We start from the raw sequence: 56,543 nt of genomic DNA, 5'->3' as shown, positions 1-56,543 counted from the left end.
GCGCATCTGCACAAACGGTAGCCGGCCGAACACGCCATGTTCGCGGATCACGTCCCAGCGCACCGTCGCGTCCTTGCCATGCACGTGGAAGATGCGCGGCGCCCATTTGCGGATCTGCGGCATCGGATCGATCAGGTAGACGAGCTGGTGGCAGGGCTCCCATTCCAGGCCGAGATTGTCATCCGGCAGTTCGTTGAACATCAGCTCCCAGGCGTCCGGATTGTGGGCGATGTTCCAGTCGCCGCTTGCCCAGTTGCCGTCCATAGCGCAGTTCTCGAAGGCGATGCGCACACCCTTGTCGGCGGCGCGTTTGGCCAACGGCCCCCAGACTTCGCGGAAGCGCGGCAGGCTTTCGGGCAACGGCTTGCCGCGGATGCGGCCGGTGAAGCCGCTGACCATGCTGGTGCCGAACAGGTGCGCGTTGTCGATCACCGTTTCCCAGGCCTCGAGCACGCCGCGATCGACATCGCCGCTCTCCAGCGGATTGCCGAACACGCCGATCGAGGACACGGTAACGTCGGCATCGCCGATCGCCTCGCGGATTTGGCCGGCGAGCCGAGGCAGGTCCTTGCCGCCCAGCGTCTGCCAGAAGAAGGGCTGGATGCTCTCGAAGCCGAGCGGCAGGATCGCCTTGATATAGGCGGCCGGGTCGTCGAGATTGGCCCGCACCATGGTGCCGATTCTGATGTCGAGAAGCGGGTTTGGCATCATTGTCCTTCCTGCGCAGAAATCGCCACCCGGCGCCCGGTTTCGGCGCTCTCGATGGCGCCGAAGACCATGGCCAGACTCCTGATGTTGTCGGCACCGCGCGTTTCCGGCTCGGCGCCGGCTTCGATGGCGTGGACGAAATCCTGGATGATGCCGAGATGACCGCCGATACGGTCGGCGGGATCGAGCGGCGGCACGACGATCGGCTGGGTTTGGTCGAACAAGCCGTCACGGACAGGCAGCACGACCTCCGCCTTCAGCCCATCCTCGCCGTCCCAGACCAGGCTGCCGCGCTCGGCGACGATGCGCCATGTGCTCTCCCAGCTGGTGCGGAAGCCGGCAGCGCACCAGCTGCCGGCGTAGGTGAATCGCTTGCCGCCACCGAGATCGAAGACCGCGCTGGCCGACGACCCCTGCCGGTACCAGGAATTGGCCGGTTCCCATTCCTGGCAATAGACGCCGGCCGGCTCGCCGGCGACCATGTAGCGGGCGGCGTCGAATGTGTGGATCGCCATGTCGAGCAGCAGGACATGGGCCATCTCCTCGCGAAAACCGCCGAAATGCGGCGCGACGAAGAAGTCGGCATGGATGCTGGTCGCAGCACCGATGGCGCCGGAATCGAGAAAGCGCCTGATGCGCCTGACATTGGCGACATAGCGGCGGTTCTGGACGACGGCATGGATACGCCCGGCACTGCGCGCGGCCCCGACGATGGCGCGCGCATTGTCGGGTGTGTCCGCCAGCGGCTTCTCGGTCAGCAGGTGGCAATTGTGCGCAAAGGCGGAGATCGCAACCTCGCGCCGGGCGGCGGGAACAACTACGTCGAACACCGCCTGCGGTTTCGTTTGATCGAGCACGGCGTCGAGGCTGGTTCCAATAACGGCGCTGGCAAGGTCGTATTCGCGCGCCCTCGCCCGAGCCCGGTCGGCGTCGAGGTCGACAAGGCCGGCAATCCTGAGCCCGTCGATCTGCCTGACGGCATCGAGCCAGTGCTTGCTCATCGCACCGCAGCCAACCAGGACGACATCCATCATCCAGCGCTCCTCCTCCGCTCGGTCCCTCCAGACCGATCGTCACGGCATTGACGGCATGGCCGTAAACGTTTTTCCGTAAACGTTTACGAGAACACACCCGAAGGCGTAGAATGTCAATTGGCCGCTTGCAAAAATCGTCTTATCGCCTTGGCCTGAGCGGCTGCCGGTGCTAGCCAAGCAAGGGGGAGAACTGTCTATTGGCGTCCAGTATCCACGACCTCGCGCGTCACCTGAACATTTCGATCGGCACCGTGTCGCGCGCGCTCAACGGCCGCGCCGACGTCAATGCCGACACGCGCCAGCGCGTGCTCGAGGCAGCCAAGACGCTGAACTATTCTCCGAACCAGTCCGGCCGCAGCCTGCGGCAAGGCGCCACCCATTCGATCGCCTTCATGCTGCAGCCGCATCCGGGCGACCAGCAATATGGCGAGCCGTTCTTCATTCCGTTCCTGATCGGGCTGCAGGCCAGGCTCGCCGAAAGCGGGCTCGACCTGATCGTGGTCATGGGCGCGCCCGGCGACTACCAGCAGGAGCGGCTGCGCCGCGTCGTCGAGACGCGCCGTGCCGACGCTGTGGTGTTGGCCTGGACACGGCGTGAGGATGAGCGCATCGATTATCTCACCCAGACCGGCTTCCCCTTCGCCACGCTCGGCCGCAGCCGCTCCGGTGCCAAGTCCTATCCCTCGCTGGATCTCGATTTCGAAAAGGCCGGGGCCGATGCGGTCGACAGGCTGGTGGCGCGCGGCCACCGACGCATCGCCGCCGTCCGCCCGTCGCTTAACCTCAATTTCGGCTATCTGTTCCTGGCTGGCTATCGCAAAGCCTTACGGCGGCATGGCATCGAGGTCGACCCCGAACTGATCGCCTCCGGTTTCATCAACGAGGCGGGCGGCTACGCGGTGACGCCGCAGGTGATGCGCTCCAAGAACCCGCCGACCGCCATCATCTTCAACAATGACGCGATGGCGCTTGGCGGCTGCAAGGCGCTGGCCGAAATGGGCATCAAGCCCGGTCACGACATGGCGGTGACCGTCATCGTCGACACACCGCTCTGCCGCTATTTTTCCCCGGCGTTGACCGCCTTCCGCCCGGCGCTGGAGCCGATGGGACAGCGGCTGGCTGAAATGCTGCTGGCCTCGATCCCGGCCTTCGCCGGCCCGGAAGGTCCGCGCATCATCCGCGAGGTCTGGCCGCTGGAGTTGGTCGCGCGCGACAGCGATTGATCATCGCGGACAGTCGATCGCCACCACGGCCGCTCTGCGGTTTGACTATTTGGCGGCGGCTTGAACCGTTCGCGGATCAATTGAACGGTTCAGGATCAGCGCCCCGGCATGGCTTTCGCATGCCGCTGCCTGCGGCTGTTGCTGCACGCCCGGGCAGATCGCCGCCAGTCCCTCCATCGTCAGCACGTCGGGTATTCTGGTGCGGTTGACGCAAAGCGCGCCGTCGGCACCCCATGCCGCTTCGAACGACATGCCCGGCGCGGCCTCGTCCTGCTGAATGCCGTTCCGGTCATAGATGACGATCGGCGTCCCGTTGCGCGTATGACCGACGCCATCGCCGCAATAGTCGGCGCGGATCATCCGGGTACACGCCTGATGATGATCCCAGAGCGACGTGCCGTCCGGCAAGCTCTCCCAGGGCCGATAGCCAAAACGCGCGCATTTCGCCTGGGCGCCGCCGGTGCAGGTAATGCTGAAGGCCGTGCCGGATGGCAGATGGCGGCCGTCTTGCGTCCAGGTGCCGGCGAGCGGAAAGCCCATGCGCCGGCCTTCGATGTCGGGTTCGCAGATGTTGCGCCATTGGCCGGTAGCCGCGTCACGGCTCGACATTGTGTAGAGCATGATCCCGCCATCCGGATTCCTCGGATCGGTCTCGACCGCGTCGATGCGCAGCGGCATCCGGTCTTGTCCGTCACCAATCGTCAGGACGGCGCCGACGAGATCATCTTGAGGGACAACGCGACCGTCTCCCGTCGTCACCACGAACCTTGTGCCTTCAACGGCGATCGAGCTGATCGCCTGTCCGGTCCCGGCCTCGGCGTCAGGCAGCGCGGCCATACCGGAAATGGCTGTGGCAACAATGACCAATACGTGGCGGCCAAAATGGATGAGGCGGTGGGGTGACATTTTGGGCTCCTGGCGGCAGTCCTGAAAGTGGTGGATGAAGCGCGGCCAAAAGCCGGCACTTTCGGCGGCGATCGTTGACTGAGAACGGAAGGCGCGTAGCCATCCGTTCCATTGTCAGCAGGGTCCGAATCCTAACGCCTTGGCGAGGGGGTCGGCCGGTCATGGTTGCTCCCATCGCCGCCGCCAACGCTGTGGCCAGCCGGAAGGTCGTTGCTTTGCTTGCTGGCGGTCGACGATTGGGCATTGCTCTTCTGGACAGCCGGCAAATTGCCCACGTTCGAGTCGACAATGGAGCCGCCGGCCCTGACGAGGCTTTTCGCAAGAACGATGCCGTCGGCATGCACGCCGTTGAGCGCATAGACACCGAGGCCATTCGTGAAGATCGCATTGCTGGTCAGCGAGTTGCTGGTCAGCGAATTGTGCTTCAGGCCGTTCAGCGATTTGCCGTTCGAGCCTTCCGGGCCCGCAGCGCCGGCCGGTGCCACGAAGCAAGCCATTGCCGAGGCAGCAGCCATGTAGGTCATAAGGCGATTCATCGTGATTTCCTTTTTCGTTTTCAGCGGAGCCATCCCGTCGGGTTCGCTCCATGGCGCGGCTTTTCGCTGCCGACTGTTTCGGACGAATGCCGAATTCATCAGAATTGTTTCAGTTGTTGCGATCCGCCCGCAGCGCCTGATGCAGACAGGCGGCGGTCGCCCATATGCCTCTCAAATGCCGACAATGGTGGTGCCCACACGGCGCGGCGACACAAAGGAAACCTTCAGCCGGCAAATCGGCAAATCCGCGCAACATCCCTGCATCATCAAGTGGCGCCAGAAACGAGGAGATTTCTGGCGATGCAACCTCTGCGAAAAACCAATGACAAATCGGATGGCGAGGCGACGGCGGCGCGGACGGCACGTCTGGCGGTGCTGGCGGGCACCCCGGGCCTGCTGCTGACCGCATACGCGGCGGCGACATCCACCTCGCTGACCATCCCCGCCGATCTCGCGCTGACGCTGATGGACATGCTGGTGCTGGTCTCCGTCCTGGCTGTCGCCAGCGGCAGCAAGAAACTGGGCATGAGCAAGCGGCGGGCAGCCCTGGCTGAAACGCTCGTCAATGCGCTCGCTGCCCTCGGCATGTGCCTTTCGATGGCTGTCGTCGCCGGCATCGCGGTCCAGCGCATCGCGGCCGGCGGTGTCGAACCGCACGGCTCAGGCGTCGTTCTCGCCATGAACCTGAACCTGGCCTACGCGGCGGTCAACTTCTGGATCCTGCGTCGCTGGAAGGCCCGCAACGCACTTGCCGCTTCCGCGCTGGCACGCGCGCAGATCTGTCTGTTCTCGGACAAACTCTCGTCTAACCTGCTCATCGTCACGTCGCTCGCAACAGCCATGATCTGGCAGGGCACGATCATTGCCCGCTTCATCGATCCGGTGGCCGGGCTGCTGATCGCCACCGCGACAGCGCGCTGGGCCATTCCTGTCGTTCGGGACGCTGTCCGGGGCTTGCGAAGAGAATTTCGCAGGGCACGCAAGCCAGTCGCATAAGGCGCGGCGATGAAAGGCGGCGATCCGTGCCAGGGCTCAATCTTTTCTAGCGGCGCCAAGCCTCACCGTGGGGCAGGCTCGTAGACATAGCCTTCGCCGCGAACCGTCACCAGGACAGCCGGAGCGTCCGGTTCGCTTTCGAACTTCTTGCGCAATCGCGTGATGCGGATGTCGATGCTGCGGTCGCCAGGCTCGAGGTCGCGGTTGTGCGCCAGCCGGCAAAGCTGGTCGCGCGACAGTATCTGCCGAGGATGACGCGCGAACACGCACAGAAGGTCGAATTCCATCGACGTCAACTGCACGTCGGCGCCGTCAGGATCGACCATCGTGCGGCCATCCATATCGAGGACGCAGCGGCCGAAACGGATTCGGTTTTCCGGCGCCCGCTCTTCCTCGCCAAGGCGCCGGATAACGCTCCTGACGCGCGCCAGAAGTTCGCGCGGCTCGAACGGCTTGGCCATATAGTCGTCGGCGCCGGCGGCGAGACCTTCGAGCCGATGCGGCAGATCACCGACAGCGGTCAGCATCAGGATTCCGGCGCGGCCCCGCTTGGCGATTTCGCGGGCGAGATCGTAGCCGCTTTCGCCGATAAGGTTGACGTCGAGAATAACGAGATCGGGACCGAAGCGCTCGAGTTCGGCACACATGGCCGCTCCATCCGCAACAGCTCGCACGTCGAAGCCGTGCAGCGGCAGGTAGTCGCACAGCATCTCGCGCAAGGGCGCTTCGTCGTCGACGATGAGCAATTTCTGCCTGGTCACCCTCCGACCTCGTCCATCGCGCGCAGGCGTTCCGTCACCAGCCTGCGAAAGCCTTGCGGATCGAGCGGTTTTTCGATGACGGGCGCGCCTGTCTCGCCGATGAAGCGATCGATCTCAGGGGCCAGCGTGTCGCCGGTCACGAACAGCAGGCGGCTGGCGAGCCCAGGACGCACCTCCTCCAAGGCGCGATAGAGGCCGGGGCCATCGAGGCCGGGCATGCGTATGTCGCTGATCAGCAGGTCGACCCTTTCGTGGCGCATCGCCCTGAGGGCGGCATGCGCATCATCGGCAATGGTCACGTCGTGGCCATCACGTCTAAGCATCTCGGCGATCATCGTGGCAATATCGACATCGTCGTCGACCACCAGAATGCGGGCCGCCGATGGCGCGGGCGGCGCCTTGCCGGCCGTCGCCGGCGCCGAAGCCTCGGTCTTGCCGCTCGGAAGCCGGATCGTAAACCGTGCCCCGCCGCCCTCGGTCGAATCCAGCTCTATGCTGCCGTCATGGGCCGTCACGATGCCATGGCAGACCGACAGGCCGACGCCGGTGCCCTCGCCGGCCGATTTGGTCGTGTAGAAAGGCTCGAAAGCACGCGCCCGCACAGTCTCCGACATGCCCGGACCGTTGTCGGCCACGACGATCTCGACGGCGCCGTTTTCCCCCGTGGTGATGATCGTCAGCCGCCGCGGATGCGGCACCTGCAGCAAGGCCTGCTGTGCATTCACCGCCAGGTTGGTGATGACCTGATGCAGTTGGTCCCGGTCGCCCCAGATGCTGGCGAGTCCTTCCTCCAGTTCGGTCCGGATCTCGATCCCGGCCGAGCGCAAGCTGTAGGCGGCAAGTTCCAGCGAGGCGATGACGACTTCGTTGATGTCGACGGTTCCTCTCGTCGGCGGCTTCTTGCGCGCCATCGCCAGGAACGTGCGCACGATCCGCGAGCATCGCTCGGCCGCCGCGTGGATCTTGTCGGCCCGTCCCACGGTCGCGCTGTCGGTCGAAAATTCCTTCAGCATCGAACTGTAACCGATGACGACGGACAGCGGATTGTTGAGTTCATGCGCTACGCCGGCCAGCAGCGAGCCGAGCGCGGAAAGCTTTTCGGATTGATACAGCGTCTCACGCTGGCGTGCGATCTCCGCATCGGCTTCCCGCTGGCGGGTGATGTCGGTGACGGCTGCGAGCATGGCGGGACGACCGGCCTGCGTGATCAGGCGCGCCGAAACCAGCGTATCGATCCTCGACCCTTGCATGGTGGTCATGCCGGCTTCGAACGCGTCGACAATGCCGTCTCTCAGCAGAAGCCGCATGAGATCGTCGCGCCGGGCACGGCTTTCCCAGGTCGATATCGCTTCTGCTCCGACCTGGCCAACCTCGATGCCAAGTATCTTGCGTGCCGGTTCATTGACGAACAGGATTTCGGGCCCTTCGATTGCCGAGATGGTGATCGGCAGCGGCACGCCTTCGGCGATGGCGCGAAACTGCGCCTCCCTCTCCCCCGAAAGCTTCTCTGCCTCGACGCGTGCCTGTTCGGCGAACACGCGGTCGGAGATGTCGCGGCCGACGGACTGCACCTCGATCAGCCGGCCTTCGTCGTCGAAAATGCCGTGATCGTTCCACGCCAGCCATCGGTTGATGCCATCGGGCATCGCATTGATGAGTTCTATGCTGGCATTCGGGGCCTGCGGGGTGAGACGGCCAAGATGCTCGACAAACCTGCGCCGCTCGTCCGGCGGCAGCACGTCGAGTTCGCACCAGGACGGGTCCAGTAGCTGTTCACGCGTCATCCGGCATGCCCGGCAATAGGCATCGTTGACGAAGGTCAGGTAGCCGTCGGGCGACATGCGGACGACGAATTCGGTCTGCAGTTCAACGACGCTGCGATAGCGCTGCTCGCTGGCTTCCAGCGCCTCGAGGGCAAGCCCCTGCTCGGCGTCGTCGGCGCCCTGAATGGCCGTCGGACGGACAAACTCGCGCATAAGCATCCTGTACATGGCAAACAGGAAGACAAGCAGCCCAACCATTATGATCGCGTAAGGATGAAGCGGTGCTTGCCAGCTGTATGACTGATGCAGACCGAGACCAGCGACAAGCAGCACCAGAGGCAGGCTGCAGGTAGCCATCGTCAATGCGTAACGCCTGGACAATGGCGGGTTCGAGGGGGTCGGCAAGGCGAGATCTCCGCTGACGGATGCGCCGGTCGCGATGGCGCCGTTCCCTTATGGCCAGTGGATGGTACGGCTCCCGACCTGTCAAGCCGGCCGTCCGCGACGGCTAGGCATCGTTGATGGCATTGCCGCGCACCTTGGCGCGGCGAGGTTTCATGACGATGCCGCGACGCCAGTTTTCCTGACCGCCATTGTTTCAGCCGGAGCCGGACATCAGGGCAAGGCAACCCTTGCAGTTGACCCCGGACGAATGCCCTGTACGCTCAGGTGGTCGCTCGCCGCTTGCATCCGGGGAAACGCATGGCCGACATCATTGTCGTGGACGACGAGACCGACGTGGCGTTCATGATCGCCGATTATCTGCAGGCAAAGGGCTACAGCGTCCGCACGGCATCCGGCGGCGCCGAACTGCGTGAGGAGATCACCGCGGCAAAGACCGACCTTGTCGTTCTCGACCTCAACATGCCCGGCGAGAACGGCTTCAGCCTGGCCCGCTGGCTGCGTGAGCATCACGACACGGGCATCGTCATGCTGACCAGCGCCGATTCGGTCTTCGACAAGGTGGCGGGCCTGGAGGTCGGTGCCGACGACTATCTCGTGAAGCCCTTCGCGCCGACCGAGTTGGAGGCACGGATCGACGCTGTGCTGCGCAGGCGCAGGCCGAAGGGATTGAACGGTGCCGAGATCTTGCCGGCCGGGCACTTCGCCTTCGGAGCCTATGTGTTCGATGCAAACGCGCGAAGCCTCAGAGACGCCGATGGCGTGGCCGTGGCGCTGACCCCGATGGAGCTTGATCTGGTGGCGGCCTTCGCCACCCGGGCCGGGCAGGTCATCGGTCGCGACGAACTGCTCGATCTTGCGCCACCCAGGGGCGACGAGCCCTTCGACCGCAGCATCGACAGCCGCATCACCCGGCTGCGCCGCCGGATCGAGAAGGATCCGACCAAACCGGAGCTGATCAAGACGATCCGCGGCGTGGGATACCTGTACCCGCGACGGTGATCTATCCTTGGTTCGGTGTGTGCCCTGTCACGCAAGTATCATGTTCGCGTCCTAGACCGCTTTGCGGAAAGGCATACGCGGCATCGTCGATGCGACGCGGAGCCTCTCAGAATCTCGGGCCGCTCCGGCTGTCACAAAGAGGATGTCCATGAAAACCCTGCACCGAACCGTGTCTTTCGGCGTCGCACTGGCGCTGTTCACCGCCTTGACGCCGGCCTTGGCCGAGAACTCCGCGACCGTCGGCGGCGTCAGCTTCGTCAACAAGGGCCTGGTCGGCGTCGGCCGCATCCCGGCCAACCAGAAGGACAAGTTTGGCGAGACCTTCGGCTCCGGCTCCGGCATGTCGATCGATACATCAGGCTGGACGCATGGCGCGGACGGCTACAAGGGTTCGCTCTGGCTGCTGCCGGATCGTGGCTATAATGTCGTCGGCACCACCGACTACCGGCCGCGCCTCAACACGATTGGCATCGAGTTCGCGCCGGTAGCACCGGGGGCCGCGCCCGCCGCCGGCCAGGAACAGACGGGCGTCAAGGCAACGCTCGCCGACACCATGCTGCTCACCGACGACAAGGGTGCCGATGCCACCGGCCTTGACCCGCTCAACGGCGTGCGCGCCGCTGCCGGCGACATGCCGATATTGCCCGAGGCCAACGGCAAGCTGGCACTCGACAACGAGGCGATCGCGCGGCTGCCCGACGGCTCGATGTTGATCTCCGACGAATACGGCCCCAACATCTACCGTTTCTCCGCCGACGGCCACCTGCTCTCGGCGACCCAGCCACCGGCGGCATTGGTGCCGATGCGCCACGGCACGCCGAACTTCGCCTCGGACAATCCTGGTCCCGGTGCCGCCGAACCCGATCCGAAGGACCCCGAGACCGGCCGCCAGAACAACCAGGGCCTCGAAGGCATGGCGCTGACCCCGGATGGCAAGTTCCTCATCGCGGTGCTGCAGTCGGCGCCCCGGCAGGATGGCGGCGATTCCGGCGCGACGCGCCAGAACACCCGCGCCTTGGTCTATGACGCCTCAGACCCAGCCCATCTCAAGCTTGCGCACGAATATGTCGTGCCGCTCCCGGTGTTCAAGGACGACAAGGGCAAGACCAAGGTTGCCGCGCAGAGCGAGATCGTGGCGCTGTCCGACAAGACCTTCCTGATGCTGGCGCGCGACAGCGGCAACGGCCAGGGGCTGAAAGGCGACACGTCGCTTCTGCGCCAGATCTTTGTCGTCGATGTTTCGGCCGCCACCGACATCGTCGGCGGCGCCTTCGATGCCGCCGAAAAGCCGCTGGCGCCCAAGGGCGTGCTCGACCCGTCGGTGACGCCGGCCAAGCTGACGCCGTTCATCGACATCAACGACAACAAGGAGCTCGGCCGTTTCGGCCTGCATGACGGCGCGCCGAACGACAAGAACAATCTGTCTGAGAAGTGGGAGGCGATGTCGGTGGTCAGCGTGCTCGATCCGAAGCTGCCCGACGACTATTTCCTGTTCGTCGCCAACGACAACGACTTCCTCACCCAGGACGGCTTCCAGGTCGGCGCGCCCTACAAGGCCGAGGACGGCGCCGATGTCGACACCATGTTCCTGGTCTACCAGGTGACGCTCCCCAGCCTCGCTACGAACTAGCTACACCCCTCAAGGCGGACGCGTCGAACGCGTCCGCCTTCAAACCGGTTGTCGACGATCACCAATGCCGTGAAGGCACTTACTTCAACATCTCCGCGTCCTTTGGCACGCCCGCATCGATCGGCTCGGCCGTCCTGTTCGACACGGCGGTGATCTTCCCTGCGGCCGACAGGTTCGGGCGCACGAAGACCTGCGCGACGCCGTTGACGCGGCTGTAGAGGTCGATGATGTCCTGGTTCATGAAGCGCACACAGCCGGAGGAAGCGTTCTTGCCAATGGAATCCCACTCCGGCGTGCCGTGCAGCCGGTACATCGTGTCCTTGCCGTCGCGGAACAGATACAGCGCGCGGGCGCCCAGCGGGCTTTGCGGGCCGGGCGGCATGCCGTCCTTGTACTTCGCCAGTTCCGGCCGGCGCTGGATCATTTCCGGCGGCGGCGTCCAGACCGGCCACTTCTTCCGCGCCTGAACCACGGCGCTGCCCGTCCATTCGAAACCGGCCTTGCCGAGGCTGACGCCGTAGCGGATAGCCGTGCCGCCATCGCGCACCAGATAGAGGAAGTGCTCGGAGGTATCGACGACGATCGTGCCGGGTTTTTCTCCGGTTGGGTCGGGCACGATCTGGCGCACGAACTTTGGATCGAGCTTGGCCACCGGGATCGCCGGCAGTTGATAGCCCTCGTCGACGCGCGCCGCATACATGCTTGCGGCAGCGCCGAAAGCCGAGTCGCTTGGCGGGGGCGGCGCTGCCGCTGGCGGCGTGACGACGTCCGTCGTGGTGCACGCCGATAGAGCCACGGAAGCCGCGCCCAAAGCGGATGCACCGAGAAACGCGCGCCGGTTCAGGCGCTCAGAAAACAGCGGACTATCGGACATGATCCCCCCGGCTTATCCATCAGATGTAGTAGTGATGTAGTAAGGAATGCGGCCCCACCCATCCAAGACCAATATCCCATTCCGGATGCTTTGAGAACATGATTGGCCTCTGGCACGCCGGGCAGAATTTTCCGACGTCGCATCGACCTGTCCCGCCAAATCGGCAATCATCGCGGACCGGACTAGAGATACTTCACCGAGTTGCCTGCCATGGACGAGAAGATGCCTGCGCGCCGGCGAACCGGCGACCTGACCAGCGGCCCGATCCCGCGCACGCTGCTGCTGTTTGCCCTGCCCGTGCTCGGCTCCAACGTGCTGCAGTCGCTCAACGGCTCGATCAACGCCGTCTGGGTCGGCCGCTTCCTCGGCGAGGCGGCGCTGACCGCCACCTCCAACGCCAATCTGGTGCTGTTCCTGATCCTCGGCACGGTGTTCGGCATCGGCATGGCCGCGACCATCCTGGTTGCGCAGTCGGTCGGCGCGCGTGACCTGCCCGAAGCCCGGCGCATCGTCGGCACCAGCGCCACCTTCTTCTTCGTCGTCTCGGTGCTGTTCGCGGTCTGCGGCTGGATCTGGGTCGATCTGATCCTCAGCACCCTCGGCACGCCGGCCGACGCGCTGCCGCTGGCCCGCTCCTATCTGCGCATCATCTTCGTCGCCGTGCCGATGATGAACCTGCTGTCCTTCGTCATGACGGTGCTGCGTGGCGCCGGCGATTCGCGCACGCCGTTTGTCTTCATGGCGCTGGCCGTCGTGCTCGACATCGTCTTGAATCCGCTGCTCATCCGCGGCATCGGCCCGTTTCCCGAACTCGGCATCGCCGGATCGGCCATGTCGACGCTGATCGGCCAGACGGTGAGCGTGATCGCCATCCTCGTCGTGCTCTATGCGCGCAAGCACCCGCTGCGGCTGGCCGGCGCCAATCTGGCCTTGCTGCGGCCGGATCCGGCGCTGCTGCGCATCGTCGTCTTCAAGGGCGTGCCGATGGGTCTGCAGATGATCGTGATCTCGGCGGCAGCATTGACGGTGATGGGCATGGTCAATTCCAACGGCTCGCAGGTTGCCGCCGCCTACGGCATCGCAGCGCAGCTCTGGACCTACATCCAGATGCCGGCTCTGGCCATCGGCGCCGCTGTGTCCTCGATGGCGGCGCAAAATGTCGGCGCCGGACGCTGGGACCGGATCGGCCGCATCGCCGCCTCCGGCGTGGTCTTCAACCTGCTGCTGACCGGCTCCCTGGTCGCACTGCTCTCCGTTTTCGACCGCCCGGTGCTTAGCCTGTTCTTGAGCAGCGACAGCGCAGCGATCGACATCGCCACCCATATCAACAGTGTCGCGTCGTGGTCGTTCATCCTGTTCGGCGTCACCATCGTGCTCTTCGCCACGGTGCGCGCCACTGGTGCGGTGATGCCGCCGCTGATCATCCTGGTGATCTCGGTGCTTCTGGTGCGCACCAGCTTCGCCTATTTCCTCCGCAGCGTGATCGGCGAAGAAGCGCTGTGGTGGAGCTTTCCAGCCGGCTCTATCACCTCGCTGGTGCTGGCTGCTGGCTATTATCGCTTTGGCCGCTGGCGCACCATGCACATGATCGAGGATCGCCCGGTTGCCGGCGAACCGCCGGACACCGGCCTTGGCGTGCCGCGCCAGCGCGCGAACATGGCGCCCGAGACACCGAACGGCTGAAAGACTGGAGGAACCATGAACAAAGGCAGGATCGAGGCATTCACCGACGGCGTCGTGGCCGCCTTGGCCTGGCTCGTGCCGGATACCAGGTTCGAGAGGTTGATCGAAAAGTAGGCGTCTCTACTTTCGCATCGCTTTCAGCTTTTCCGCTACGGACGCGGCAAGATCGGCATAGCGCTCCTCGAGCCGCTCGGCCGCCTTGATGATCGAAAAAACATGGCCGAATTTTTCCAGCGCCATGCGCAGTTTCTCGACGAACTCCGCCTGCTTTTCCAGCGCCGAGAACAGCGTCTTCACCTGCGCTTCGCTGATGTCGGGATTGGCAAGCATTTGCGGAACCTCGCGCCCCATCTGGTCGCCGGTGGCGGTCTGTTCTTTCAGGATCTCGATCCAGTCGGTCAATCGGCAACTCTCCCTTTGTGCCGGCAGCATGCGCAGCGCTTGCCGGTGCGGTCAAACCCGAAGACGCCGCGAGAGGCTTGCCTGAGCTGCATCCCACGCTAAGTTCGGCGCAACCCAAAACAAGGAAGAAATCATGACCACCGACACCGATATCCAGACCGCCTTGCCTGCCCTTGCCTCCGGCAACGTCGCCGTCATCACCGGCGGCGCCAGCGGCATCGGTCTCGCCGCAGCCAAGCGGTTCGCGGCAATGGGCATGAAAACCGTAATTGCCGACATCGGCGGCGCGCGCCTCGACCAGGCCCGCCAGGCGCTCGCCGCGATCGGCGGCGACGATGCCGTTCGTGCCATCGCCGCAAACGTTTCCTATATCGACGATTTGGACCAGCTGGCGGATGCCGCCTACGCTGCCTTTGGCGCGGTTTCGGTGCTGATGAACAATGCCGGCGTGGGCAACAATCCGGGTAAGCCGTGGGAAAACCGCGTTGCCTGGAGACGGCTCATGGATATCAATTTCTGGGGCGTCGTGCATGGCGTCCAGGTTTTCGCACCGCGCATGCTGGCTTCCGGCAAGCCCAGCCTGATCATCAACACCGGTTCCAAGCAAGGCATCACCACGCCGCCCGGCAACCTCGCCTACAACGTCTCCAAGGCCGGCGTGAAGACCTTCACCGAGGGCCTGGCACACGCCCTGCGCAACGAGCCGGGCGCGAAGGTCTCCGCCCACCTGCTCATTCCGGGCTTCACCTATACCGGCCTGACCGAAGGCGCGACCGAAAAGCCGGCCGGCGCCTGGACCGGCGAGCAGGTCATCGACTTCATGCTGGCTTCGCTGCTGCGTGGCGACTTCTACATCCTGTGCCCGGACAACGAGGCGACACGGCCGGTGGACGAAAAACGCATGGCCTGGGCGATCGGCGACATCATCGAGAATCGCCCTGCTCTGTCGCGCTGGCATCCAGACCACAAGGACGATTTCGCGGCCTTCATGGACGGCTGAGCTTCGCGCTCACGCCGCTTGCTTTTTCGAGCTGCGCTTCTGCGCCACGGCCTTCTTGGCGGCCATGTCGGCTATTTTCTGGTCATGCCGCTTCGCAGCCCGTTCGCATTTGTCGCGGATCTCCTCGACTTCGGTTTCGGTCAGGTGCTCGATGCCGATGAAATGATTGTGGCCTTCGCTGACCCGGATCAGTTCGTCGAGCTTGGCCTGGATCGCAGCGCCGTCACGGTTCTGAGTGTTCTGGATGAGAAACACCATCAGGAAGGTGATGATCGTCGTGCCGGTGTTGATGACCAGCTGCCAGGTGTCGGAAAAGTCGAAAACCGGCCCACTGACCGCCCACACCACGACAATCAGGCAACAGGCGGCAAATGTCAGCGGCAAGCCGGCAAGGTGCGCGACCTTGTTGGCGATGCTGGTAAAAAGCTTCTCGAACATCGGTAAATCCCCAAATGGCGGCCACGAGATGATCCCAAGGGATCGTCTCGCACCGGGAGAAACAACCGCGGCGGCTCCGGGTTCCCTGCAACAAGGGATTTCGTGAACGCGGCCTACGCGCCTGCGTAAGATCAGGGAATGGCGTTTTCCCAGCGATCGAGGAAAGCCTCGATCAGCATCGCCTGCATGTCGGGGACCGCCTTGGCCAGTTTTTCCGGCGGCCAGTCCCACCAGGCGAGGATTTCGATTCGCGTGGCGATGTCCGCGTCGAAACGCCGGCGCAGCGGCTTCGCCGGCACGCCGGTGACAATCGCATAGGCCGGCACATCGCGCGTCACCACTGCATTGGCGCCGACGATCGCGCCATTGCCGATGGTCACACCGGGCATGATAACCGCGCCATGGCCGATCCAGACATCGTGGCCAATGGTGACGGCCTTGGCCTGCCGCCGCGCGCGGAACGCCGCATCGACCCCCAGCCAGCGAAAATATTCGTTCGGCCGGTAGCTGACCTTGTGCTGGGTCACCCGTTCGATTGGATGCTCCAGCGCATTGATGCGGCTATTGGCGGCGATCGAACAGAATTTTCCGATCGTCGTGTAGATCGCTTCCGAATGGCGCTCGAAATAGGAGAAGTCGCCGACCGTCACTTCGCGCAGGACGACCCGCTCGCCGATCGAGACATAGCGCCCGAGCTTGCACGCCTTCAGTTCCGCGGTCGGATGGATACGCGGTTCGGGATCTTTCAGGACAAGGTTTTCTGGACGGTCCATGCGGGCGCTTTACGCCCGAGCGATTGGTCCCGCAAGCGGGACCAATCGTCCGTCAGCTGTTGCCAGGCCTTATTTCGGTTTGCCTTTGCTCCAAACCACGTTCTGGCCATAGAGCGGCACGGTGGTGACCGACATTTTCGCCGAGCCATCCTGCACCTGGCGCGAATGCGACAGGTAGATCAGCGTCTCGTTGGCCTTGTCGTAGATGCGGTTCACCACCTGCTTCTTCCAGATCAGGCTGATGCCTTGCTTGAACACTTCCTCGCCGGCCTCGCTCATGTCGATGTCACCGATGGTGATCGGGCCGGTCTGGCGGCAGGAGATCGAGGAATCGGAGGGATCTTCGAACCAGTTGCCTTTCTGCAGGCGGTCGATCACGCCACGGTCGAAATAGGAGACATGGCAGGTGACGCCTTCGACCTTCGGATCCTTGATCGCCTCGACGATGATGTCGTTGCCGAGCCAGTCGACGCCGACCTTGCCGACTTCCTCGGCGACAGCAGCGCCTGAGCCGACGACAAGGCATGCGGCCAAAGCGCCGCCGATCAGTTTTCGCAAGAGAGCCTCCAGCGTTCGAGTTTGCCGACCTCAGGTGGGGCGAGCGGCCGCACTTTGCAAGCAGATCGCCTTCCCAAGGGAATGCCGGTTGCGGCAACGCGACGTCTTTGCGTGCGCGGGGTCAAACCGTTAAGAGTGTTTGTCGACCGGAGCCGCATGGCGCTGGGCGCCCAATGAAAATCACGACGGACATTCACTGATGATGCGTTCAATTCTGGTCGGCATTCTTGTCCTGATGGCGGCCGGCATCGGCTGGCTCACCTTTGACTGGTACCGCGGCCACTATGGCGGCGAGCCGTACGGCGCACCGTTCACGCTGGTCGACCAGAAGGGCGCCCCGATCACTGAGGCGGCTCTTCGCGGCCATCCCAGCGTCGTCTTCTTCGGCTTCACCCACTGCCCGGAAGTCTGCCCCACAACCCTGTTCGAACTGGCCGGCTGGCTGAAGACCCTTGGTGACGACGGCAAGACCCTGCATGCCTATTTCGTCTCGGTCGATCCGGAGCGCGACACGCCCGATGTCATGAACACCTATGTCAGCAATTTCTCCGATCGCATCGTCGGCATATCAGGCGATCCGGACAAGGTTCATGCCATGGCCAAGGCCTTTGGCATCTATTGGAAAAAGGTCGATACCGGCGACGGCGACTACACGATGGACCACACCGCCTCGGTGCTGCTGCTGAATGCCAAGGGCGAATTCTCCGGCACCATTGCCTATGGCGAAAGCGCGGCAGCCGCCATTGCCAAGTTGAAGCGGCTGGCGGCGGAAGGCTGACACCCAATTCATGACCCAGACGCGGCTCTATTTCACCACCGGCAAGATCGAGGCCGACCGCATCTTCGGGGCGCTCGACGCGGCCTTCGAGGACGACGGCCTGCCGATCGCCGTGCTGGAGGTCGACGAGGATCGCGACATCCACGAAGTGTCGCTCTACGCCGATGGCGACGTTGACGCCGTCGAGAGGCGGGTGAAGGCCATCCTTGCCGGCCTTTCCGTGTCCAAGCCGATTGCACGCGAATCGCTGCCCGACATCGACTGGGTGGCGCGCTCGCTGGAGGGGCTGAAGCCGGTGCGCGCCGGCCGTTTCTTCGTCCACGGCGCGCATGACCGCAGGAAGCGCCACAGCGGCGAACTCGCCATCGAGATCGAGGCCGGCCTCGCCTTTGGCACCGGCCATCACGGCACCACAGCCGGCTGCCTCGAAATGCTGGAACAGGTCGTGCGGCGCGAGCACCCGCGCAACGCGCTCGACCTTGGCACCGGCAGCGCGGTGCTGGCCATTGCAGTGGCCAGGCTCGCCCATATCCCCGTGCTGGCGACCGACATCGATCCGATCGCCATAAAGGTCGCCGCCGCCAACGCCCGCCTCAACCACGTCAAGGCGCTGGTGGAAACGGTGACAGCGCCGGGCTTCCATCACCCGATCTTTGCCGCGCGCGCGCCTTTCGACCTCATCGTCGCCAATATACTGGCGCGGCCGCTGATGCGGTTGGCGCCGCAAATGGCCAGGCATATCGCGCTGGGCGGTTCGATCGTCCTGTCGGGCATCCTCGACCGCCAGCGCGACGCGGTAGTCTCGGCCTATGTCGGCCAGCAGTTCCGCCATGTCAGGACCTTGCACCGCGAGGGCTGGGTGACGATCCATCTCAAGCGGTGAAACGGATGTCGCCCAAAAGTGCTTGGCGGTTTTGGGACAACGAGATGCCTCAAAAAGGACGGCTGCTGGACCAAAAACCAGCCGATCCTTGCGCACTGTGTTCCCCGGAAATCGATTCCGATTTTTGGATCCATGCGCTACGGTCGTGGTCAGTATCCGAGGAGAGGCCGTCATGTTCCAGACCTTTGATTCCGCTGGCGATCCCAGCGTCGGCAAGCCGCACGTCGCGCTGCTGCGTCAATGGCTTACGGCCAATGGGCTTGATGGTTTCATCGTACCCCGCGCCGACGAGCACCAGGGCGAATACGTTGCCGACCGCTCGGCACGGCTGAAATGGCTGACCGGCTTCAGCGGCTCGGCCGGCGCCGCCATCGTGCTTGCCGACCGCGCCTTCATGTTTGTCGACGGGCGCTACACGCTGCAGGTGCGCCAGGAGGTCGATCTCGACATCTTTTCGATCGAGAGCCTCGTCGACAACCCGCCTGCCGCCTGGATCAAGGACAATCTCGGCAAGGGTGCGCGGCTGGGTTTCGACCCGTGGCTGCACACGCTGGCCGAGGTCAAGTCGCTGAAAGCCTCGGCCGAACAATCTGGTGCAACATTGGTGCCGCTCGAACGCAATCCGATCGACATCATCTGGAAGGATCAGCCCGAGCTGCCGCAGGCGCTGGTCGAGATTCATCCGATCGGCTTTGCCGGCGAACTGGCCAAAGACAAGCTGGTGCGGCTGGCAGCAGTGATCGCCAAGGATGGCGCCACCCATGCCGTGCTGACCGACCCCTCCTCCATTGCCTGGGCCTTCAACATCCGCGGCGGCGACGTGCCGCACACACCGCTGGCGCTCGGCTTCGCCGTGCTCGCCGCCGATGGCTCGCACCAGCTTTTCATGGATCAGCGCAAGTTTTCGCGCACCGTCGCGGCCTATCTCACTCAACTCGCCGAATTGCATGAGCCCGGCGAATTCGAGGCGGCGGTCGCAGCTCTTGCCAAGGGCGGTGCGAAGATCGCGCTCGACCCGGTGCTGGCGGCGGAAAGGCTGAAAATGCTGATCGAGGACAATGGCGGCGCCGTCATTGCCGCGCCCGACCCTGCCCGCATTCCGCGCGCGACCAAGAACCAGGCCGAGATCAATGGCAGTCGCGCCGCGCATCGCCGCGACGGTGCGGCTGTTGCCAAATTGCTCTGCTGGCTCGACCGTCAGAAACCCGGCAAGCTCGACGAGATCGCCGTCGTCACCAGGCTGGAGGAAACGCGCCGTGCCACTGGCGACGAAACGCAGATGCCGCTGCGCGACGTGTCCTTCGACACCATCTCCGGCGCCGGGCCGAACGGCGCCATCATGCACTACCGCGTCTCCCGCGCCACGAGCCGGAAGCTCGCGAAGGGTGAATTGTTCCTCCTTGATTCCGGCGGGCAGTATCAGGACGGCACCACCGACATCACCCGCACCGTGCCGATCGGCAAGCCGACCGAGGAGATGCGCGAGCGCTTCACGCTGGTGCTGAAGGGCATGATCGGCATTTCCATGCTGCGCTTTCCCCAGGGCACACGCGGCTCTGAAATAGACGCGGTGGCGCGGCTGGCGCTGTGGCGGCATGGCTGCGACTTCGCCCACGGCACCGGCCATGGCGTCGGCTCCTATCTGGCCGTGCACGAAGGGCCGCAGCGCATCGCCCGCACCGGCACCGAAAAGCTGCTCGCCGGCATGATCCTCTCCAACGAGCCCGGCTATTACAAGGAAGGTTCCTACGGCATCCGCATCGAGAATCTCGTCCTGGTGACGCCGGCCGAAGCGGTCGAGGGCGGCGACATCGCCATGCATGGCTTCGAGACGCTGACGCTGGCGCCTATCGACGTCAGGCTGGTGCGCACCGACCTCCTGACGCGCGACGAACTGCATTGGCTCGACCAGTACCACGCACGGGTGCTGGCCGAGATCGGGCCAATGCTCGACGGCGAGACGCTGGCCTGGCTAGAGAAGGCGACAGCACCACTGCCGCACGACGCCAAGATCTGATTTTCTGAAGGCTCGAGGGTGTGTTGAGATTCAGGTCAGGCCGCGCCGGAGTCGAAGACGGGCGCGAAGCCACCAACTGGGTGGATTCCGAGAACCGGAGCGGAGCGTACTTTTGGTGCGTGAGCACCCGAAGCGCAGGAAACCGCCGTTAGCAGGCCGTCATCACCTGAATATCGACACGCCCTACCCGACGAACTGCCGGGCAATGATCAGCACCGCAGCACCGACCAGGAACATGGCCATCAGCCCGCCGCGCAGCGACACCAGCCCGGCAACGATCAGTGCCGCCCATTCGGCCGGTCCGGCGCTGAGGGCTGCCGGCGCCACCAGCGTGGTCAGCACTGCCGCCGGCACGGCGTTCAGCCCGGCCTCGACCCGAGGATGGATGTTTTCGAAGCGCGAGATGACCAGATGACCGCCGATACGGGTGAGATAGGTCGCGATCGCACCGGCGATGATGATCCAGAGAGTCGTGCTCATGGCCGTGCCTCGACACCGCTATGGTGGGGCGGCAGGATGACAGCGAGCAACACGCCGGCGAGCGCACCGATGGAGACGTGCCATGGTGAACCGACCGTCTTGTAGGCGATGATGGAGGCAACTGCACTGGCAACCACCACCGGCAGCCACAGCGGCCGTTTGCGAAAGCTCATCACCAGACCGAGAAAATAGATCGGCAGCAGGAAATCGATGCCCAGCGCATGCGTGTCGGGAATGAGCTTGCCGAACACCGCGCCAAGCGCGCTTTCGACCACCCAGAACACATAGACCGGCAGGCCAAGCCCCATATACCAGGCGAAGCCGACCGTTTCGCCCGCCTCAGCCTTGGCTTCGGCCACCGCGAACTGCGGATCGGTGAGCACGAAATAGCCCAGCGCCTGCTGGATCACAGGCCAGTGTGCGATGCGCCGGCCGATGCCGGCGGAGTAAAGCACGTGGCGGAAATTGACGGCGAAGATCGACAGCACGATCAGCCATGGCGCGACATGCTGCCCGAACAGCTCGATGCCGACCATCTGGCTGGCGCCGCCGAAGACCAGGGCGCTCATCAGGAAGGCCTCAAGCACCGAGAAGCCGTTATCGACGGCAATCGCCCCGAACAGCAGCGCGAACGGCGCCGACGCCACCACCACGGGCATGCTGAGCCGCACACCGTTCCAGAAATCGCTTTTGGCGCTGTTTCCGGGGATTGCTTCCACCGACATCAACCCACTCCTTGGGAAACGGCGTATGTAGGAAGCGTAGCCTGCCTTGTCACACGAATTCGCTTGAGCCAAACGATCAGCGGAAATGATCGTCGCAGCCTCCAGCCCCGGCAGCTAGCCCTGGATCTCCCTGCCCCAGTCGAGCAATGGTTTGGCGCGCAGGGTGAAATCGACAAGTTCATCGACCAGTGCCGCTGTATGGATTCCCGCCGGGTCGATCGCGTGGCGGACGGCGAAATGCCGGTTGCGGACTGCGGCAACAAGATCGGCCTCGGTGACATGCTCGAAACCGCGAGGCATGCGTTTCATGCAGTCTTCCGTATCGAGGTCGAGGCCGTTTTTCTTCAGCGCCGCAATCAGGGCACGGAACTCGGCAGGTCGGTTGGAAATGGCCTTGCGCATCGCCAACAGCAGCGCCGGCTCCGGTTGCCACCAGGCAATGCCGGCAAAGCAGCGCTCAAGCCCGATATGCACGAAGAACACGCCCTGTTCCATCTTGGTGCCGTCGGGTGAGAGTATTGCCGACAGGTGCCGGTTGTAGGGCCGCTTGTCCTTGGCGAAACGCACGTCGCGATTGATGCGGAACAGCGATTTCTTGCGATCGCCGCGCAGGCCCAGCCCTTCGGCCGCGAAGCGCTCGGTGAGCGTCTCGACCAGATCTCCAAAGGGGTCGCGCAATTCCTGTTCGAAGAGGTCGCGGTTTTCCAGAAACCATTCCCGGCTCTGGTGAAAATCGAGCGCCTTGAGGAAGGGAATGGCTTTTTGGCCGAAACCGTTGAATGCGGTCATGCCTTGCCGATCCGCACCAGCCAGGCATCCTCGTCGATCACCTCAATGCCGAGCTCGCTGGCGAGCTTGAGTTTGGACCCCGCACCAGGTCCGGCAACGACGAGATCCGTCTTTGCAGAAACCGATCCCGCGACCTTCGCGCCGAGACGCTCAGCCATTGCCTTCGCTTCTGGGCGCGTCATCTTTTCCAGCGTGCCCGTGAACACGATTGTCTTGCCCGCGACTGCGCTGTCGGCCGAGATGGTCACAATGTATGGTTTCGGCTTGACCTGCGTGAGCAGCGCTTCAATCACGTCGTCGTTGCGTTCATTGCCGAAGAAATCGCGAAGTGCATCAATCACCGTGTCGCCAATGCCGTTGACCGATGGGAAAACGGTGTGCGGATCGTCCGCCGCCGCTGTCTCCTTGCCGACGCGGATCAACTCTTCAATGGTCGAGAACGTCCGGGCAAGCACGGCGGCCGTCGTTTCGCCGATATGGCGGATGCCCAGCGCAAAGATGAAGCGATCGAGCTCGGGTTCACGGCGAGAATCGATGGCAGCGAAGAGCTTGTCGAGGCCTTCGTAGTTGCGTTCCTCGACACTGCGTACATTCTTGCGCGTCTTGCCCGATGCGGCCTCACGCTGCCTGGCCTGCTCCTCGCGCCGCTCGGCCAGCGCCTTGGTGACGGCGGGACGGCGATCCCTGAGCGTGAAGATATCGGCGGCTGTTTTGATCAATCCCGAATTGAAGAAGATATCTATGTTCTCGGCGCCCAGGCCTTCGATGTCCATGGCACCGCGTGACACAAAGTGGCGCAATCCTTCCACCGCCTGCGCGGGGCAGATCAGTTCGCCGGTGCAGCGACGGCGGGAGTCTTCCTTGCCGGTTTTCTCGTTGATTTCGCGCGTCGCCGGCGAGCCGCAGATCGGGCAGGTGTGCGGGAATTCGTAAGGGGCGGCATCGGGCGGACGCTTGTCGATGACGACGCTGACGATCTGCGGGATGACGTCCCCTGCCCGTTGGATCACGACCGTGTCGCCGATGCGCACATCAATGCCGTCGCGGATCGGTTGGCCTGTGCTGTCCAGGCCCTTGATGTAGTCCTCGTTGTGCAGCGTCACATTTTCCACCACGACGCCGCCAACCGTGACGGGCGCAAGCCGTGCAACGGGCGCCAGCGTGCCGGTGCGGCCGACCTGGATGTCGATTTTCTGCACGGTCGTCATCGCCTGTTCGGCCGGGAATTTATGGGCGACGGCCCAGCGTGGTTCGCCGGTGACGAAACCCCATCTGCGCTGCAATTCCAACTGATCGACCTTGTAGACGACGCCGTCGATATCGTAGCCCAGCGAAGAGCGCTGCTCCTCGATCAGATGATAATGCGCGACCAGTTCCTCGACCGACTTTGCCCGCACCATCAGCGGACTGATCTTGAACCCCCACTCTGCGAATTTTTGCACGGAAGCGTATTGGGTCGGAGCGGGATCCTCTGATGTATAGCCCCAGGCATAGGCAAAGAATCTAAGGTTGCGGCTGGCGGTAACGGATGCATCCTTCTGGCGCAGCGACCCGGCCGCCGTATTGCGCGGATTGACGTAGTCCTGACCGCCGGCCGCCGCAGAACGTTCCTTCAGCGCCTCGAATTCCGCATAGGTCATATAGACCTCGCCGCGGATCTCGATGACTTCCGGCCAGCCCGAGCCTTTCAGCTTCGCGGGGATGTCGGCGATTGTACGGAGGTTGGCGGTGATGTCCTCGCCGACGGCGCCATCGCCGCGCGTTGCGCCCTGAACGAACACGCCGCCTTCATAGCGCAGCGAAGCCGACAGCCCGTCGATCTTCGGCTCAGCCGTGAAGGCGATGTCGAGGTCCTTGTCGCGATCAAAAAATCGCCGGCCACGTTCGATGAAATCCGTGACGTCCTGGTCGGTATAGGCCTTGGCGAGGCTGAGCATAGGCACTGCATGACGCACCTTGGCAAAGCCTTCCGCCGGTGGAGCGCCCACCCTGTGCGATGGCGAATCCTCGCGCTCGAGTGCGGGGAAGTGCTGCTCGATGGCGAGATTGCGTCGCTTCAGCGCATCATATTCGGCATCCGAGATCGTTGGCGCATCCTCTGCGTGATAGCGCAGATCGTGACCGGCGATTTCCTTTGCCAATCGCTTCAGCTCGGCCGCGGCTTCGCTCTCGGTCAGGGCATCGACTGGTTTTTCGGACATGGTTTGCACCTGGCTGCTGTTGGCCCGGACAATAGATCAGGATTCGGATCGACGGGAGCCGAATTCTGACAAAACCGCGCCGAAACAGCGGGATGGAGCCATATGCTGACTCTGTTCGGCAGCGTCTCCATCCGGTTCTGTCGAGGGCTGGATCAGCCCCTACAAAACAGCGATGTTCTCGCGCAACAGTCGCTCCGCGGCCGCGCGCGCTTCATCGGTAATAGTCGCGCCGGCCAGCATGCGCGCGATCTCTTCCTGACGCGCTGCCCGGTCCATCTCGGCAATGCCGGTTGCAACCCTGTCAGTGCCGCCGGATTTGGAGATCAGGAAGTGCGTTGTCGCGCGCGCCGCGACTTGCGGCGCGTGGGTCACCGAAAGCACCTGCACGCGCTTCGACAGCCGCGCCAGCCGCTGACCGATGGCGTCGGCCACCGCGCCGCCAACGCCGGTGTCGATTTCATCGAAGACCAAAGTCGGCGCCGAGCCGCGGTCGGCAAGCGCCACCTTCAGCGCCAGCAGGAAGCGCGAAAGCTCGCCGCCGGAAGCAACCTTCATCATCGGCCCAGGCCTTGTGCCGGGATTGGTGCGCACCCAGAACTCGACCTGGTCGATGCCTTCTTCCATGCGGTTGTCGGTCTTGCTCGTAATCTCGACGATGAACTCGGCCCGTTCGAGCTTCAGTGCCGGCAGTTCGGCCATGACAGCCTTGGTCAGCCCGGCCGCTGCCGCATGGCGAAGCGACGACAGCTGTGCGGCGGAAATGTCGTAGGCCTCGCGCGCGGCGGCGGCCTGCTTTTCCAAGCCGTGCAGGCGCTCCTCGCCGGCGTCGAGATCGGCAAGGTCGGCGACCATCGTGTCGCGCAATTGCGCCAGATCGTCGACCGCCACGCTGTGCTTGCGCGAAGCCGCGCGCAGCGAAAACAACCGCTCCTCCGCCTTCTCCAGTCGTTGCGGATCATATTCGGTGGCGCGAAGTGCGGCTTCGACACCCGATTGGGCCGCATCGAGCGACAGCATCGCTTCGTCGAGCGATTTGACCACGTCGTCGAGCAGGCCAGGCGCTTCGCTCACCTTGCGCTGCAGCCGCCGCAAGAGGCTCGCCAGTTGCGGCAATGGCGAAGACGGGCCCGAAAGCACGTCCTGCGCATCGTGGATTTCCGACGCGATCTTTTCCACACGCATCATCGACGCGCGCAATTCGGCAAGGTCGCTCTCCTCGCCGGGCTGCGGGTCGAGCTTGGTCAATTCGGCGACCGCAGCGCGCAGGTAGTCGGCTTCACGCGCCGCCGCCTCCACCTTGGCGCGGTGGAGCGAAAATTCCTGCTCGCAGCCGCGCCAGTAGCGCCACGCCTCGCCGGTCGCGCGCGCAGCGCCGAGATGACCGCCGAAACTGTCCAGCAATTCGCGATGCGCGCCCGGATCGACAAGCGCCCGCTCGTCATGCTGGCCGTGAATCTCGACCAGCGCGCGGCCGACATCGCGCATCAGCGTGACGCTGGATGGCTGGTCGTTGACGAAGACGCGCGTACGGCCATCCGCTGTCTGCACGCGGCGCAGGATGATGTCGCCGTCGTCCTCGATGGCGTTCTCGGCAAGCAGCGTGCGGGCGGGATGGTTGCGCGGCACGTCGAACACTGCGATGACATGGCCTTGTGCTGCGCCATGGCGCACCAGCGAAGCGTCGCCGCGAGCGCCTAACGCCAACGACAGCGCATCCAGAAGAATAGATTTTCCGGCGCCGGTTTCACCAGTCAGCACCGAAAGGCCGGGCAAGAAATCGATGTCCAGCTTTTCGATCAGGACGATATCGCGGATCGACAGTCTGGAAAGCATCTCAACGCCTGCGTCAGGCGCCGGTGATCAGCTTCCCGGCCTTGGAAATCCATGACCCGGCATTCTCACGCGGCTCAAGCCCATTGCTCTGCAGGAGCTTGTAGGAATCCTTGTACCACTGGCTGTCCGGATAGTTGGTGCCGAGTACGGCCGCGGCGGTCTGCGCTTCAGTCGTAAGGCCCATCGCGTAGTAGCTTTCGGTCAGGCGCGCGAGCGCCTCCTCGACATGGCGCGTGTTGGAATAGGTTTCCACCACATTGCGGAAACGTTTTACGGCGGCGATGTACTCGCGGCGCTCGAGATAGTAGCGGCCGATCTGCATTTCCTTGCCGGCCAACTGGTCGGTGGCGAAGCGGATCTTTTCCTTGGCGTCATCGACATATTCGGACGTCGGCCAGCGGGTCACCAGATCCTGCATCGTCTGCACGGTCTGGCGCGCTTCCTTCTGATCCTGGGTAACGTCCTTGATCTGCCTGTAGTAGCTCAACCCGATGATGTACTGGGCATAGGCCGCGTCATCGGTTGACGGATAAAGTGTGAGATAGCGTTTGGCCGAGCCGATCGCCTCGTCATAATTGCCCTGACGATAGTCCGCAAAGGCGCCCATCACCATCGATTTGCGGGCGAATTCCGAATAGGGATGCTGGCGGTCGACCGCATCGAACTTGCGGCTCGCCTCTTGCAGGCGCCCGGCGTTCAGATTGGCGAGACCCTGATTGTAGAGAACGTCGGCCGGTTCGGTCTGATCGACATAGGTCGACAGATCGACATCCTTCTCGGACGACATGCAGGCCGACAGGAAGAGCGATGGAACAACCACCGAAAGCGCCAGGAAAACAGCCCGCTGCGGCGCTTTCGATTGACCAACTCGCTTGAAAAACATGATTGGATTCCGCCCTTTCGGCGTCATTTCAGTCGTCATTTCGGGTCTGGGGCAGCAGCCATAAACCATAACCGCCTTGCCCGGCAACGCTATCTCCGGCCAATCGCACATTTTTGTGGCGGTTTGGCGTTACCCCACAAGCAATACGATTTCACCTAACGGTGATGCATTCATGCAACACCAATAGGCCTCAATAAGAGTCCGAAAGTCGTTAAAATTCAGATCATCCAGGGCGCAAAGACGGGCGCATTGACAGCGTTCATCTCGGCGGTGCGGCCGCGCTCGCGGCGTGTTGTCTCGACGATCTCAAACGCCGACCGGTCCGACAGAAGACGCCGCAACGCCGCCGCGTTCAGCCTGTGGCCACCGCGATAGGAACGGAAGCAGCCGATGAACCGGGCGCCGGCCAGCGCCAGGTCGCCCATGGCATCCATCGTCTTGTGACGGACGAACTCGTTGGGATAGCGCAGACCGCCCATGTTGATGACGCGGTTGTCGTCGCCGATAACCAGGGAGTTTTCAAGCGAGGAGCCGAGCGCATAGCCGGCGGCCCACAGCCGCTCGACGTCCTTCATGAAACCGAAGGTGCGGGCGCGCGCAATATCGCGGCGGAAAATGTCGGGATTCATGTCGGATGCGAAGAGCTGGCGGCCGATCGCAGGGCTTTCGAAATCGATCTCGACCTCGAAACGCGTGCCGCTGTAGGGCCTGAATTCCGCCCAGGATGCTCCGTTCTCAATGCGAACCGGCTTGACCACCCGGATATAGCGGCGCTTGACCGGCAGCGTTTCGATGCCTGCCTGGTCTATGGCCTCCACGAAAGCCATGGCACTGCCGTCGAGGATCGGAACCTCGTGGCCGTCGATCTCGATGACGATGTTGTCGATGGCAAGCCCGAAAAGCGTGGCCATAAGATGCTCGACTGTGGCGATATGTTCGCCCGAGGGATCGCCGAGCATGGTGCACAGATCAGTGGCGCCGACCTCGGAGACGAGCGCGCGGAACTCACGGCCGCCCTCGCTTCCATTCGAAAGCTGGAACACGATACCGGTGTCAGCATCTGCCGGCAGGAAATGAACGGTAACGGGTTTGCCGCTGTGAACGCCGGTACCCGTCAGCGTTGCACGCGATTTTAGTGTCGTCTGATAGTCGTGCAAAACAAACCCCTTAGCCCAAAACTGCCTACGTCCGCTTTAGCCCCAAGGGCGCGGCTCTTGATTTAATCGGCAGGCAGGGCCAACTCCCCGAATCCCAGCGCGCCGAACTTGGTCGGGCGAAGATAATGGTCCGGCAGACAGTCTCCAAATCACGGTTTCTTACCCTTTGTAACGGCGATCAGAAACACGTTTGGTCTGGCAAGCTCCTGTTTTGCAATCATTTTTAAGATTAACAGGCAAGCAATCTCTTGCTTGCCTGTTAACAATTATTACGGACCGTTAACAGGTCAGTTGGCCTGACGGCGCAGGAAGGCCGGAATCTCCAGCTGATCGTCTTCCTGGACAGCCCGGGTCTGCGTCGTCAGGCGGCCCTGATCGTCCAGCTGGCCGCGGCGCGGCGCGTAAAGTTGCGGATCCTGGTTGGCAAGGCGGCGCATTTCGGGTGCCGCCTGGCGCAGTTTCGGCTCGCGCGGCTGCGCCGGCTGCAGCCGGGCTGGCTCCTCTTCGCGCCGCGTCAGGCCGTTCGTCAGGCGCTTGAGCAATCCCATCGGCCCGCTGTTTTCATGGTCGGCCGGACGGCTCTTGGCTTCCACTTCGGCCTTCACCACCGGCGGGAAATCCTCGACCCGCGGCATGCGCTGGGGTGCTGCGGCAACCGGCTGCGGCATTTCACGCTGCGGAACGGGCTGCTGCACCATTTGCGGCTGGGCGGGTGGAGCCTGGAAGATCTTGCTCTGCGGGCGGAAGTCGTCTGCCTGGGCAACCGGCGCCGGACGAGCCTGGGCCATCGCCGCCGCATTGGCCTCGGCAAGCTGGATCGCCTCGGCAACCGGATCGGCCGCGCGTGGTTCGTAGATCGCCTGCTGAGCGGACGGACGGTTTTCCGCGGCCGGCACTGCCGGGCGATTGGCCGGCTTCTGCGGCGCAGCTCGGATGGAGATCGGCGCGGCGGCGATTTCAGCCGCCGATTTGTCGATGCCGGTGGCGACCACCGAGACCCGGATCACGCCTTCCAGATCCTCGTCGAACGTGGCGCCGAGAATGATGTTGGCGTCCTGGTCGACCTCTTCGCGAATGCGGGTTGCGGCTTCGTCGACCTCGAACAGGGTCAGGTCGCGGCCACCGGTGATCGAGATCAGCAGGCCCTTGGCGCCCTTCATCGAGGTTTCGTCGAGCAGCGGGTTGGCGATCGCGGCCTCGGCGGCGGCCATTGCGCGGCCCTCGCCCGAAGCTTCGCCCGTGCCCATCATCGCCTTGCCCATCTCGCGCATGACCGAGCGGACGTCGGCGAAGTCGAGATTGATCAGGCCTTCCTTGACCATCAGGTCTGTAATGCAGGCGACACCGGAGTAAAGCACCTGGTCGGCCATGGCGAAGGCGTCCGCAAAGGTCGTCTTGTCATTGGCCAGCCGGAACAGGTTCTGGTTGGGGATGACAATGAGGGTATCGACGCATTTCTGCAGTTCCTCGATGCCGAGGTCCGCTGTCTTCATGCGGCGCTGACCTTCGAAATGGAACGGCTTGGTAACGACGCCGACGGTGAGGATACCCTTTTCGCGGGCAGCCCTTGCAACGACTGGAGCAGCGCCTGTGCCGGTGCCGCCTCCCATCCCTGCGGTGACGAAGCACATATGGGTGTTGGAGAGATGATCGATGATCTCATCGATGCATTCCTCGGCCGCCGCGCGGCCGACCTCGGGCTGCGATCCGGCGCCCAGGCCCTCGGTGACATGCGCGCCGAGCTGGATCAGCCGATCGGCCTTCGACATGGTCAGCGCCTGCGCGTCGGTGTTGGCCACCACGAACTCGACGCCGCGCAGACCGGCGGTGATCATGTTGTTGACGGCATTGCCGCCGCCTCCGCCGACACCGAACACGGTGATGCGCGGCTTCAGCTCGGTGATGTCCGGCTTTTGCAGATTGATGGTCATTGTCTCCGTCCTTTGCCTTTTCCCGCCGCTTCGCCGCCGCGGCCGCCTATGGGGCTGTCCCCGTCCAATTTTAGAAACTGTCTCTCAACCACTGACTCATTCGATGCAGTTTTCCACCCGTTCCGGTCATCCTGAGACCGGAAATCCCTTTCGCCGGATGGCTCTCGAAGCTCGCCATCTGCGGATAGATCAGAAGCCCGACCGGCGTCGAGAAAGCCGGCCCCTTGGCCGCTTCCGGCAGGCCTGCCACGCCGAGCGGGCGGCCGATGCGCACATTGCGTCCGAGAATGCGGCGCGCCGCCTCCGGCAGGCCGGCAAGCTGGCTGGCGCCACCGGTGAGAACGACGCGCTTGCCGACGGCATTGCCGTAACCCGACTTGTTCAGCCGGTCGCGCAACAGTTCGAGCGTTTCGTCGATGCGGGCGCGGATGATGCGCGTCATCATCGAACGCGGTATCTGCAACGGCACGTCGCCGTCGTCGCCGATCGGCTGGATCGAAACCAGATCGCGGTCGTCGGCACTGCCGGGCAGCGCCGAACCGTGCATCACTTTCAGCCTTTCGGCGGCGTCGAGCGAGGTCGACAGGCCCTTGGCCATGTCCAGCGTGACATGATTGCCGCCGATGGCGATGGCGTCGGCATGGACGAATTTGCCTTCCGAGAAGACCGAGATCGTCGTGGTGCCGCCGCCCATGTCGATGCAGGCCGCGCCCATTTCGAGCTCGTCGTCGACCAGTGCCGCGAGCCCACTGGCATAGGGCGTCGCCACCATCCGCTCGACCGACAGATGCGAGCGGTTGATGCAGAGCTCCAGATTGCGCAAGGGGGCCGCATCACCGGTCAGCACATGCATATCGACGCCGAGCTGGTCGCCGACCATGCCTCGCGGATCGCGCACGCCGCGCTCGGCATCCAGCGAAAAGCCGGTGGGAAGCGAATGGATCACCTCGCGCTCGGCCCTGAGCGCCTGCTTGGCGCCGGCGGCGAGCACACGCTTGATGTCGGCCTCGTCGGCCTCGTGGCCGCCAAGGTTGATGGTGGCGGAGAAGGTTTCGCTCTTCAGCCGGCCGGCCGTCATGTTGACGATGAGGGAATCGACCGTCAGCCCCGCCATGCGCTCGGCCGCGTCGACGGCAAGGCGGATGGCGTGCTCGGCGCGATCGAGATCGATGACGACGCCCGATTTCACGCCTTGCGATTTCTGGTGGCCGATGCCGATCACCTGGATGCGGTGCGAGCGGCCGCGCAACAGCTGGCCGTCCTCGCGCGGCTTCAACTTCGCCACCACGCAGCAAACCTTGCTCGAACCGACATCCAGCACCGTCAGGGTGCCTGACCGGCGCGACGAGGCATCGCTGTTGCCGCCAAGCCAGTTCATATCTTCGTCTCCGGCTTGCGCTTCAGGCTCTGCGGCTTTTCATTGAGCGCTGCTTCGCGCTGCGTCGCCGCTTCCGGCGTCAATTCGACGACCAGGCGGTCGGAGAGGCGCATGTCGACGGCGGCGATGTCGCGCGTCAGAAGCCCGTTGTCATGGTCCATCCTGACGAGGTCGGCGATCGCCTGGTCCTCGCCATCCTCGGGAAGCTTGACCGTGATGCCGTTTTCCAGCTTCAGGTCCCAACGCCGTTCACCGATCCTGATGTAGCCTTTGACCCGCGCAGCCAGCTCCGGATATTTCTTGATCTTGGTCAGGAAATCAGGCGCTTTCGCCGGCGCCCCGGTACCGATGATCAGCGGCAGCAACGCCTGCTTGCCGCCCGAAAACGGCGCGATGACGGCGCCGGACCGCTCGATGACGGAAAGCTCGGTGCCTTGCTGCCAGAGCGCGAACGGAACGCGCTCCTCGATGCGGACCTCCAGCGTATGCGGATAGACTTTGCGCACCGCCGCAACCTCGACCCAGGGCAGCGTACCAATCCGCTCGCGCGCGGCTTCGGCATCGAAACCGATCAGCGATGTCCAGCCGTCAAGCTGCAGCCTGTCAAGAATGTCGATCTCGGACGTTTCGCGGTTGCCGACCACCTTGATCTGGTCGACTGCAAAACCGGTGCGCGCAGTGACACCCTGGACGATGCCGTCGACATGCCCGCCAAGATAGGCCCCATAGGCGCTGCCTGAGGCGATAAGCACGGCCGAGAGGATTGCCGCGGAAAAGGGTGGCGTAGTGAAGTCGCCCTCGCCAAGGCGCGCCAGCACGCGCACCGGCCGGCGAAGCAGGCGCGGCAGCACGAAATGGTCAAACGACAACGGCACGCCGAACAGCGTCGGCCCGGCCGCGCCCTTCTTGCCCTGTCCCCATTTCAACGCAGACACGAAGCGTCCTCCACCATCCAACTCAACAAATCGCCGAACGAATGTCCCGCTTGCGCGGCGATTTCAGGCACCAAAGACGTCGGCGTCATGCCCGGCTGGGTGTTGACCTCGAGCCAGACAACCTCGCCGTTCTCGGAGTGACGATCGTCATAACGGAAGTCCGACCGGGAAACGCCCCGGCAGCCGATAGCTAGGTGAGCCTTGAGCGCCAGTGTCTGTATTTTTTGGTAAATATTCGGTGAAATTTTTGCGGGGCATTCGTGTTTTGATCCGCCCGCGACGTATTTTGAATCATAGTCGTAGAAGGAATGACCGGTCGGGATGATTTCGCAAACGCCGAGCGCCACATCGCCCATCACCGCGCAGGTCAGTTCCCGCCCGTGGACGTAGCGCTCCACCATGACGGTGTCGCCATATTTCCACTCGGAGGAGCCGATGACCTGCGGCGGATGCGACTGACCTTCATGGACGATGACGACACCGAAGCTCGAACCCTCGTTGACCGGCTTGACCACGTAGGGCGGTTTCATCGGGTGCTTGCTCTGGATGGCAAAGCGGTTGGTCACCTTCGATTCCGCAATCGGAACGCCGGCAAGCTTGGCGATCTTCTTGGCCTGTTCCTTGTTCATGGCGAGCGCCGAAGCGAGCACGCCGGAATGGGTGTAGGGAATGGCGAGATATTCGAGGATGCCCTGAATGGTGCCATCCTCGCCGAAAGGGCCGTGCAGCGCATTGAAGGCAACATCAGGCTTGAGTTCGGCAAGCACAGATCCGACGTCGCGCGAAACATCGACGCGGGTGATCTGGTAGCCTTCGCTCTCAAGCGCATCGGCACAAGCCTTCCCCGAGGACAGGGACACGGGCCGCTCGGACGAAAACCCGCCCAGCAAGACGGCCACATGCTTACTTTTCATTTCCCGTCATCCCCTCTCACGGCGGGCTGCGACCACTATTTCCGCAACATTGAGTCCGAGTCTTCCGGTAGGTTGCCCCCCCCAGACGGAAAACGCGGGTGACGCGTCGAAACGACTCAAATCAGGAAACGCTTCAGGGCAGAGAATCAGAGAGTTGATTCGCTGGCAAGTGCTTACGATTCCGAGGGATTCACTTTCCGCGAAAACGATGGAGAAAAGCGTGTTGTGAGTCTTTAGAGCAACGGTCGGAGGGGTATTTCAGGCCGTTTGAAGTTCATGCATCACATGAACTTCAGCTTGCGCTAAAGTAATTGCCCGAGGAATTCCTGAACCTCATGGCCGGGCCGGAAGTTGCCGATGCGCTTGATCTCCCACTGCAGCCGGATGCCCGATTTTTCGAGCACGCGCGCGCGGACCGTCTCGCCGAGATATTCGAGGTCGTAGCCGGTCGCGGTTCCAGTGTTGATCATGAAGTTGCAATGCATCGGCGACATCTGCGCACCGCCGATCATCAGCCCGCGACAGCCTGCCTTGTCGATCTCTTTCCAGGCGGAGGTGCCTTCCGGATTCTTGAAGGTCGAACCACCGGTCTTCTCGCGGATCGGCTGCACGGTTTCGCGGTGGTGCTGGACGGCATCCATCGCCGCCTTGATCGCCGCCTTGTCTTGCAAAACCCCTTCGAACACGACCGATGTGAAGATCAGCCCGGAAGGTGCCGCCGAGTGGCGGTAGGCATAGCCCATGTCGGCATTGCTCAGCGTGTGCACATTGCCCTTGCGGTCGAGTGCCCGCACCTCGACGACGCGCTCGCGCGTCTCGACGCCATTGGCGCCGGCGTTCATTCGAAGCGCGCCGCCGATGGCACCCGGAATGCCGTGGTAGAAATGAAAGCCACCAATGCCCGCCTCATGGGCAATTGCCGCAACACGCTTATCGGGCGTGGCAGCACCTGCCTTGATCGTGGTCGGCGCAATAACTTCCGCCTCGCCAAACCCTTTGGCCGAAAGCCGGATGACAAACCCCGGAATGCCGCCGTCGCGCACCAGAAGGTTCGAGCCGACGCCGACTAAGGTCAGCGGGATGTCTTCGGGAACCGCCTTCAGGAACGCGGCGAGATCGTCCTCGTCAGCGGGCTGGAACAAGGCGTCGGCAAGCCCGCCAGCACGGAACCAGGTGATCTTGTCCATCTCGGCATTGGGCGTGACACGGCCGCGCAGGCCGGCGAGCCGATCGCCAAGTCCGTCGATCAAGGCCTGGCCGCGCATCATGAGACGGTCCCGCCAAGGTCCTTGGGCAGCGCATAGGCCCATTGGGTTATGTTGCCGGCGCCGAGGAAGATGACGAAATCGCCGGGCTTGGCCAGATCGCGGATAATTGGCGCAATCGCGGCGGCGGCCTCGATGTAGCGCGCGTCGCGATGGCCGCCGGAACGAATGCGCGACACCAGTGCCTCGGATGTCACCCCATCGATCGGCTCTTCGCCGGCGGCATAGACCGGTGCCACCATCACCGTGTCGGCATCGTTGAAGCAGACGGAAAACTCGTCGAACAGATCACGAAGCCGGGTGAAGCGATGCGGCTGCGCAATGGCGATGACGCGGCCCTCGGTGGCGCTGCGCGCCGCCTTCAGCACCGCCGTGATCTCGACGGGATGGTGACCATAGTCGTCGAACACATCGACGCCATTCCACGAGCCGGTATGGGTAAAGCGCCGCTTGACGCCGGCAAAGGACGACAGGCCCTTCTTGATCGCCTCGGCCGACAGGCCGAGTTCATGCGCGACCGCAATCGCCGCCGTCGCGTTGGCCACATTGTGGCGGCCGGGCATCGGCAGGCGCAAGCCGGCGATTGTCGTCTGGCCGCGGCCCTTGCGGTCACGGATCACCACGTCGAATTCAGAGATCGCACCGGCCATGCGGTGGTTGGTGAAACGCACATCGGCCTGGGCGTTCTCGCCATAGGTGATGACGCGCCGGTCCTCGATGCGGCCGACCAGCGCCTGTACTTCCGGGTGGTCGGTGCACATCACGCCGAAGCCGTAGAACGGCACGTTCTCGACGAACTGGCGAAACGCCTCGCGCACCTTGTCGAAACTGCCATAGTGGTCGAGATGCTCGGGGTCGATGTTGGTGACGACGGCGATCTCGGCCGGCAGCTTCAGGAAGGTGCCGTCGCTCTCGTCGGCCTCGACCACCATCCATTCGCCGTCGCCCATGCGGGCGTTGGTGCCATAGGCATTGATGATGCCGCCATTGATCACCGTCGGGTCGAGCCCGCCGGCTTCGAGCAGCGTCGCCACCATCGATGTCGTCGTCGTCTTGCCATGCGTGCCGCCGATGGCCACAGCCTGGCGGAAGCGCATCAGTTCGGCCAGCATCTCGGCGCGACGCACGATCGGCAGCAGCTTTTCGCGCGCGGCCTTGAGCTCCGGATTGGATTTCTTGATCGCGGTCGACACGACCACCACTTCGGCGTCGCCGAGATTTTCTTCCCTGTGGCCGACGAAGCACTCGATGCCCTTGTCGCGCAACCGCTGCACATTGGCGCTGTCGGACTGGTCGGAGCCTTGCACCTTGTAGCCGAGATTGTGCAGCACCTCGGCGATGCCGCTCATGCCGATGCCGCCAATGCCGATGAAATGCACAAGGCCGATCGTCTGCGGCATCTTCATGCGTGCGTCCCTTTTCTGAATTCCGAAACGGTTTTCCTGGACGCAATAGCCTCTGTCAGATCGGCGAGCAACCGCGCCGCGTCCGGTTTTCCGGCCGATCTGGCGGCTGCGGCCATGGCAGCCAGCCGGTCCGGATGTTCCATCAGTCCGCCGATCAGCGCAGCAATGCGCTCTGGCGAAAGCGTGGATTGCTGATGCACCTCGGCCCCGCCTGCGGCGGCGAGCGCCGCGGCATTGGCCGCCTGGTCATGGTCGAGCGCGTGCGGATAGGGCACCAGCAGCGCCGGCCGACCGATGACTGCGATTTCCGACACGCTCGAGGCGCCGGATCGCGACATCACCAGATGCGCCGCCGCCATACGCGCCGCCATGTCGGTGAAGAAGGGCAAAACCTGTACGTCGACACCAAGCGCCGCATAGGCCGCCTTCACCCGCGCCACGTCGTCCGCGCGGGCTTGTTGGGTAATCACCAGCCGCTTGCGCTGCGCCTCCGGCAGAAGCCCGATGGCCGCCGGCACCGCGTCGGAAAAGAACTGCGCGCCCTGGCTGCCACCAAACACCAGAAGCCGGAACGGCTCCTCCCCGGCCGACGCGGTGTAAGGCGTCTTCGCCGCCTCCATGACTTGCGGTCTGACCGGATTGCCGGTGATCACCGTCTTGGCGCCTGCCGCACTCGTATCTTCCGGCAGGAAGCCGCCGGCGATCGCATCGACGCGAGCTGCCAGCGCCCGGTTGGCGCGGCCCATCACCGCGTTCTGCTCGTGGATCAGCGTCGGTACCTTGCGCCGGGTCGCCGCATAGAGCGGCGGCAGCGTCGGATAGCCGCCGAAGCCGACGACGGCATCGGGCTTGATCCTGCCGATGATGGCTGAGGCCTGGCGCACCCCGCGCCAGATCTTCCAGAAGGCCGCGATGACCGCCAGTGGATTCTTGGAACCCATGGTCGCCGACTTGATCGGATGGACAGCGGCGGCCGGGAAGTGGCCGGCAAACCGCTCGGCGCGGTCGTCGGTTGCCAGATGCACCTTCCAGCCGCGCTCGTTGAGCTCATGCGCCAGCGCCTCGGCCGGGAACAGATGCCCGCCCGTTCCGCCAGCTGCCAGAAGGATCACACCCCTCGACATCTCACTCCGCCGGCATGGCGCGTTGCGACAGGGCAAAGCCCATCTGCTTGCGCTTTTCCGGCCGCTTGCGCGTCAGCGCCAGCACCATGCCCATCGAGATGGCAATGGCGATTTGCGAGGAGCCGCCATAGGAGATGAATGGCAGCGTCATGCCCTTGGCCGGTATCAGCTGCAGGTTGACGGCCATGTTGATGACCGACTGCAGACCAAAGACCGTAACGAGGCCACCAACGGCATAGCGGGTGAAATCGTCCTGTTCCTTCAGCGCTGTGTTGAGGCCACGCAGCACGATGAAGGCGAAGATGGACATGATGAAGAAGCACATCATCAGTCCGAATTCCTCACCGGCGACCGAGAATACGAAGTCGGCATGACTGTCGGGGATGACCCGCTTGACGGTGCCCTCGCCCGGTCCGACGCCGAACCAGCCGCCGTTGATCAGCGCCTCGCGGCCCATATCGACCTGGAAGGTGTCGCCTTCGCCGGTCATGAAGCGGTCGATGCGGCCGGCGACGTGCGGAAACACCGTATAAGCGGCAAACACGCCGCCGATGCCGGCGGCACCCAGCGCAATGATCCACATCCATGGCAATCCAGCCATGAAGAACATCACGCCCCAGGTGCCAAGCACCAGCATGGTCTGACCAAGATCGGGCTGTGCCACCAGCAGCGAAATGACGAGGACCAGCAGCAGCATGGCGAACAGATTGCCCGGAATGTCGGGCTGGCGCTTGTGTTCGGCAAACAGCCAGGCGCAGACGATGACGAAGGCCGGCTTGAGGAATTCGGACGGTTGGATCGACAGGCCGGCAAACGACACCCAGCGCCGCGCCCCTTTCACCTCGACGCCGATGTAGAGCACCGCAACCATCAGCACGAGCATGATGCACAGGATGACCAGCGCCATGCGCCGGATCTGCCGCGACTCGAGAAACGAGACGGCCAGCATCACGCCGAGTGCCGGCACGGTGAAGATGATCTGCCTGGTGGCGAAGTGGAAACTGTCGAGACCGATGCGCTCGGCCACTGCCGGGCTTGCCGCGAAGGACAAGACGATGCCGAGCCCCATCAGCGACAGGAACGCTGCCAGGAACCAGCGATCGATCGTCCACCACCAGGTCGCAACCGGACTTTTGTCGAGACGACTTTGCATTATCGTGCCCCTCCGATGGGTTTCACGCCTTCGATAGCATTCGCAGCTTGCCTGAAGGCTTCGCCGCGCACTTCGAAATTCTTGAACTGGTCGAAACTGGCGCAGGCCGGTGAGAGCAGCACCACCACCTCGCCACTATCGTCGCTGGCCGCATCGCGCGCCGCATGCTCGACCGCGGCGGCCAGCGTGCCCGATATTTCGTAAGGCACCGCTTCGCCAAGTGTCGCCGAGAACGCGGGGGCTGCCTCGCCGATCAGATAGGCCCTGGCGATGCGCGGGAAGAAGCTGCGCAACGGCTCGATGCCGCCTTCCTTGGGCAAGCCGCCGGCGATCCAGTAGATGCGCGGAAAGCTGGACAGTGCTGGTGCCGCTGCATCGGCATTGGTCGCCTTGGAATCGTTGACGAACAGAATGTGGTCCTTGCGGCCGACCTGCTCCATGCGGTGCGCCAGTCCGGGGAAGCTTTCCAGTCCCGACTGGATCTCGCCGAGGTCCAGCCCGACCTTGAGGCAGGCGGCGACGGCGGCCAGCGCGTTCTGCGCATTGTGCTGACCGCGCAGCGAGCCGATGCCTTCGAGAAAGGCAACCCGGCTGTAGCGACCGTTCGCCGCTTCCATCAGATTGCTGCCGTCGGCAAAATAACCGTCGGTCAGCGGCAAGCGCTTGGAAATGCGGATGACATGCCGCCCTGCCCGCTCCAGCCGGTCGGCGATCTGGGCGCACCAGGAATCGTCGACGCCGAGAATGGCCGTCTCGCTACCGGCCACCAGCTGCTCCTTGATCGCGGCGTAGTGCTGCATGGTGCCGTGACGGTCGAGATGGTCGGGCGTCAGATTGAGCAGGATGCCGGCCGTCGGGTTGATCGAGGGCGCCAGATCGATCTGATAGGAAGAGCATTCGACGACATAGTGCCGCCCGGGCTCCGGAGGATCGAGCGTCATGATGGCGCGGCCGATATTGCCGCCCATCTGCGTGTCACGGCCGGCCGATTTCAGAATGTGCGAGGTCAGCGCTGTCGTCGTCGATTTGCCGTTGGTGCCGGTGATGGCGATGAAGGGTGCGGTCGGCGCGCGTGCGATCCGCTCACGGCAAAACAGCTCGATGTCGCCAATGACTTCTACGCCTGAACCGCGCGCGAGTTCCACCGTCCAGTGCGGTTTCGGGTGCGTCAGCGGCACGCCTGGCGACAGCACGAACGCCGAAAACCCAGCCCAGTCGGCGCCGCGCAGGTCGCCGGTCGCAATGCCCAGGGCCGCGGCCTTGCCAACGCTGCCGGGATTGTCGTCCCAGGCAAGAACGTCGGCCCCGCCTTCGATCAGCGCATGCGCCGTGGCGATCCCCGAGCCGCCGAGCCCGAAGAGCGAAACACGCTTGCCTGCAAAGGATGCGGCGGGGATCACGCGGCGCCCTATCTCAGTTTGAGGGTCGACAGGCCGACCAGCGCCAGGATCACGGCGATGATCCAGAAGCGGATCACCACCTGGCTTTCGGTCCAGCCAAGCTTTTCGAAATGATGGTGGATCGGCGCCATCAGGAACACGCGCTTGCCGGTCATCTTGAAGTAGCCGACCTGGATGATGACCGACAGGATCTCGACCACGAACAGGCCGCCGACGATGACCAGCACGATCTCGTGCTTGGTCGCCACCGCGACCGTCCCGATCAGGCCGCCCATCGCCAGCGAGCCGGTGTCGCCCATGAAGATCGCCGCCGGCGGCGCATTGAACCACAGGAAGCCAAGGCCGGCGCCGATCACTGCGCCCAGCACAACTGCCAGTTCACCAGTGCCGGGCACGAAATGAATCTGGAGATATTCGGCGAACACCGCGTTGCCGGAGAGGTAGGCGATGACGCCGAAGGACGCCGCCGCAATCATGATCGGCACGATCGCCAGCCCGTCGAGACCATCGGTCAGGTTCACCGCATTGCCGGCGCCGACGATGACGAAACAGGAGAACGGAACGAAGAACCAGCCGAGATTGATGATGAACTCCTTGGCGAAGGGAAACGTCAGCGACGACGAAAACGGCACCTGGCCGTTATGCATGATCACCCAGGCGGCGATGCCGGCGATGACAAATTCGAGCGCCAGCCGCGCCTTGCCGGAAAAGCCGAGATGCGACTGCTTCGTCACCTTGAGATAGTCGTCGTAGAAGCCGATCGAGCCAAAGCCCAGGGTCACCAGCAGCACCACCCAGACATAGATGCTGGACAGGTTCGCCCACAAAAGCGACGAGCCAACGATGCCGCACAGGATCATCAGCCCGCCCATGGTCGGCGTGCCGGCCTTCTTGAAGTGGGTTTGCGGCCCGTCGGCGCGGATCGGCTGGCCCTTGCCTTGCCGCAACCGCAGCGAATTGATGATGGTCGGTCCGAAGATGAAGACGATCAGCGCCGAGGTGATCAGCGCCCCGCCGGTGCGGAAGGTTATGTAGCGGAAGACGTTGAAGACCGAGATCTTGTCCGCAAAATCGACGAGCAATGTGAACATGCGATTCCGTCCCCCGGACCTGACCCCTAGGTCTGTTTACTGGTTGTGGCTTCCGCCGGAAATTTGCCGAGCAATGCGTCGACCAGTTTTGAAAAACCAATGCCTTTCGACGATTTGATCATGACCACGTCGCCGGGCTTCAATGCCGACAACAGCACCGGCTTCAGGTCCTCAGCGCCGGCACGATACTCCGTCTTGATCTCGTCAGGCAGGATATCGGCCAGTGCTCGCATTTCCGGGCCACCGAGAAAGACCGTGCGCGTCTCGGTGCCGACGATGAGATCGGCAAGGGCGGCATGCAGCTTCGCCGAATGGTCGCCGAGTTCGAGCATGTCGCCGAGCACGGCGATGCGCCTGCCTTCGCCCGACACCGGCGTCGCGTTGAGCAGCGCCATCGCTGCATCCATCGACGCCGGGTTGGCATTGTAGCTTTCGTCGATCAGCGTGATCGGCCCCCTAGGGTGGCGCAGCACATGGCGCTTGCCACGGCCGCGTTCCGCCGACAGATCGGCCAGCGCCAAAGCCACCTTGGCAATGTCGGCGCCGACCAGATGTGCGGCACCCAGCACCGCCAGCACATTCTGCACCATGTGGCGGCCGGGCGCGCCAATGCGGGCAACAACCTCGTCGCCGCCGATCTTGGCGGTAATCGTCGAATGGTCGGCATGCAGCACGCATTTGACCAGCTTGAACGTCGAGCGTGCGTTTTCGCCGAAGCCAAAGACATGCTCGACGCCGGCGGCGTGCGCCATCTTGTCCAGCAGCTTCCAGCGCGGATCGTCGCGGTTGAGCAACGCCGCCCCGTCGGGCTCAAGCCCTTCGAAAATCTCGGCCTTGGCCTTGGCGATCTCGTCCAGATTGCGGAAGAAACCGAGATGAGCTGCCGCGATCAGTGTGACGATGGCGACATGCGGCCTGACCATCTTCACCAGCGGCCGGATTTCACCCGGATGGTTCATGCCGATCTCGAAGACGGCATAGTCGCAATCGGCAGGCATCCGCGCCAGCGTCAGCGGCACGCCCCAGTGGTTGTTGAACGACTGGGCCGACGCATGCACCTGGCCGACCGCGGACAGCACGTGGCGCAGCGCTTCCTTGGTGGTGGTCTTGCCTGCCGAGCCGGTCACCGCGATGATTTTGGCGTTTGAGCGCGCGCGGGCGGCAACGCCGAGCTTTTCCAGCGCCACAAGTACATCTTGTACGACGATCATCGGCGCCGTCAGCCGCCCGAGCGACGGCAGCTTGCCCTCGGCGACGACCAGCACGCCGGCGCCGGCCTTGATGGCGGCGGTGGCGAAATCATGGCCGTCCATCGCCTCGCCCTTGATGGCGAAGAAAGCGTCTCCGGGCTGCAGGCTACGGCTGTCGATCGAAATGCCTGATATGCCCTCCGGCATCGGACCGAGCGGCCGTCCGTCCATGGCGGCGACCAGCGCTTCGGCTGTCCACAGGAAACTCATGCCGCGCGCTCCCGCAGCGCCGAGCGCACTTCCTCATGATCGGAGAAATGAAACGTCTCGTCGCCTATGGTCTGGCCTTCCTCATGGCCTTTGCCGGCCACGATCAGCGTGTCGCCGGCGTGCAGCATGGCCACCGCCTGGTGGATCGCCTGGCGCCGGTCGCCGATCTCGATGGCGCCGGGCGCGGCAGCGAGGATGGCGGCGCGGATCGTTTCGGGCACTTCCGAACGCGGATTGTCGTCGGTGACGATGACGACATCGGCGAGCCGCGTCGCGACCTCGCCCATGATCGGTCGCTTGCCCCGGTCGCGGTCGCCGCCGCAGCCGAACACGACAATGACTCGGCCCGTGGTGAATGGACGCACCGAGGCGAGCACATTTTCCAGCGCGTCCGGCTTGTGAGCGTAGTCGACATAGACCGGCGCGCCATTGGCGGTGGTACCGACGAGATCGAGCCGGCCCGGCGCGCCTTTCAGTTTTTCCAATGCCATCAAGGCTTTGGCGGCAGGTGTTCCAGTCGAAATGGCGAGACCGGCCGAGACCAGCGCGTTCGCTATCTGGAAATCGCCGGCCAGCGGCAGATCGACCTCGTGCAGAACGCCATCGGCTTCGACCTCGGCGCGCTGGCGATGCCGCTCGTGTTCAACCCGCTTCAGCCGCAGGAAGTCGCCATGGCGGCCGACAGTGAGCACGGTCAAGCCCGCCGCCCGCGCCGCATGAACCGTCGGCTCCGACCACGGATCGTCGGCGAAGATGACGGCCGGCGCACCCTTGGGCAGCAGCGTATCGAACAGGCGCAATTTGGCGCGATGGTAGTCCTCGACGGTTGGATGATAATCCATGTGGTCGCGGCCGAGATTGGTGAAGCCGCCGGCCGCGAGCCTCACGCCGTCGAGGCGCCGCTGGTCGAGACCATGGCTGGATGCTTCCATCGACGCGTGGGTGACCCCGGCATCCGCCAATTCCTTGAGCAGCCTGTGCAACGCCACCGGGTCGGGCGTGGTCAGCGAGCCATACTCGTTGCGACCCGGCGCCACCACGCCGGTCGTGCCGATCGAAGCGGCGGCAAAGCCGGCCTGCTCCCAGATCTGGCGGGTGAAAGCGGCAACCGACGTCTTGCCGCTGGTTCCGGTCACCGCGACCATGGTTTGCGGCTGCCGGCCGAAGAAGCGGGCAGCACTCAGCGCCAGCGCCAGGCGCGGGTCATCGACGGCGAGAACCGGGACCGGCTGGCCGGCAATGGCGCTGGCCTTGCCCGTGACAATGGCTGCCGCGCCGCGGCTGGCGGCGTCGGCGGCATAGGTCGTGCCATCCGCCTTGGTTCCAGCGAGCGCGAAAAAGACGACGCCCGGTTCTACCTGGCGGGAATCCGACGAAATCCCGGTAACTTCCGTATCGAAGGAAGCAGTTCCCCCGACAGGCAGGATACCGGCTAGATCTTTCAGCTTCATCGAGTTCCGTTCATAGTAACAAAATAGCGCGCAGTTGCCGGCGCGCCCTAAGAATCACTGATAGGAAACCAGCGTTGCACCATTTTCATGGCTGAAATCTGGCTTCACGCCAAGCATTGAAGCCGCACGTCGGATAATGTTTGCGGCCATGACACCCGCATTCGAGGCAGCCGTCGCACCCATTCCGGGTTTTTCCGGCTTCGGTTCGTCGGCGATCGTCAGCACGATGTACTGCGGATCGTCCATCGGGAAGGCTGCGACGAAGGCGTTGAAATTCTTGTCTTTGGAGTAGCGGCCGTTGACGACCTTCTCCGCCGTTCCGGTCTTGCCGCCGACGCGGTAGCCCGGAACCCTGGCGTTCCTGCCCGAGCCCTTTTCAGCGTTGAGGGCATAGAGGTAGCGCATGCCCTCGACGGTCTTCTCGCTGACCACCTTCTTGGCCACCGACATCGCCTGCTCCTGCGTGCGCGGCAGGAAGGTCGGATCCATCAGATAGCCGCCGTTCATCAGCGCCGCGCAGCCGACCGCTGTCTGCAGCGGCGTCGTCGACACACCGTGGCCAAAGGCGATGGTGATCGAATTGACCTGTTTCCAGACTTTGGGCTCGGTCGGGCGGGCAACCTCCGGCAATTCCGTCTGCATCTTCTCGAGGATGCCCAGGCGATGCAGGAATTCGCGATGACCGTCGATGCCCACCGCTTCGGCTTCCTTGGCCGAACCGATGTTGGAGGAATAGATGAACACCTCCGGCACCGACAGCACGCGACCCTTGCCGTGGAAATCGTGAATGGTCTGGTGGCCGATCCTGATCGGGCGCGAAGCGTCGAACCGGCTTTCCAGCGTCACCTTGCCGGAATCGAGCGCCATGGCGGTGGTGAAGCTCTTGAAGGTCGAGCCCATTTCGTAGAGACCGGCCGACATGCGGTTCAGCCGGTCCTTGTCCTGTGCATTGTAGGGATTGTTGGGGTCGAAATCCGGCACCGAGGCCATCGCCACCACCTCACCGGTCTTGACGTTGAGCACGACGGCGCCGGCGGCGATGGCATGATATTTTTCCATGCCGGTGGCAATCTCGTCGCGCACGATGTGCTGGACACGCAAATCGATCGAAAGCTGCACCGGCTTCAAATCCCTGGCGATCGCCAGGCCCGAGGCCTGAAGGTCGCTCAACCCCTGCTCGTCGATGTACTTCTCCATGCCGGAGATGCCCTGGTTGTCGATGTTGGTGAGGCCGACGATGTAGGACGAGGTTTCACCGGCCGGATAGAACCGGCGCTTCTCGGTGCGGAAACCAAAGCCTGGAACGCCGAGCTGCATGATATCGGCCTGCTGCTTGGGCGTCAGCTGCCGCTGCAGCCAGACGAAGCCGGCGCCGCTCTTCAGCTTGTGATAGGTCTGCTCGTAGTCGATCTCGGGCAGCACCGTCGATAGTTTTTCGATCGCCTCATCGGCATCGACTATGCGGCGCGGTTCGGCAAACAGCGACGCCGTCTTGATGTCTGTCGCCAGCACTTCGCCGTTGCGGTCGACGATGTCGGGCCGCGACGCTGTAACCCGGCTCTGCGGCCCGCCCGACATGTCGGGATTCTGGAGGCCGAGATAGACCAGCCGCCCGGCAATGGTGGAAAAGATGCCGAAGAACACCGCCATCGTCATGACGATGCGGGTCTTGGCCTTGCCGCCGGTCGCCTTGCGCGCGCCTTCGACCACGATCGAACCGTCTTCGCCCGGCTTTGCGCGACGCTTCAGCAATCTGCTGATCATTTGAAGTTCGCTTATTACTGGAAGTTTGGCGATCATTGGACGATGCCTCCGGTCACCACGGGGTCCTTGCCGCCCAAGGGCCCTTTGCCAGAATTGTCAGCCATGCCGCCCAGCCGCTGCGACGACAGGTCCTGGATGTTGACCGGTTTTGCCGGCAGGTCGTCGATCCCGACAATCTGGCGTGCGTTGACCGGCTCGAGCGAGAGCTGAGATTTGTAGATTTCAGCGAGCTTTTGCAGGCGCGACGGCTGGGTGAGCAGGCTCCAGTCCGCCTTGAGCAGGTCGATCGTATCCTCCTCGTAGCGAATTTTCGCCTGGATCTTCTGCACCGCCGCCATTTGTTCCTCGGCCTCGCGCTTGGTCTTGTAGGTCAGGGCCGCAGCCGAAACCATGACGGCGATCAGGACTATGTCGCTGGTACGAAACACGTGCTCACCTCTCTCGCGGCCGATCGATGCCGGGAAGCTTTGGAAGGCCGAAAATCGAAAAATCACTGGTGCGCGCCGGCGCCTCGGTGCGGATCGCAGCGCGCAGTCTTGCCGAGCGCGCCCGCGGATTGGCTGAAATCTCGGCGTCATCAGGCGTCACGCCGCTGCCAGCCTTGCTGAAGGTCGCCATACGCGCCTGCGCTTCGGGCATGTGCCGCGAGCCGGTCGCGGCATCGGCGCGATCGGCGATGAAGCGCTTGACGATGCGGTCTTCCAGCGAATGGAATGTTACCACGGCAAGCCGCCCGCCCGGCTTCAGCGCGCGCTCGGCCGCAAACAGCGCTTTGGCGAGTTCGCCCAATTCATCGTTGACGAAAATGCGCAGCGCCTGGAAGACGCGGGTTGCCGGATGGATCTTGCCCTTGGGCGCACGGCCGATATGCGTCTCGATGGCATCGGCGAGGTCGAGCGTGCGCTCGAACGGATGTTTCTCGCGGCGGCTCTCGATCATGCGGGCGATACGGCCGGCATGGCGCTCTTCACCCAGGAAGCCGAAGATGCGGGCAAGGTCGCCCATTTTGAAGCCGTTGACGACATCGGCGGCACTGAGGCCGGCCTGCGCCATGCGCATGTCGAGAGGCCCGTCGGTGCGAAACGAGAACCCACGCTCCGCTTGGTCGATCTGCATCGAGGAGACGCCGATATCGAGCACCACCCCGTCGGCGCTCTCGACATGCTCGTCCAGCGTCGAGAACGGCGCTTGGACAAGCTTCAGCCTGCCGCCCGATTGCTGCTCGAGGAATCGTCCAGCCGCGATGGCGTCGGGATCACGGTCGATGGCCACGACCGAAGCGCCGATTGCCAGGATGGCTTTGGTGTAGCCGCCGGCGCCGAACGTGCCGTCGATGATCACGTCACCGGTTTTTGGTGAAAGCGCCTCCAGCACTTCTGCAAGGAGGACCGGAATGTGACGGGCCGGTCCGCCAGCGGCGTGAAGATCATCGCCGTGACCCGCCATCATTCCGGCCGCTCCCCAGGCTTCGTCCCCTGCCGAAGTTGCAAAAGCCGGGCGCGTGCTTGCGCTCCATAAGCGGCAAGCTGTCGCGGTTCCCAGATCTGAAAGAAATTGCCGCGGCCGACAAAAGCCACTTCCGCTGAAATGCCGGTGTGCTCGCGGATGAAATCGCTCATCGTGACGCGACCGTCCTGATCGAGCTTCAGGAAGGTTCCGTCGCCATGACAGAAGAACGACATGTCGTCCGCCGTCTGCAAAAAGGGATCTTCCAGTGCGATGCGTTGCTCGTAGCGGTCGAGCAGGTCCAGCCCGCCGACATCCATCGCCGGGACATCCAGGCAGCGCAGCGCATAGAGTTCCGAATAGCCGCGTTTCTGCACAACCGCGCGGAAATGCGCCGGAACGGAGACCCGCCCCTTCGCATCGATCCTGTTCACTGCGTTTGACAGAAACCGGTCCATTACGCGTTACAGCCGCTTCCGCCGCCGCACCCCTTTCCATCTTGTCGCCCGCGCCGCCGCAGCGCGGCCCCTGCCGAAAACTCGCTTCATTCGCAGAGGCGAAACCCCGCAAACGTACAGCCGCCGCGGCTGCCCGATTGGCGTACGCTTCACCCTGACGCGGAACGAAGGCTTTGGTATCGGAATGGGATATCATGGGGCACTATGGGCGTCAACGGGAACAGGCTTCACAAACGCACGCGCCACAACCGGTGAGAGCAGCTTTGACGGCACTCCCGTCTTTATCCTCCATTAAGCCTAACGAAGCGTTTAGAGCCCGTGTGGCCCAACCGGACGCCGCTTGCTGCGGATCGCCGCCCGGCATAGCGTCGGCCCGTATTTTCCCGACCAGAAACGAGGTTTGAAATCGATGTCCGAAACAGCAACGTCACGCGCCGCAGCACTTCCCCATCTGCGTCGCGACAGACTTGCCAAGGGCGATCCAATTCCGTTGCCCCTAACCATGGCGGCGATTTTTCACGCGCCTGGCGACGCTACCGGCTTTGATCAATACGGCCGCTTCAGCAATCCGACCTGGGACGCGGTCGAACACATGCTGGCGCATCTGGAAGACGCACCCTGCGTCGCCTTCCCCTCCGGGATGGCCGCGATCTCGGCAGTGTTTTTTGGATTGCTCAAGGCCGGCGATCGTATCCTGCTGCCTTCCGACGGTTACCACACCACAAGGGCGCTGGCGGAGCGCTTCCTCAAGCCGTTCGGTGTCGGCTACGATGTCCGGCCGACATCGAGCTTCCTCGACGGCGGCTTCGAGGGCTATCGCCTGGCCTTCGTCGAAACCCCCGCCAATCCGGGATTGGACATCTGCGACATCGCGGCAGTGGCCGAAGCCGCTCACGGCGCAGGCGCGATCCTTGTCGTCGACAACACGACAATGACACCGTTCGGCCAGCGCCCGCTCGATCTCGGCGCCGATATCGTCATTGCCGCCGACACCAAGGCGCCCAACGGCCATTCCGATGTGTTGTTCGGCCATGTCGCCAGCCGCAATGCGGACATCATCACTGCCGTGACCGACTGGCGCGAGACGTCAGGCGCCATTCCCGGGCCGTTCGAGGCGTGGCTGGTGCATCGTGGCCTCGAGACACTGGACGTGCGTTTCGACCGCATGTGCTCCTCGGCGGAGGTGATTGCGCGGCGGCTGAAAGACCATCGCGCGGTCAACGGCTTGCGCTTTCCCGGTCTGGAGAGCGACCCATCGCACAATCTCGCCCGCGCGCAGATGGAGCGCTTCGGCTTTCTCATCTCCTTCGAGCTCGCCTCTGAGGACAAGGCCGAGGATTTCATCAACAGCTGCGCGTTGATGCAAGCCGCGACGTCCTTCGGCGGCGTCCATACCTCGGCCGAACGGCGCTCGAAAAGAGGAGATGCGGTTGCGCCCGGCTTCGTTCGCCTGTCGATCGGTTGCGAGCCAGTGGAAGAGCTTTGGCAGGCGATCGAAGCGTCGCTCGACGGCATAAGCACCTAACGGATCGATCAGGAATTCACGTCGTCGGCTTCGATCTTGCGCCGGCCATGCAGCACGCGAATGATTCGATCGCATCTTCGCCGACACGATAGAGGGTGAGATATTCGCCGACGACCAGATGGCGGACACCGGGCATGATTTCGTCGCGGGGTGCGCCGGAGAAAGGAAAAGTTGCGAGTTGTTGGCAGCGATTGTCGATCCTATCGATCAGACGATCCGCTGCAGCCTCATTGTCCTGCGCGACATGCAGCCAGATCGCGATCAAATCGTCTTCTGCTTGCGGGGATCGGATGATCGGCAGCAGATTCATGCTGCGTTGTTGGATTTCAAGCGCCTGCGGGCCTCAGCCTTGATGTCATCGATCGAGGCAAACCGTCCTGGCCCGCTCTCAATCCCCTCTTGCACCAGTTTGCGCAACTCCTCGACCGTATAGCCCAGCAGGTCGCGCCGGTCCTTCCACTGCCTGAGCGCATCGCGGATCACTTCACTGACAGATGCGTATTCGCCGGCTGCCACCACACCGTCGACCGCTGCCGCCAGTTCCGGCGAAAGCGTGATGCTGCGTTTGTCGACATGGCCCATGATAAGCTCCGACGCTGTCCATTTGTCTATGGTACGATTTAATCGCACCAACTTCAAGAACGGCCGTAGTTTCCTTGGCGCATTCGACAGAGCTGATTCATTTTCGAAGGCTCCTGACCCGACAGGCGCGCCCGAAGGCGCAACATGCTGATATCGAGAGATTTCAGCATGTCATCGGGGAAGAAAATTGCCAGCTGGCCTGTAAGCCGGGTTCTGTATGGCCCTCGCCCCTTGCGGCGCGAGAACGTGGCGGCCATTCATCTTGGGCGCATGTTGCCATGCGACCTCACGCAACCTACCCGGACGGTGAGCCGGAAACAGCCCTCGAAGGTTTCCCCTCGCACCGTCCCTATTCGGTCTTGCTCCCGGTGGGGTTTACCGTGCCGCTCCTGTCGCCAGTCGCGCGGTGGGCTCTTACCCCACCCTTTCACCCTTGCCTCGGATCCCGGCGGCCTTGCGGACGCCGGATGCCGTGGCGGTTTGCTTTCTGTGGCACTTTCCCTGGGGTCGCCCCCGCCGGCCATTAACCGGCACCGTGTCTCCATGGAGCCCGGACTTTCCTCACCCGCAGCCTTTCGGCTTCGCGGGTGCGGCCGCCCGGCCAGCTGGCAAGGCGTATAAAGGGGTTCACGCCTGAAAACGCAAACAAAAAAACAGGGTTATGCCGGCGATCCAAGCGCGGCCATCTGCACCTTGACCTTGCCGCAATAGGCGGCGGACACCGGGTTCATCCGCTTGGCGGCGTGGCCGGCATTGTATTTCAGGATTGTGCCACAGGTCGTGCCGCCACCGAGGTCCCGCGCCATGGCAAGGTATTTCATGCCATATCTGATGTTGGTGTCGGGATTGAACAAGCCCTTGACCGAGCCGCTGTAGCCCATCATCCGCGCTGTCGCCGGCTTGATCTGCATCAGGCCGATCTCGCCGGCGCCGCCGACCTCATTCGGCTGATAGTTGCTTTCGATCTTGATGACGGCGTTGGCGAGCGAGACCGGCACCCCGTACATTGCGGCATAACGCGCGACGATCGCAGAATACTGCCCGCTGCCGCTGGCTGCCTGCGATATCGATATCGCTGCGTTCTTCGGACCGATCGACGCCGTTGTCGTCAGATCGACGGTTTTCCTGTTGCGTTTGGTATGCCTTGAAGTCGGCTTCTTCTTTTTTACGGCAGCTGCCTTTTCCGCTTTTGCGGTGGCGGTTCTCTTTACCTTTGCACCATTCGCCTTTGCACCATGGGCCGCTTTCGGCATGGCGGCTTTGGCGGGTGCGACGATGAAACCCTGGTCTGCCCTCTGGCTTAACGGCGCGCTATTCGCCGCGCCGATGGCAAAAGTCATTACGCCGGCAGCAACAGCTGCCGTTACAACGGTCAATTTCTGCATGTGATCCTGTTCTGTCTGAACCGCGTGAAGATCTTCACGCAGCAACGCCTAATCAATATCGGGACATCTGGGAGGATGGAGGTCCGATAACTTGCACGGACTGCCTTTGACGGTCGAATTGGCATCAAAGAAGGCGCGGCAAGTCACTTTGAGTGACAGATTGTAATTTGACGACCTGGAAAAGACTATTTGGACAAAGCTGTCCTGACGGAAGCCAGCAGCCTTTGCAGCGTCCGGATTGTCGATCCGTCGGCCACGCCGTCGACCAGGCGCGGCCGGAAATGGCGTTGAAACGCCTCGACCACGATTTCGGTCTGCCGGTCGAAAGCGCCTGATATCTCCACGTCATAACCGTAGAGCGCCAGCATCGACTGCAGCGCCTCGACTTCGGTACCCGCATCGCCGACCTTCAGCACAGCGCTACGCCTGATCGGCGCTGCCATGACGAGATGACCGACACCGGCAGCAAAAAGGGTCTTCCACGGGAATTTCTCGCCTGGATCGATCTTGCGGCCCGGAGCCACGTCGGAATGGGCAAGCACCCGTTGGGCCGGAATGGAATGACGCCTGATGATCCCCGAGCACAAAGCGGTCACCGCATCGATCTGTCGTCGGGGAAAGCCGGGATAGCCGAGCGTATGTCCCGGATTGACGATCTCGATGCCAACCGAACAGGAGTTGATGTCCGTGCGTCCGAACCAGGAACTATTGCCGGCATGCCAAGCACGGTCGCTTTCCCTGACCATCTGGATGATGCGACCGTCCTCGTGGACGAGATAGTGCGCCGAGACCTCGCTGGCCGGATCGCAGAGCCATGCCTCGGCACCAGTGCCTGTCGCCATACCCGTATAGTGCAGCACGATCATGTCGGGCTTGAGCGTCTCGCGCCGCGGCCCAAAATTCGGCGATACCCTTACCTCGGCGTTCGGCTCGTCAGGCAGGAAGCCGCTCATGCGTGCCGCAGGCCTCGCTCGATCATCTCATAGGCCGTATTGATCGCCGCGAGCCTGGTCGTTGCGATCTTGATGAACTCCTGCGGCAGGCCGCGCGCGATCAGCCGGTCCGGATGGTTGTCCGAGACCAGCTTGCGGTAACGCTTGCGGACCTCTTCGAAAGACTTGCCGCGCTCGATGCCGAGCACGACATAGGGATCCCCCGCGCCGAGGTTGACGTGTCGCGCCAGGATGCTCTGGTAATGCGCCTCTTCGATACGGAATATTTCGGCGATGCGATGCAGGAACAGGCCTTCGTGCTCGTGGATCAGCCCGTCAGCCTTGGCAATGTGGAACAGGCCGTCGAGTATGTCTTCCAACATCGCGCAGTTCGAATGGCCCGAGCCGCAAAGCTGCGCCATCCGCGCGGCATAGGTCTCGAACCCGGCAACATCGCGTTTGGCCAGGTCGTAGAGCCGTGCCACATTGCGCCGCTGCTCCTTCGGCACATCGAAAATTTCCTGGAAGGCGCGCACCTCATCCTGGGTGACGATGCCATCGGCCTTGGCCATCTTGGCCGACAGCGCGATCATCGCCACCGAGAAGGCAACGCGCCGGCGCAGATCGGCATCGCCGGAGAAAACTGTGCGCACGGCCTCGACGACGTCGGCGACACCCGACGACGCTGAAGACGAAACGCGCACGATGAACTCGCCGAGGCGATCCCAAATCGACATCAACACCTATTAGGGCCAACCGACCATCGCTATCAAGCGAAGACAGTGCCGCAGGTCCTGGCACAACCAATTGGGTACAATCGCCTTTGCGGGAAGCCTGATGTGGCTTCAGCTCGCGTACTCATGGAAACCAGCAGAACGCAGCCAAGAAGGTGTCATGACGCAGAAAGGCCGGCTTGAAGCCGGCCTTCCTTGCTCATCACATAAACTCAACTAGTCACAAAACTACTGCGCAGGGGCAGGAGCTGGCGTTGCCGGAGCCGGCTCGGCAGGCTTGGTAGCATCAGGCGCCGCCGGCTGCATTGGCTGTTCGGTTGCCGGCGGATTAGTGCTCTCTGTGGTGGTGTTGTCCGTGCCACTGTCACTGCAGGCTGCTACGCCGAGCAGGGCAAGCGCCGAAACCGACGCGAGAATGAGTTTCTTCATGATATCTCTCCTTCTAAAAAACGCTCTCGTTTCCGTGAGCGGTCGAAGAGAAAATGCTTCAGATGGCCATGAGTTTCGTAACGTTGCGTTTCCGCATGTAACATCAAGCGCTTGGCTGTTGCCGGCCAAACCATTGCGAACTAACAGATTGTATCGATGAAACTGCCGAGAACATGCCGCATGACCGCAAAATGGGATTTCTGGATCGACCGCGGCGGCACTTTCACCGATGTGATCGGCCGTGATCCGGAAGGCGAGTTGCATCCAAGAAAACTCCTGTCGGAGAACCCCGAAGCCTATGCCGACGCCGCCATCCAGGGCATTCGCGACTTGCTCGGATTGAAACCCGGCGCCGCCATCCCATCCGGCCTGATCGGCGACATAAAGATGGGCACGACGGTTGCCACCAACGCGCTGCTCGAGCGCAAGGGCGATCGCGTGCTGCTGCTCATCACCAGGGGTTTTCGCGATGCGCTGAAGATCGCCTACCAGGCGCGACCCGACATCTTCGCCAAGGAGATCATTCTTCCCGAACAGCTCTATGAACGCGTCATCGAGATCGACGAGCGCGTGCGGGCCGACGGCAGCGTTGAACGCCTGCTCGACATCGCAGCCTGCCGGCCGGCGATCGAGCAGGCCAAGGCCGATGGCATCGATGCCGTCGCCATCGTCTTCATGCATGCGTGGAAATATCCAGACCACGAGAAGGCGGTTGCAAAGGTCTGCAGGAAACTCGGTTTTTCACAGGTCTCGGTCAGCCACGAGGTCTCGCCGCTGATCAAGCTGGTCGGCCGCGGCGACACCACCGTGGTCGACGCCTATCTGTCGCCGATCCTGTCGAGGTATGTACAAAGGGTGGCTAGGGAATTGGGTGTTTTCTCCCCCCTCGAGGGGGAGATGTCGGAGAAGTCGACAGAGGGGGTCGCCCAAGGCGGCACGGGGCCTAAAAGAGCGTCGAGCACCGCCGAGACGACCCCACCCGGCGGCTTCGCCGCCACCCTCCCCTCAAGAGGGAGGGAATCCCCTCGCCTCATGTTCATGATGTCGTCCGGCGGCCTCACCGCCGCTGACATGTTCCAGGGCAAGGACGCGCTTCTGTCCGGCCCCGCGGGCGGCGTCGTCGGCATGGTCGAGACGGCGAAGCTGGCCGGCTTCGAAAAGGTCATCGGCTTCGACATGGGCGGCACCTCGACCGACGTCGCGCACTATGACGGTGAGTACGAGCGCGCCTTCGACACCGAGGTCGCCGGCGTGCGCATCCGCGCACCGATGATGCGCATCCACACCGTTGCCGCCGGCGGTGGTTCGATCCTGCACTACGAGGCCGGCCGCTTCCGCGCCGGCCCTGATTCCGCAGGCGCCAATCCCGGCCCGACCGCCTACCGGCGTGGCGGCCCGCTGGCTGTCACCGACGCCAATGTCATGCTGGGCAAGCTGCAGCCGGATTTCTTCCCGGCCATTTTCGGGCCCGGCCAGAACGAGCCGCTCGACGTGGACACCGTGCGCGAAAAATTCACCGCGCTCGCCGCCGAAATCGGCGATGACCGGACGCCGGAGGCGGTCGCCGAAGGTTTCGTCACCATCGCTGTCGAAAACATGGCCAACGCCATCAAGAAGATTTCCGTCCAGCGCGGCTATGACGTCACCGAATATCTGCTCAATTGCTTCGGTGGCGCCGGCGGCCAGCACGCCTGCCTCGTTGCCGATGCGCTCGGCATGGAGGCGGTATTGATCCACCCCTTCTCCGGCCTGCTTTCGGCCTATGGCATCGGACTGTCCTCGGTTTTTGCCTCGCGCCAGCAGGCGCTGCTGAAACCTCTCACCGACGACTCCAGGCCGGCAATCGACGATCTCATCGCGAGCCTGCGAAAGTCCGTCATCGGGGAACTCGCAGCGCAAGGCATCGCCGAGGACGCTATTGCCTCGAAACCGGTGCTGCAGATCCGCTACGACGGCACCGACACCGCCCTGCCGGTGAATTTCGGGCATGGCTCGATTTCACAGGCCAGGCGCGATTTCGAAACGGCCCACAAGGCGCAATTCGGCTTCGTCTATGAGGACAAGCCGATGATTGTCGAATCCGTCGGCGTCGAGGGCACCGATACCGGTGGCACCGGTCGTGACGAAAGCGATTCAGATCTTGAAGACATCGCTGCAAACCTTTCCCAGGTGAGAAAAATCTTTTCCGACGGCGTCTGGTGCGACGCCGACATCTTCCGCCGCGAAGCGCTCAGGCCCGGACACAAGGTCGCCGGCCCTGCTTTGATAATCGAGCGTAATCAGACCATTGTCGTCGAGCTCGGCTGGCAGGCCGAGATCACCGCCAAGAACCATGTGCTCCTCCGCCGCATCGAGGAGAAGCAACGGCAGGCGGCGCTGGGCACCAAGGCCGATCCGGTGATGCTGGAAGTCTTCAACAATCTCTTCATGTCGATTGCCGAACAGATGGGCGTGACGCTGCAGAACACCGCCTATTCGGTCAACATCAAGGAGCGGCTGGATTTCTCGTGTGCCGTCTTCGACCGCACCGGCGCGCTGGTCGCCAACGCCCCGCATATGCCGGTGCATCTCGGCTCGATGGACCGTTCGGTCGAGACCATCATCCGGCTGAACTCCGGTGACATCCATCCCGGCGACGTCTTTGCCCTCAACGCGCCTTACAATGGCGGCACGCATCTGCCAGACATAACCGTCGTCACGCCCGTGTTTTCCCTCCCCCTTGAGGGGAGGGTGGCCGCGCAGCGGCCGGGTGGGGTCCTCTCAGAAGGCACCGCAAGAACGTCGAGCACTGCCGCAACGACCCCCTCCGGCGGCTCCGCCGCCACCTCCCCCTCAAGGGGGGAGGAGATAATCTTCTGGGTTGCCTCGCGCGGCCACCATGCCGACATCGGCGGCACGGCGCCCGGTTCGATGACGCCGCTCGCCACCACGGTCGATGAGGAAGGCGTTCTCTTCGACAATTTCCGCATCGTCGATCGCGGCCGGTTCCGCGAGAAGGAACTGCACACGCTGCTCACCGACCATCGCTGGCCGGCACGCAACCCGCACCAGAACATCGCCGACCTCAAGGCGCAGATCGCCGCCAATGAGAAGGGCGTAGCCGAGCTGCGCAAGATGGTCGCGCATTTCGGCCTCGGCGTGGTCGAAGCCTATATGGGCCATGTCCAGGACAACGCGGCCGAGAGCGTGCGGCGCGTGCTGGAGCGCCTGCCCGACAGTTCTGAATACGAGTATCCAACCGACACCGGCCAAGTCATCAAGGTGAAGATATCAGTCGACCGGCAAAAGCGCGAAGCGACGGTCGACTTCACCGGCACATCACCGGTCATGAAGAACAATTTCAAC

51 protein-coding genes and 1 other RNA gene (2 of these 52 cut by a window edge) are annotated in these 56,543 nt (G+C 63.3%); 11 read left to right on the top strand and 41 right to left on the bottom strand.

Features of this window, described 5'->3' with window-relative positions:
* Nucleotides 1–708, bottom strand: the 5' portion of a protein-coding gene (locus tag LHFGNBLO_RS19490; RefSeq protein WP_258600862.1) for a sugar phosphate isomerase/epimerase family protein. The gene continues 198 nt to the left of window position 1, outside the view; only the first 708 of its 906 coding nucleotides appear in the window; it begins with the start codon at nt 706–708; the stop codon falls past the left edge of the window.
* Entirely contained in the window at nt 708–1,742 is a 1,035-nt protein-coding gene (locus LHFGNBLO_RS19485; RefSeq protein ID WP_258600860.1) for a Gfo/Idh/MocA family protein, read from the bottom strand. Before LHFGNBLO_RS19485 ends, LHFGNBLO_RS19490 begins: the two co-directional genes overlap by 1 nt.
* A gap of 197 nt (nt 1,743–1,939) precedes the next feature.
* On the opposite strand from LHFGNBLO_RS19485, the gene LHFGNBLO_RS19480 reads away from it, so the two are divergent.
* Nucleotides 1,940–2,965 (top strand): LacI family DNA-binding transcriptional regulator, encoded by a 1,026-nt coding sequence (locus LHFGNBLO_RS19480; RefSeq protein WP_258600858.1) that lies wholly within the window; start codon nt 1,940–1,942, stop codon nt 2,963–2,965.
* 45 nt (nt 2,966–3,010) lie between these two features.
* Here the strand turns inward: LHFGNBLO_RS19480 and LHFGNBLO_RS19475 are convergent, their stop codons facing one another.
* Complete coding sequence (locus LHFGNBLO_RS19475; RefSeq protein ID WP_258600857.1) at nt 3,011–3,871, bottom strand: ADYC domain-containing protein; 861 nt, start codon at nt 3,869–3,871, stop codon at nt 3,011–3,013.
* A gap of 131 nt (nt 3,872–4,002) precedes the next feature.
* Nucleotides 4,003–4,407 carry a hypothetical protein gene (locus LHFGNBLO_RS19470; protein ID WP_258600855.1) on the bottom strand — a complete coding sequence of 135 codons (405 nt, stop codon included), beginning with the start codon at nt 4,405–4,407 and terminating at the stop codon, nt 4,003–4,005.
* Nucleotides 4,408–4,707: 300 nt separating this feature from the next.
* Here LHFGNBLO_RS19470 and LHFGNBLO_RS19465 point away from each other — a divergent pair, with 300 nt between their 5' ends.
* Nucleotides 4,708–5,403 carry a hypothetical protein gene (locus tag LHFGNBLO_RS19465; RefSeq protein ID WP_258600853.1) on the top strand — a complete coding sequence of 232 codons (696 nt, stop codon included), beginning with the start codon at nt 4,708–4,710 and terminating at the stop codon, nt 5,401–5,403.
* Between the two features lie 62 nt (nt 5,404–5,465).
* Here the strand turns inward: LHFGNBLO_RS19465 and LHFGNBLO_RS19460 are convergent, their stop codons facing one another.
* The gene (locus LHFGNBLO_RS19460) at nt 5,466–6,164 is read right to left on the bottom strand and encodes a response regulator (RefSeq protein WP_258600852.1); all 699 of its coding nucleotides are present in this window, start codon (nt 6,162–6,164) and stop codon (nt 5,466–5,468) included.
* Complete coding sequence (locus tag LHFGNBLO_RS19455) at nt 6,161–8,185, bottom strand: PAS domain-containing sensor histidine kinase (RefSeq protein WP_258600851.1); 2,025 nt, start codon at nt 8,183–8,185, stop codon at nt 6,161–6,163. The genes LHFGNBLO_RS19460 and LHFGNBLO_RS19455 overlap by 4 nt, the downstream gene beginning before the upstream one ends.
* Nucleotides 8,186–8,629: 444 nt before the next feature.
* Between LHFGNBLO_RS19455 and LHFGNBLO_RS19450 the strand changes: the two genes are divergently transcribed.
* Together LHFGNBLO_RS19450 and LHFGNBLO_RS19445 are read left to right on the top strand one after the other, a co-directional pair.
* Nucleotides 8,630–9,331: a response regulator transcription factor gene (locus LHFGNBLO_RS19450; protein ID WP_258600850.1), complete on the top strand. Its 702-nt coding sequence runs from the start codon at nt 8,630–8,632 to the stop codon at nt 9,329–9,331.
* Between the two features lie 148 nt (nt 9,332–9,479).
* The gene (locus LHFGNBLO_RS19445; protein ID WP_258600849.1) at nt 9,480–10,961 is read left to right on the top strand and encodes an esterase-like activity of phytase family protein; all 1,482 of its coding nucleotides are present in this window, start codon (nt 9,480–9,482) and stop codon (nt 10,959–10,961) included.
* Nucleotides 10,962–11,040: 79 nt separating this feature from the next.
* Here LHFGNBLO_RS19445 and LHFGNBLO_RS19440 read toward each other — a convergent pair whose 3' ends face one another.
* Entirely contained in the window at nt 11,041–11,835 is a 795-nt protein-coding gene (locus LHFGNBLO_RS19440) for a L,D-transpeptidase (protein ID WP_258600848.1), read from the bottom strand.
* A 210-nt stretch (nt 11,836–12,045) separates the two neighbouring features.
* On the opposite strand from LHFGNBLO_RS19440, the gene LHFGNBLO_RS19435 reads away from it, so the two are divergent.
* Nucleotides 12,046–13,518, top strand: a complete 1,473-nt coding sequence (locus tag LHFGNBLO_RS19435) for an MATE family efflux transporter (RefSeq protein ID WP_258600847.1) — start codon at nt 12,046–12,048, stop codon at nt 13,516–13,518.
* Nucleotides 13,519–13,638: 120 nt separating this feature from the next.
* On the opposite strand, the gene LHFGNBLO_RS19430 is transcribed toward LHFGNBLO_RS19435, so the two are convergent.
* The gene (locus LHFGNBLO_RS19430) at nt 13,639–13,920 is read right to left on the bottom strand and encodes a hypothetical protein (protein WP_258600846.1); all 282 of its coding nucleotides are present in this window, start codon (nt 13,918–13,920) and stop codon (nt 13,639–13,641) included.
* Nucleotides 13,921–14,053: 133 nt separating this feature from the next.
* Here LHFGNBLO_RS19430 and LHFGNBLO_RS19425 point away from each other — a divergent pair, with 133 nt between their 5' ends.
* The gene (locus LHFGNBLO_RS19425) at nt 14,054–14,920 is read left to right on the top strand and encodes an SDR family NAD(P)-dependent oxidoreductase (protein ID WP_258600845.1); all 867 of its coding nucleotides are present in this window, start codon (nt 14,054–14,056) and stop codon (nt 14,918–14,920) included.
* Nucleotides 14,921–14,929: 9 nt separating this feature from the next.
* Here the strand turns inward: LHFGNBLO_RS19425 and LHFGNBLO_RS19420 are convergent, their stop codons facing one another.
* From LHFGNBLO_RS19420 to LHFGNBLO_RS19410, 3 genes are all read right to left on the bottom strand, one after another.
* Nucleotides 14,930–15,358, bottom strand: a complete 429-nt coding sequence (locus tag LHFGNBLO_RS19420) for a low affinity iron permease family protein (protein WP_258600844.1) — start codon at nt 15,356–15,358, stop codon at nt 14,930–14,932.
* Nucleotides 15,359–15,489: 131 nt separating this feature from the next.
* Complete coding sequence (locus LHFGNBLO_RS19415; protein ID WP_258600843.1) at nt 15,490–16,131, bottom strand: DapH/DapD/GlmU-related protein; 642 nt, start codon at nt 16,129–16,131, stop codon at nt 15,490–15,492.
* Nucleotides 16,132–16,200: 69 nt separating this feature from the next.
* Nucleotides 16,201–16,689, bottom strand: coding sequence for a CreA family protein (locus tag LHFGNBLO_RS19410; RefSeq protein ID WP_258600841.1), 489 nt, complete (start codon nt 16,687–16,689; stop codon nt 16,201–16,203).
* A gap of 199 nt (nt 16,690–16,888) precedes the next feature.
* Here LHFGNBLO_RS19410 and LHFGNBLO_RS19405 point away from each other — a divergent pair, with 199 nt between their 5' ends.
* The 3 genes from LHFGNBLO_RS19405 to LHFGNBLO_RS19395 all read left to right on the top strand — a co-directional run bounded on the left by LHFGNBLO_RS19405 (nt 16,889) and on the right by LHFGNBLO_RS19395 (nt 20,367).
* Nucleotides 16,889–17,467, top strand: a complete 579-nt coding sequence (locus LHFGNBLO_RS19405; RefSeq protein ID WP_258600840.1) for an SCO family protein — start codon at nt 16,889–16,891, stop codon at nt 17,465–17,467.
* 10 nt (nt 17,468–17,477) lie between these two features.
* Entirely contained in the window at nt 17,478–18,350 is an 873-nt protein-coding gene (locus LHFGNBLO_RS19400) for a 50S ribosomal protein L11 methyltransferase (RefSeq protein WP_258600839.1), read from the top strand.
* Between the two features lie 172 nt (nt 18,351–18,522).
* The gene (locus LHFGNBLO_RS19395; protein ID WP_258600838.1) at nt 18,523–20,367 is read left to right on the top strand and encodes an aminopeptidase P family protein; all 1,845 of its coding nucleotides are present in this window, start codon (nt 18,523–18,525) and stop codon (nt 20,365–20,367) included.
* Nucleotides 20,368–20,550: 183 nt separating this feature from the next.
* Here the strand turns inward: LHFGNBLO_RS19395 and LHFGNBLO_RS19390 are convergent, their stop codons facing one another.
* The 23 genes from LHFGNBLO_RS19390 to mraZ all read right to left on the bottom strand — a co-directional run bounded on the left by LHFGNBLO_RS19390 (nt 20,551) and on the right by mraZ (nt 47,611).
* Nucleotides 20,551–20,847 (bottom strand): AzlD family protein, encoded by a 297-nt coding sequence (locus tag LHFGNBLO_RS19390; protein ID WP_258600837.1) that lies wholly within the window; start codon nt 20,845–20,847, stop codon nt 20,551–20,553.
* The gene (locus LHFGNBLO_RS19385; RefSeq protein WP_258600836.1) at nt 20,844–21,572 is read right to left on the bottom strand and encodes an AzlC family ABC transporter permease; all 729 of its coding nucleotides are present in this window, start codon (nt 21,570–21,572) and stop codon (nt 20,844–20,846) included. The genes LHFGNBLO_RS19390 and LHFGNBLO_RS19385 overlap by 4 nt, the downstream gene beginning before the upstream one ends.
* A 114-nt stretch (nt 21,573–21,686) precedes the next feature.
* On the bottom strand, nt 21,687–22,361 hold the full coding sequence (locus LHFGNBLO_RS19380) for a DUF2461 domain-containing protein (RefSeq protein WP_258600834.1): 675 nt from the start codon (nt 22,359–22,361) through the stop codon (nt 21,687–21,689).
* On the bottom strand, nt 22,358–24,562 hold the full coding sequence (gene ligA / locus LHFGNBLO_RS19375; RefSeq protein WP_258600832.1) for an NAD-dependent DNA ligase LigA: 2,205 nt from the start codon (nt 24,560–24,562) through the stop codon (nt 22,358–22,360). The genes LHFGNBLO_RS19380 and ligA overlap by 4 nt, the downstream gene beginning before the upstream one ends.
* Nucleotides 24,563–24,721: 159 nt before the next feature.
* Nucleotides 24,722–26,395: a DNA repair protein RecN gene (recN, locus tag LHFGNBLO_RS19370; protein ID WP_258600831.1), complete on the bottom strand. Its 1,674-nt coding sequence runs from the start codon at nt 26,393–26,395 to the stop codon at nt 24,722–24,724.
* A 13-nt stretch (nt 26,396–26,408) separates the two neighbouring features.
* Complete coding sequence (locus LHFGNBLO_RS19365) at nt 26,409–27,278, bottom strand: outer membrane protein assembly factor BamD (RefSeq protein WP_258600830.1); 870 nt, start codon at nt 27,276–27,278, stop codon at nt 26,409–26,411.
* 218 nt (nt 27,279–27,496) lie between these two features.
* Nucleotides 27,497–28,435, bottom strand: a complete 939-nt coding sequence (gene lpxC / locus LHFGNBLO_RS19360) for a UDP-3-O-acyl-N-acetylglucosamine deacetylase (protein ID WP_258600829.1) — start codon at nt 28,433–28,435, stop codon at nt 27,497–27,499.
* 287 nt (nt 28,436–28,722) lie between these two features.
* Nucleotides 28,723–30,366, bottom strand: a complete 1,644-nt coding sequence (ftsZ, locus tag LHFGNBLO_RS19355) for a cell division protein FtsZ (protein ID WP_258600828.1) — start codon at nt 30,364–30,366, stop codon at nt 28,723–28,725.
* Nucleotides 30,367–30,436: 70 nt separating this feature from the next.
* A complete protein-coding gene (gene ftsA / locus LHFGNBLO_RS19350) occupies nt 30,437–31,744 on the bottom strand; it encodes a cell division protein FtsA (protein ID WP_258600827.1) in 1,308 nt (435 codons plus the stop codon).
* Nucleotides 31,741–32,679: a cell division protein FtsQ/DivIB gene (locus LHFGNBLO_RS19345; protein WP_258600826.1), complete on the bottom strand. Its 939-nt coding sequence runs from the start codon at nt 32,677–32,679 to the stop codon at nt 31,741–31,743. The genes ftsA and LHFGNBLO_RS19345 overlap by 4 nt, the downstream gene beginning before the upstream one ends.
* The gene (locus tag LHFGNBLO_RS19340) at nt 32,667–33,593 is read right to left on the bottom strand and encodes a D-alanine--D-alanine ligase (protein WP_258600825.1); all 927 of its coding nucleotides are present in this window, start codon (nt 33,591–33,593) and stop codon (nt 32,667–32,669) included. Before LHFGNBLO_RS19340 ends, LHFGNBLO_RS19345 begins: the two co-directional genes overlap by 13 nt.
* A 302-nt stretch (nt 33,594–33,895) precedes the next feature.
* A complete protein-coding gene (gene murB, locus LHFGNBLO_RS19335) occupies nt 33,896–34,861 on the bottom strand; it encodes a UDP-N-acetylmuramate dehydrogenase (protein WP_258600824.1) in 966 nt (321 codons plus the stop codon).
* Nucleotides 34,858–36,264 carry a UDP-N-acetylmuramate--L-alanine ligase gene (gene murC / locus LHFGNBLO_RS19330; RefSeq protein ID WP_258600822.1) on the bottom strand — a complete coding sequence of 469 codons (1,407 nt, stop codon included), beginning with the start codon at nt 36,262–36,264 and terminating at the stop codon, nt 34,858–34,860. The genes murB and murC overlap by 4 nt, the downstream gene beginning before the upstream one ends.
* Nucleotides 36,261–37,388 (bottom strand): undecaprenyldiphospho-muramoylpentapeptide beta-N-acetylglucosaminyltransferase, encoded by a 1,128-nt coding sequence (gene murG, locus LHFGNBLO_RS19325; RefSeq protein WP_258600820.1) that lies wholly within the window; start codon nt 37,386–37,388, stop codon nt 36,261–36,263. Before murG ends, murC begins: the two co-directional genes overlap by 4 nt.
* Nucleotide 37,389: 1 nt before the next feature.
* Nucleotides 37,390–38,541, bottom strand: a complete 1,152-nt coding sequence (ftsW, locus tag LHFGNBLO_RS19320) for a putative lipid II flippase FtsW (protein WP_258600818.1) — start codon at nt 38,539–38,541, stop codon at nt 37,390–37,392.
* On the bottom strand, nt 38,541–39,941 hold the full coding sequence (gene murD, locus LHFGNBLO_RS19315) for a UDP-N-acetylmuramoyl-L-alanine--D-glutamate ligase (protein WP_258600816.1): 1,401 nt from the start codon (nt 39,939–39,941) through the stop codon (nt 38,541–38,543). The genes ftsW and murD overlap by 1 nt, the downstream gene beginning before the upstream one ends.
* A gap of 8 nt (nt 39,942–39,949) precedes the next feature.
* On the bottom strand, nt 39,950–41,032 hold the full coding sequence (gene mraY / locus LHFGNBLO_RS19310) for a phospho-N-acetylmuramoyl-pentapeptide-transferase (protein WP_258600814.1): 1,083 nt from the start codon (nt 41,030–41,032) through the stop codon (nt 39,950–39,952).
* Nucleotides 41,033–41,058: 26 nt separating this feature from the next.
* Nucleotides 41,059–42,492, bottom strand: a complete 1,434-nt coding sequence (locus tag LHFGNBLO_RS19305) for a UDP-N-acetylmuramoylalanyl-D-glutamyl-2,6-diaminopimelate--D-alanyl-D-alanine ligase (RefSeq protein WP_258600813.1) — start codon at nt 42,490–42,492, stop codon at nt 41,059–41,061.
* The gene (locus LHFGNBLO_RS19300) at nt 42,489–43,943 is read right to left on the bottom strand and encodes a UDP-N-acetylmuramoyl-L-alanyl-D-glutamate--2,6-diaminopimelate ligase (protein ID WP_258600812.1); all 1,455 of its coding nucleotides are present in this window, start codon (nt 43,941–43,943) and stop codon (nt 42,489–42,491) included. Before LHFGNBLO_RS19300 ends, LHFGNBLO_RS19305 begins: the two co-directional genes overlap by 4 nt.
* Before the next feature lie 54 nt (nt 43,944–43,997).
* Nucleotides 43,998–45,707: a peptidoglycan D,D-transpeptidase FtsI family protein gene (locus LHFGNBLO_RS19295; RefSeq protein WP_258600811.1), complete on the bottom strand. Its 1,710-nt coding sequence runs from the start codon at nt 45,705–45,707 to the stop codon at nt 43,998–44,000.
* 32 nt (nt 45,708–45,739) lie between these two features.
* The gene (locus LHFGNBLO_RS19290; protein WP_258600810.1) at nt 45,740–46,135 is read right to left on the bottom strand and encodes a hypothetical protein; all 396 of its coding nucleotides are present in this window, start codon (nt 46,133–46,135) and stop codon (nt 45,740–45,742) included.
* Nucleotides 46,136–46,139: 4 nt separating this feature from the next.
* Nucleotides 46,140–47,156 carry a 16S rRNA (cytosine(1402)-N(4))-methyltransferase RsmH gene (gene rsmH, locus LHFGNBLO_RS19285; RefSeq protein WP_258600809.1) on the bottom strand — a complete coding sequence of 339 codons (1,017 nt, stop codon included), beginning with the start codon at nt 47,154–47,156 and terminating at the stop codon, nt 46,140–46,142.
* Nucleotides 47,153–47,611, bottom strand: coding sequence for a division/cell wall cluster transcriptional repressor MraZ (gene mraZ / locus LHFGNBLO_RS19280; protein ID WP_258600808.1), 459 nt, complete (start codon nt 47,609–47,611; stop codon nt 47,153–47,155). Before mraZ ends, rsmH begins: the two co-directional genes overlap by 4 nt.
* Nucleotides 47,612–48,020: 409 nt before the next feature.
* On the opposite strand from mraZ, the gene LHFGNBLO_RS19275 reads away from it, so the two are divergent.
* Nucleotides 48,021–49,136: a cystathionine gamma-lyase gene (locus tag LHFGNBLO_RS19275; RefSeq protein ID WP_258600807.1), complete on the top strand. Its 1,116-nt coding sequence runs from the start codon at nt 48,021–48,023 to the stop codon at nt 49,134–49,136.
* A gap of 16 nt (nt 49,137–49,152) precedes the next feature.
* Here the strand turns inward: LHFGNBLO_RS19275 and LHFGNBLO_RS19270 are convergent, their stop codons facing one another.
* From LHFGNBLO_RS19270 to LHFGNBLO_RS19240, 7 genes are all read right to left on the bottom strand, one after another.
* Complete coding sequence (locus LHFGNBLO_RS19270; protein WP_319944170.1) at nt 49,153–49,446, bottom strand: type II toxin-antitoxin system RelE/ParE family toxin; 294 nt, start codon at nt 49,444–49,446, stop codon at nt 49,153–49,155.
* Entirely contained in the window at nt 49,443–49,718 is a 276-nt protein-coding gene (locus LHFGNBLO_RS19265) for a type II toxin-antitoxin system ParD family antitoxin (RefSeq protein WP_258600806.1), read from the bottom strand. The genes LHFGNBLO_RS19270 and LHFGNBLO_RS19265 overlap by 4 nt, the downstream gene beginning before the upstream one ends.
* Nucleotides 49,719–49,904: 186 nt before the next feature.
* An RNA gene (rnpB, locus tag LHFGNBLO_RS19260) (RNase P RNA component class A) lies at nt 49,905–50,327 on the bottom strand.
* A 50-nt stretch (nt 50,328–50,377) separates the two neighbouring features.
* The gene (locus LHFGNBLO_RS19255; RefSeq protein ID WP_258600804.1) at nt 50,378–51,103 is read right to left on the bottom strand and encodes a lytic transglycosylase domain-containing protein; all 726 of its coding nucleotides are present in this window, start codon (nt 51,101–51,103) and stop codon (nt 50,378–50,380) included.
* Nucleotides 51,104–51,288: 185 nt separating this feature from the next.
* On the bottom strand, nt 51,289–52,056 hold the full coding sequence (locus tag LHFGNBLO_RS19250) for an N-acetylmuramoyl-L-alanine amidase (RefSeq protein WP_258600803.1): 768 nt from the start codon (nt 52,054–52,056) through the stop codon (nt 51,289–51,291).
* Nucleotides 52,053–52,772, bottom strand: coding sequence for a J domain-containing protein (locus tag LHFGNBLO_RS19245; protein WP_258600802.1), 720 nt, complete (start codon nt 52,770–52,772; stop codon nt 52,053–52,055). The genes LHFGNBLO_RS19250 and LHFGNBLO_RS19245 overlap by 4 nt, the downstream gene beginning before the upstream one ends.
* A gap of 225 nt (nt 52,773–52,997) precedes the next feature.
* Nucleotides 52,998–53,198, bottom strand: coding sequence for a hypothetical protein (locus LHFGNBLO_RS19240; RefSeq protein WP_258600800.1), 201 nt, complete (start codon nt 53,196–53,198; stop codon nt 52,998–53,000).
* Between the two features lie 180 nt (nt 53,199–53,378).
* Here LHFGNBLO_RS19240 and LHFGNBLO_RS19235 point away from each other — a divergent pair, with 180 nt between their 5' ends.
* On the top strand, nt 53,379–56,543 hold the 5' portion of the coding sequence (locus tag LHFGNBLO_RS19235; RefSeq protein ID WP_258600799.1) for a hydantoinase B/oxoprolinase family protein. Its footprint extends 711 nt past the window's final position; 3,165 of the gene's 3,876 nt are visible here — the first part of the coding sequence; the start codon lies at nt 53,379–53,381; its stop codon lies beyond the right edge, outside the window.

Origin of the sequence: Mesorhizobium sp. AR10, assembly GCF_024746795.1 — a bacterium.
In the GTDB taxonomy this organism is placed as follows: Bacteria; Pseudomonadota; Alphaproteobacteria; order Rhizobiales; family Rhizobiaceae; genus Mesorhizobium.
Note: the sequence above shows the minus strand (reverse complement) of the source record. Positions and strands in the feature narration are given on the sequence as shown.

Excerpts from the sequence above, each read along its gene's own strand:
- LHFGNBLO_RS19455 (WP_258600851.1), bottom strand. The coding sequence starts at position 8,185 with ATGGTTGGGCTGCTTGTCTTCCTGTTTGCCATGTACAGGATGCTTATG.
- LHFGNBLO_RS19305 (WP_258600813.1), bottom strand. The coding sequence starts at position 42,492 with ATGAGTTTCCTGTGGACAGCCGAAGCGCTGGTCGCCGCCATGGACGGA.
- LHFGNBLO_RS19250 (WP_258600803.1), bottom strand. The coding sequence starts at position 52,056 with ATGAGCGGCTTCCTGCCTGACGAGCCGAACGCCGAGGTAAGGGTATCG.
- ftsW (WP_258600818.1), bottom strand. The coding sequence starts at position 38,541 with ATGCAAAGTCGTCTCGACAAAAGTCCGGTTGCGACCTGGTGGTGGACG.
- LHFGNBLO_RS19450 (WP_258600850.1), top strand. The coding sequence starts at position 8,630 with ATGGCCGACATCATTGTCGTGGACGACGAGACCGACGTGGCGTTCATG.
- LHFGNBLO_RS19425 (WP_258600845.1), top strand. The coding sequence starts at position 14,054 with ATGACCACCGACACCGATATCCAGACCGCCTTGCCTGCCCTTGCCTCC.
- ftsA (WP_258600827.1), bottom strand. The coding sequence starts at position 31,744 with ATGAACTGGCTTGGCGGCAACAGCGATGCCTCGTCGCGCCGGTCAGGC.
- LHFGNBLO_RS19270 (WP_319944170.1), bottom strand. The coding sequence starts at position 49,446 with ATGAATCTGCTGCCGATCATCCGATCCCCGCAAGCAGAAGACGATTTG.
- LHFGNBLO_RS19435 (WP_258600847.1), top strand. The coding sequence starts at position 12,046 with ATGGACGAGAAGATGCCTGCGCGCCGGCGAACCGGCGACCTGACCAGC.
- LHFGNBLO_RS19265 (WP_258600806.1), bottom strand. The coding sequence starts at position 49,718 with ATGGGCCATGTCGACAAACGCAGCATCACGCTTTCGCCGGAACTGGCG.
- LHFGNBLO_RS19295 (WP_258600811.1), bottom strand. The coding sequence starts at position 45,707 with ATGATCAGCAGATTGCTGAAGCGTCGCGCAAAGCCGGGCGAAGACGGT.
- ftsZ (WP_258600828.1), bottom strand. The coding sequence starts at position 30,366 with ATGACCATCAATCTGCAAAAGCCGGACATCACCGAGCTGAAGCCGCGC.
- LHFGNBLO_RS19240 (WP_258600800.1), bottom strand. The coding sequence starts at position 53,198 with ATGAAGAAACTCATTCTCGCGTCGGTTTCGGCGCTTGCCCTGCTCGGC.
- LHFGNBLO_RS19395 (WP_258600838.1), top strand. The coding sequence starts at position 18,523 with ATGTTCCAGACCTTTGATTCCGCTGGCGATCCCAGCGTCGGCAAGCCG.
- LHFGNBLO_RS19245 (WP_258600802.1), bottom strand. The coding sequence starts at position 52,772 with ATGTCGATTTGGGATCGCCTCGGCGAGTTCATCGTGCGCGTTTCGTCT.
- LHFGNBLO_RS19255 (WP_258600804.1), bottom strand. The coding sequence starts at position 51,103 with ATGCAGAAATTGACCGTTGTAACGGCAGCTGTTGCTGCCGGCGTAATG.
- LHFGNBLO_RS19400 (WP_258600839.1), top strand. The coding sequence starts at position 17,478 with ATGACCCAGACGCGGCTCTATTTCACCACCGGCAAGATCGAGGCCGAC.
- LHFGNBLO_RS19445 (WP_258600849.1), top strand. The coding sequence starts at position 9,480 with ATGAAAACCCTGCACCGAACCGTGTCTTTCGGCGTCGCACTGGCGCTG.
- ligA (WP_258600832.1), bottom strand. The coding sequence starts at position 24,562 with ATGTCCGAAAAACCAGTCGATGCCCTGACCGAGAGCGAAGCCGCGGCC.
- LHFGNBLO_RS19415 (WP_258600843.1), bottom strand. The coding sequence starts at position 16,131 with ATGGACCGTCCAGAAAACCTTGTCCTGAAAGATCCCGAACCGCGTATC.
- LHFGNBLO_RS19380 (WP_258600834.1), bottom strand. The coding sequence starts at position 22,361 with ATGACCGCATTCAACGGTTTCGGCCAAAAAGCCATTCCCTTCCTCAAG.
- LHFGNBLO_RS19390 (WP_258600837.1), bottom strand. The coding sequence starts at position 20,847 with ATGAGCACGACTCTCTGGATCATCATCGCCGGTGCGATCGCGACCTAT.
- LHFGNBLO_RS19440 (WP_258600848.1), bottom strand. The coding sequence starts at position 11,835 with ATGTCCGATAGTCCGCTGTTTTCTGAGCGCCTGAACCGGCGCGCGTTT.
- mraY (WP_258600814.1), bottom strand. The coding sequence starts at position 41,032 with ATGTTCACATTGCTCGTCGATTTTGCGGACAAGATCTCGGTCTTCAAC.
- LHFGNBLO_RS19405 (WP_258600840.1), top strand. The coding sequence starts at position 16,889 with ATGATGCGTTCAATTCTGGTCGGCATTCTTGTCCTGATGGCGGCCGGC.
- LHFGNBLO_RS19465 (WP_258600853.1), top strand. The coding sequence starts at position 4,708 with ATGCAACCTCTGCGAAAAACCAATGACAAATCGGATGGCGAGGCGACG.
- LHFGNBLO_RS19485 (WP_258600860.1), bottom strand. The coding sequence starts at position 1,742 with ATGATGGATGTCGTCCTGGTTGGCTGCGGTGCGATGAGCAAGCACTGG.
- LHFGNBLO_RS19385 (WP_258600836.1), bottom strand. The coding sequence starts at position 21,572 with ATGTCGGTGGAAGCAATCCCCGGAAACAGCGCCAAAAGCGATTTCTGG.
- LHFGNBLO_RS19340 (WP_258600825.1), bottom strand. The coding sequence starts at position 33,593 with ATGAAAAGTAAGCATGTGGCCGTCTTGCTGGGCGGGTTTTCGTCCGAG.
- mraZ (WP_258600808.1), bottom strand. The coding sequence starts at position 47,611 with ATGGACCGGTTTCTGTCAAACGCAGTGAACAGGATCGATGCGAAGGGG.
- murG (WP_258600820.1), bottom strand. The coding sequence starts at position 37,388 with ATGTCGAGGGGTGTGATCCTTCTGGCAGCTGGCGGAACGGGCGGGCAT.
- murC (WP_258600822.1), bottom strand. The coding sequence starts at position 36,264 with ATGAAGATGCCGCAGACGATCGGCCTTGTGCATTTCATCGGCATTGGC.
- rsmH (WP_258600809.1), bottom strand. The coding sequence starts at position 47,156 with ATGATGGCGGGTCACGGCGATGATCTTCACGCCGCTGGCGGACCGGCC.
- recN (WP_258600831.1), bottom strand. The coding sequence starts at position 26,395 with ATGCTTTCCAGACTGTCGATCCGCGATATCGTCCTGATCGAAAAGCTG.
- LHFGNBLO_RS19275 (WP_258600807.1), top strand. The coding sequence starts at position 48,021 with ATGTCCGAAACAGCAACGTCACGCGCCGCAGCACTTCCCCATCTGCGT.
- LHFGNBLO_RS19470 (WP_258600855.1), bottom strand. The coding sequence starts at position 4,407 with ATGAATCGCCTTATGACCTACATGGCTGCTGCCTCGGCAATGGCTTGC.
- LHFGNBLO_RS19420 (WP_258600844.1), bottom strand. The coding sequence starts at position 15,358 with ATGTTCGAGAAGCTTTTTACCAGCATCGCCAACAAGGTCGCGCACCTT.
- murB (WP_258600824.1), bottom strand. The coding sequence starts at position 34,861 with ATGATGCGCGGCCAGGCCTTGATCGACGGACTTGGCGATCGGCTCGCC.
- LHFGNBLO_RS19475 (WP_258600857.1), bottom strand. The coding sequence starts at position 3,871 with ATGTCACCCCACCGCCTCATCCATTTTGGCCGCCACGTATTGGTCATT.
- LHFGNBLO_RS19365 (WP_258600830.1), bottom strand. The coding sequence starts at position 27,278 with ATGTTTTTCAAGCGAGTTGGTCAATCGAAAGCGCCGCAGCGGGCTGTT.
- LHFGNBLO_RS19300 (WP_258600812.1), bottom strand. The coding sequence starts at position 43,943 with ATGAAGCTGAAAGATCTAGCCGGTATCCTGCCTGTCGGGGGAACTGCT.